The 57,671-nt window shown below is 50.0% G+C and carries 57 protein-coding genes, 1 tRNA gene and 1 pseudogene (1 of these 59 running past the window's edge); 14 read left to right on the top strand and 45 right to left on the bottom strand.

Annotated elements, in window-relative coordinates:
* The 3 genes and pseudogenes from BEB42_RS17340 to dsbG all read right to left on the bottom strand — a co-directional run.
* Positions 1-334, bottom strand: a pseudogene (locus tag BEB42_RS17340) (phosphoadenosine phosphosulfate reductase); it reaches 877 nt to the left of the window's first position.
* 144 nt (positions 335-478) lie between these two features.
* Positions 479-1,381, bottom strand: a complete 903-nt coding sequence (gene citR / locus BEB42_RS17335) for a DNA-binding transcriptional repressor CitR (protein ID WP_001353365.1) — start codon at positions 1,379-1,381, stop codon at positions 479-481.
* Positions 1,382-1,588: 207 nt separating this feature from the next.
* A complete protein-coding gene (dsbG, locus tag BEB42_RS17330) occupies positions 1,589-2,335 on the bottom strand; it encodes a thiol:disulfide interchange protein DsbG (protein WP_024218662.1) in 747 nt (248 codons plus the stop codon).
* Between the two features lie 372 nt (positions 2,336-2,707).
* Here dsbG and ahpC point away from each other — a divergent pair, with 372 nt between their 5' ends.
* A complete protein-coding gene (ahpC, locus tag BEB42_RS17325) occupies positions 2,708-3,271 on the top strand; it encodes an alkyl hydroperoxide reductase subunit C (RefSeq protein ID WP_000052796.1) in 564 nt (187 codons plus the stop codon).
* 170 nt (positions 3,272-3,441) lie between these two features.
* A complete protein-coding gene (gene ahpF, locus BEB42_RS17320; RefSeq protein ID WP_000887629.1) occupies positions 3,442-5,007 on the top strand; it encodes an alkyl hydroperoxide reductase subunit F in 1,566 nt (521 codons plus the stop codon).
* Positions 5,008-5,128: 121 nt separating this feature from the next.
* Here ahpF and uspG read toward each other — a convergent pair whose 3' ends face one another.
* The 11 genes from uspG to citC all read right to left on the bottom strand — a co-directional run bounded on the left by uspG (position 5,129) and on the right by citC (position 14,212).
* Positions 5,129-5,557, bottom strand: coding sequence for a universal stress protein UspG (uspG, locus tag BEB42_RS17315; RefSeq protein ID WP_000278505.1), 429 nt, complete (start codon positions 5,555-5,557; stop codon positions 5,129-5,131).
* Positions 5,558-5,680: 123 nt separating this feature from the next.
* Positions 5,681-5,770, bottom strand: coding sequence for a small membrane protein YldA (gene yldA, locus BEB42_RS27210; protein WP_349813939.1), 90 nt, complete (start codon positions 5,768-5,770; stop codon positions 5,681-5,683).
* Between the two features lie 142 nt (positions 5,771-5,912).
* The gene (gene rnk, locus BEB42_RS17310) at positions 5,913-6,323 is read right to left on the bottom strand and encodes a nucleoside diphosphate kinase regulator (protein ID WP_000089731.1); all 411 of its coding nucleotides are present in this window, start codon (positions 6,321-6,323) and stop codon (positions 5,913-5,915) included.
* A gap of 229 nt (positions 6,324-6,552) precedes the next feature.
* Positions 6,553-7,359 carry a ribonuclease I gene (rna, locus tag BEB42_RS17300; RefSeq protein WP_001353364.1) on the bottom strand — a complete coding sequence of 269 codons (807 nt, stop codon included), beginning with the start codon at positions 7,357-7,359 and terminating at the stop codon, positions 6,553-6,555.
* 113 nt (positions 7,360-7,472) lie between these two features.
* Positions 7,473-8,936: a citrate/succinate antiporter CitT gene (gene citT / locus BEB42_RS17295; RefSeq protein WP_000050323.1), complete on the bottom strand. Its 1,464-nt coding sequence runs from the start codon at positions 8,934-8,936 to the stop codon at positions 7,473-7,475.
* A gap of 50 nt (positions 8,937-8,986) precedes the next feature.
* Positions 8,987-9,865, bottom strand: coding sequence for a triphosphoribosyl-dephospho-CoA synthase CitG (citG, locus tag BEB42_RS17290; protein ID WP_000062465.1), 879 nt, complete (start codon positions 9,863-9,865; stop codon positions 8,987-8,989).
* Positions 9,840-10,391: a citrate lyase holo-[acyl-carrier protein] synthase gene (citX, locus tag BEB42_RS17285; RefSeq protein ID WP_000550421.1), complete on the bottom strand. Its 552-nt coding sequence runs from the start codon at positions 10,389-10,391 to the stop codon at positions 9,840-9,842. The genes citG and citX overlap by 26 nt, the downstream gene beginning before the upstream one ends.
* Positions 10,392-10,394: 3 nt before the next feature.
* Positions 10,395-11,927, bottom strand: coding sequence for a citrate lyase subunit alpha (gene citF / locus BEB42_RS17280; RefSeq protein WP_000192245.1), 1,533 nt, complete (start codon positions 11,925-11,927; stop codon positions 10,395-10,397).
* Positions 11,928-11,937: 10 nt separating this feature from the next.
* Entirely contained in the window at positions 11,938-12,846 is a 909-nt protein-coding gene (citE, locus tag BEB42_RS17275; protein WP_000622357.1) for a citrate (pro-3S)-lyase subunit beta, read from the bottom strand.
* On the bottom strand, positions 12,843-13,139 hold the full coding sequence (citD, locus tag BEB42_RS17270; RefSeq protein WP_000700703.1) for a citrate lyase acyl carrier protein: 297 nt from the start codon (positions 13,137-13,139) through the stop codon (positions 12,843-12,845). Before citD ends, citE begins: the two co-directional genes overlap by 4 nt.
* 14 nt (positions 13,140-13,153) lie before the next feature.
* Complete coding sequence (gene citC / locus BEB42_RS17265) at positions 13,154-14,212, bottom strand: [citrate (pro-3S)-lyase] ligase (RefSeq protein WP_000467698.1); 1,059 nt, start codon at positions 14,210-14,212, stop codon at positions 13,154-13,156.
* A gap of 379 nt (positions 14,213-14,591) precedes the next feature.
* Here citC and dpiB point away from each other — a divergent pair, with 379 nt between their 5' ends.
* The gene (gene dpiB / locus BEB42_RS17260; protein ID WP_001353363.1) at positions 14,592-16,250 is read left to right on the top strand and encodes a sensor histidine kinase DpiB; all 1,659 of its coding nucleotides are present in this window, start codon (positions 14,592-14,594) and stop codon (positions 16,248-16,250) included.
* A complete protein-coding gene (dpiA, locus tag BEB42_RS17255; RefSeq protein WP_000126500.1) occupies positions 16,219-16,899 on the top strand; it encodes a two-component response regulator DpiA in 681 nt (226 codons plus the stop codon). Before dpiB ends, dpiA begins: the two co-directional genes overlap by 32 nt.
* A 40-nt stretch (positions 16,900-16,939) precedes the next feature.
* On the opposite strand, the gene dcuC is transcribed toward dpiA, so the two are convergent.
* Positions 16,940-18,325, bottom strand: coding sequence for an anaerobic C4-dicarboxylate transporter DcuC (gene dcuC, locus BEB42_RS17250; protein WP_000955057.1), 1,386 nt, complete (start codon positions 18,323-18,325; stop codon positions 16,940-16,942).
* Between the two features lie 588 nt (positions 18,326-18,913).
* On the opposite strand from dcuC, the gene pagP reads away from it, so the two are divergent.
* Positions 18,914-19,474, top strand: a complete 561-nt coding sequence (pagP, locus tag BEB42_RS17240; protein ID WP_001353362.1) for a lipid IV(A) palmitoyltransferase PagP — start codon at positions 18,914-18,916, stop codon at positions 19,472-19,474.
* 174 nt (positions 19,475-19,648) lie between these two features.
* A complete protein-coding gene (gene cspE, locus BEB42_RS17235) occupies positions 19,649-19,858 on the top strand; it encodes a transcription antiterminator/RNA stability regulator CspE (protein ID WP_000034825.1) in 210 nt (69 codons plus the stop codon).
* A gap of 53 nt (positions 19,859-19,911) precedes the next feature.
* Here the strand turns inward: cspE and crcB are convergent, their stop codons facing one another.
* Positions 19,912-20,295 carry a fluoride efflux transporter CrcB gene (crcB, locus tag BEB42_RS17230; protein WP_000939738.1) on the bottom strand — a complete coding sequence of 128 codons (384 nt, stop codon included), beginning with the start codon at positions 20,293-20,295 and terminating at the stop codon, positions 19,912-19,914.
* A 95-nt stretch (positions 20,296-20,390) separates the two neighbouring features.
* Here crcB and BEB42_RS17225 point away from each other — a divergent pair, with 95 nt between their 5' ends.
* Complete coding sequence (locus tag BEB42_RS17225) at positions 20,391-21,179, top strand: deaminated glutathione amidase (protein WP_001305561.1); 789 nt, start codon at positions 20,391-20,393, stop codon at positions 21,177-21,179.
* A 128-nt stretch (positions 21,180-21,307) separates the two neighbouring features.
* On the top strand, positions 21,308-21,511 hold the full coding sequence (gene tatE / locus BEB42_RS17220; protein WP_000503931.1) for a twin-arginine translocase subunit TatE: 204 nt from the start codon (positions 21,308-21,310) through the stop codon (positions 21,509-21,511).
* Between the two features lie 100 nt (positions 21,512-21,611).
* On the opposite strand, the gene lipA is transcribed toward tatE, so the two are convergent.
* The 15 genes from lipA to leuS all read right to left on the bottom strand — a co-directional run bounded on the left by lipA (position 21,612) and on the right by leuS (position 37,146).
* The gene (gene lipA, locus BEB42_RS17215) at positions 21,612-22,577 is read right to left on the bottom strand and encodes a lipoyl synthase (RefSeq protein ID WP_000042632.1); all 966 of its coding nucleotides are present in this window, start codon (positions 22,575-22,577) and stop codon (positions 21,612-21,614) included.
* 208 nt (positions 22,578-22,785) lie between these two features.
* The gene (locus BEB42_RS17205) at positions 22,786-23,739 is read right to left on the bottom strand and encodes a YbeF family transcriptional regulator (RefSeq protein ID WP_000378039.1); all 954 of its coding nucleotides are present in this window, start codon (positions 23,737-23,739) and stop codon (positions 22,786-22,788) included.
* A gap of 259 nt (positions 23,740-23,998) precedes the next feature.
* A complete protein-coding gene (lipB, locus tag BEB42_RS17195) occupies positions 23,999-24,640 on the bottom strand; it encodes a lipoyl(octanoyl) transferase LipB (protein ID WP_000284041.1) in 642 nt (213 codons plus the stop codon).
* A 100-nt stretch (positions 24,641-24,740) separates the two neighbouring features.
* Positions 24,741-25,004 (bottom strand): DUF493 family protein YbeD, encoded by a 264-nt coding sequence (gene ybeD, locus BEB42_RS17190; protein WP_000850550.1) that lies wholly within the window; start codon positions 25,002-25,004, stop codon positions 24,741-24,743.
* A 109-nt stretch (positions 25,005-25,113) separates the two neighbouring features.
* Positions 25,114-26,325, bottom strand: a complete 1,212-nt coding sequence (gene dacA, locus BEB42_RS17185) for a D-alanyl-D-alanine carboxypeptidase DacA (RefSeq protein ID WP_001092082.1) — start codon at positions 26,323-26,325, stop codon at positions 25,114-25,116.
* Positions 26,326-26,464: 139 nt separating this feature from the next.
* Positions 26,465-27,553: an endolytic peptidoglycan transglycosylase RlpA gene (rlpA, locus tag BEB42_RS17180; protein ID WP_001231428.1), complete on the bottom strand. Its 1,089-nt coding sequence runs from the start codon at positions 27,551-27,553 to the stop codon at positions 26,465-26,467.
* Between the two features lie 10 nt (positions 27,554-27,563).
* Positions 27,564-28,676: a peptidoglycan glycosyltransferase MrdB gene (gene mrdB / locus BEB42_RS17175; RefSeq protein ID WP_000131719.1), complete on the bottom strand. Its 1,113-nt coding sequence runs from the start codon at positions 28,674-28,676 to the stop codon at positions 27,564-27,566.
* A 2-nt stretch (positions 28,677-28,678) separates the two neighbouring features.
* Entirely contained in the window at positions 28,679-30,580 is a 1,902-nt protein-coding gene (mrdA, locus tag BEB42_RS17170; protein WP_000776191.1) for a peptidoglycan DD-transpeptidase MrdA, read from the bottom strand.
* A gap of 30 nt (positions 30,581-30,610) precedes the next feature.
* On the bottom strand, positions 30,611-31,078 hold the full coding sequence (gene rlmH / locus BEB42_RS17165) for a 23S rRNA (pseudouridine(1915)-N(3))-methyltransferase RlmH (protein ID WP_000776104.1): 468 nt from the start codon (positions 31,076-31,078) through the stop codon (positions 30,611-30,613).
* Between the two features lie 3 nt (positions 31,079-31,081).
* Positions 31,082-31,399, bottom strand: a complete 318-nt coding sequence (gene rsfS, locus BEB42_RS17160) for a ribosome silencing factor (protein WP_001161664.1) — start codon at positions 31,397-31,399, stop codon at positions 31,082-31,084.
* Positions 31,400-31,658: 259 nt separating this feature from the next.
* Complete coding sequence (locus tag BEB42_RS17155; protein ID WP_001241879.1) at positions 31,659-32,270, bottom strand: adenosylcobalamin/alpha-ribazole phosphatase; 612 nt, start codon at positions 32,268-32,270, stop codon at positions 31,659-31,661.
* A gap of 23 nt (positions 32,271-32,293) precedes the next feature.
* Complete coding sequence (gene nadD / locus BEB42_RS17150; RefSeq protein WP_000838896.1) at positions 32,294-32,935, bottom strand: nicotinate-nucleotide adenylyltransferase; 642 nt, start codon at positions 32,933-32,935, stop codon at positions 32,294-32,296.
* A 1-nt stretch (position 32,936) separates the two neighbouring features.
* The gene (holA, locus tag BEB42_RS17145; protein WP_000620504.1) at positions 32,937-33,968 is read right to left on the bottom strand and encodes a DNA polymerase III subunit delta; all 1,032 of its coding nucleotides are present in this window, start codon (positions 33,966-33,968) and stop codon (positions 32,937-32,939) included.
* Positions 33,968-34,549, bottom strand: coding sequence for an LPS assembly lipoprotein LptE (gene lptE / locus BEB42_RS17140; RefSeq protein ID WP_001269665.1), 582 nt, complete (start codon positions 34,547-34,549; stop codon positions 33,968-33,970). Before lptE ends, holA begins: the two co-directional genes overlap by 1 nt.
* Positions 34,550-34,563: 14 nt before the next feature.
* Positions 34,564-37,146, bottom strand: a complete 2,583-nt coding sequence (gene leuS / locus BEB42_RS17135; protein WP_001157890.1) for a leucine--tRNA ligase — start codon at positions 37,144-37,146, stop codon at positions 34,564-34,566.
* Between the two features lie 235 nt (positions 37,147-37,381).
* On the opposite strand from leuS, the gene BEB42_RS17130 reads away from it, so the two are divergent.
* Positions 37,382-37,864, top strand: a complete 483-nt coding sequence (locus tag BEB42_RS17130) for a zinc ribbon-containing protein (protein WP_001044873.1) — start codon at positions 37,382-37,384, stop codon at positions 37,862-37,864.
* 69 nt (positions 37,865-37,933) lie between these two features.
* Here BEB42_RS17130 and ybeQ read toward each other — a convergent pair whose 3' ends face one another.
* Positions 37,934-38,911 (bottom strand): Sel1 family TPR-like repeat protein YbeQ, encoded by a 978-nt coding sequence (ybeQ, locus tag BEB42_RS17125; RefSeq protein ID WP_000578180.1) that lies wholly within the window; start codon positions 38,909-38,911, stop codon positions 37,934-37,936.
* A 163-nt stretch (positions 38,912-39,074) separates the two neighbouring features.
* Here ybeQ and BEB42_RS17120 point away from each other — a divergent pair, with 163 nt between their 5' ends.
* Positions 39,075-39,782, top strand: coding sequence for a DUF1266 domain-containing protein (locus tag BEB42_RS17120; RefSeq protein WP_000367034.1), 708 nt, complete (start codon positions 39,075-39,077; stop codon positions 39,780-39,782).
* Positions 39,779-41,206, top strand: a complete 1,428-nt coding sequence (locus tag BEB42_RS17115) for a J domain-containing protein (RefSeq protein ID WP_074501046.1) — start codon at positions 39,779-39,781, stop codon at positions 41,204-41,206. The genes BEB42_RS17120 and BEB42_RS17115 overlap by 4 nt, the downstream gene beginning before the upstream one ends.
* Positions 41,207-41,215: 9 nt before the next feature.
* On the opposite strand, the gene BEB42_RS17110 is transcribed toward BEB42_RS17115, so the two are convergent.
* On the bottom strand, positions 41,216-41,770 hold the full coding sequence (locus tag BEB42_RS17110) for a tetratricopeptide repeat protein (RefSeq protein WP_001035659.1): 555 nt from the start codon (positions 41,768-41,770) through the stop codon (positions 41,216-41,218).
* Between the two features lie 101 nt (positions 41,771-41,871).
* Here BEB42_RS17110 and BEB42_RS17105 point away from each other — a divergent pair, with 101 nt between their 5' ends.
* Together BEB42_RS17105 and djlC are read left to right on the top strand one after the other, a co-directional pair.
* On the top strand, positions 41,872-42,579 hold the full coding sequence (locus BEB42_RS17105; protein WP_001030943.1) for a DUF1266 domain-containing protein: 708 nt from the start codon (positions 41,872-41,874) through the stop codon (positions 42,577-42,579).
* Positions 42,576-44,027 carry a co-chaperone DjlC gene (gene djlC / locus BEB42_RS17100; RefSeq protein WP_001353361.1) on the top strand — a complete coding sequence of 484 codons (1,452 nt, stop codon included), beginning with the start codon at positions 42,576-42,578 and terminating at the stop codon, positions 44,025-44,027. The genes BEB42_RS17105 and djlC overlap by 4 nt, the downstream gene beginning before the upstream one ends.
* A 59-nt stretch (positions 44,028-44,086) precedes the next feature.
* Here djlC and hscC read toward each other — a convergent pair whose 3' ends face one another.
* From hscC to miaB, 11 genes are all read right to left on the bottom strand, one after another.
* Complete coding sequence (hscC, locus tag BEB42_RS17095) at positions 44,087-45,757, bottom strand: molecular chaperone HscC (protein ID WP_000367913.1); 1,671 nt, start codon at positions 45,755-45,757, stop codon at positions 44,087-44,089.
* Between the two features lie 83 nt (positions 45,758-45,840).
* Positions 45,841-46,776, bottom strand: coding sequence for a pyrimidine-specific ribonucleoside hydrolase RihA (gene rihA, locus BEB42_RS17090; RefSeq protein ID WP_001207496.1), 936 nt, complete (start codon positions 46,774-46,776; stop codon positions 45,841-45,843).
* Between the two features lie 117 nt (positions 46,777-46,893).
* Positions 46,894-47,619, bottom strand: coding sequence for a glutamate/aspartate ABC transporter ATP-binding protein GltL (gltL, locus tag BEB42_RS17085; RefSeq protein ID WP_000631396.1), 726 nt, complete (start codon positions 47,617-47,619; stop codon positions 46,894-46,896).
* A complete protein-coding gene (gltK, locus tag BEB42_RS17080; protein WP_000272807.1) occupies positions 47,619-48,293 on the bottom strand; it encodes a glutamate/aspartate ABC transporter permease GltK in 675 nt (224 codons plus the stop codon). Before gltK ends, gltL begins: the two co-directional genes overlap by 1 nt.
* Positions 48,293-49,033, bottom strand: coding sequence for a glutamate/aspartate ABC transporter permease GltJ (gene gltJ, locus BEB42_RS17075; RefSeq protein WP_000020941.1), 741 nt, complete (start codon positions 49,031-49,033; stop codon positions 48,293-48,295). The genes gltK and gltJ overlap by 1 nt, the downstream gene beginning before the upstream one ends.
* A gap of 169 nt (positions 49,034-49,202) precedes the next feature.
* Positions 49,203-50,111 (bottom strand): glutamate/aspartate ABC transporter substrate-binding protein GltI, encoded by a 909-nt coding sequence (gltI, locus tag BEB42_RS17070; protein ID WP_001177085.1) that lies wholly within the window; start codon positions 50,109-50,111, stop codon positions 49,203-49,205.
* 396 nt (positions 50,112-50,507) lie between these two features.
* Complete coding sequence (gene lnt / locus BEB42_RS17065; protein WP_000853010.1) at positions 50,508-52,046, bottom strand: apolipoprotein N-acyltransferase; 1,539 nt, start codon at positions 52,044-52,046, stop codon at positions 50,508-50,510.
* A 24-nt stretch (positions 52,047-52,070) separates the two neighbouring features.
* Entirely contained in the window at positions 52,071-52,949 is an 879-nt protein-coding gene (gene corC / locus BEB42_RS17060; RefSeq protein ID WP_001278605.1) for a CNNM family magnesium/cobalt transport protein CorC, read from the bottom strand.
* A gap of 89 nt (positions 52,950-53,038) precedes the next feature.
* Positions 53,039-53,506: an rRNA maturation RNase YbeY gene (gene ybeY, locus BEB42_RS17055; protein ID WP_000084469.1), complete on the bottom strand. Its 468-nt coding sequence runs from the start codon at positions 53,504-53,506 to the stop codon at positions 53,039-53,041.
* Positions 53,503-54,543 carry a PhoH family protein gene (locus tag BEB42_RS17050; protein WP_001018040.1) on the bottom strand — a complete coding sequence of 347 codons (1,041 nt, stop codon included), beginning with the start codon at positions 54,541-54,543 and terminating at the stop codon, positions 53,503-53,505. The genes ybeY and BEB42_RS17050 overlap by 4 nt, the downstream gene beginning before the upstream one ends.
* A gap of 152 nt (positions 54,544-54,695) precedes the next feature.
* Positions 54,696-56,120, bottom strand: a complete 1,425-nt coding sequence (gene miaB / locus BEB42_RS17045; protein ID WP_000162725.1) for a tRNA (N6-isopentenyl adenosine(37)-C2)-methylthiotransferase MiaB — start codon at positions 56,118-56,120, stop codon at positions 54,696-54,698.
* Between the two features lie 145 nt (positions 56,121-56,265).
* On the opposite strand from miaB, the gene ubiF reads away from it, so the two are divergent.
* Positions 56,266-57,441, top strand: a complete 1,176-nt coding sequence (gene ubiF / locus BEB42_RS17040; RefSeq protein ID WP_000184560.1) for a 3-demethoxyubiquinol 3-hydroxylase — start codon at positions 56,266-56,268, stop codon at positions 57,439-57,441.
* A 153-nt stretch (positions 57,442-57,594) separates the two neighbouring features.
* On the opposite strand, the gene BEB42_RS17035 is transcribed toward ubiF, so the two are convergent.
* Positions 57,595-57,669, bottom strand: a tRNA-Gln gene (locus BEB42_RS17035).
* Positions 57,670-57,671 lie beyond the last annotated feature (2 nt).

The following is a 57,671-nucleotide window of genomic DNA, read 5'->3' as shown; positions in this document are numbered from 1 at the left end:
ACTGCCATTCTGGTTGGTATTGTGAAAGGGAATTTTGCGTCTTGAGTGGGAGTGCTACCCAGTAAAACTCTTCAATAACGTCGGTATACAACTCGCGTAACGACTGTACATAGTCGATGGTACAAGAGAACTGTGCTTCCCAGTCGATAAACAAAACGCAGATTTTTTTTCCCAATTTTCTGGCAAGTTCGGCGGTAAGATGCAGCATTAATCCGGAATCTTTACCCCCCGAAAAAGAAACGCAAACACGGGGCAAGGTGTTAAGTGTCCAGGTAATACGTTCCTGTGCAGCTTCTAAAATATTCAGCGGAAGAGGGATTTTATAAATAGACATCTGAAAACGCTCTCTGAACGTTACTGGGTGACTCGTGAGATGAATCCGCTAATTATAGGGTAAACGAAGCAAGATAGAGCACATTATTTTATATTTATACAATGAATTCATTGTATAAATATAATATTATCCATTGATGATTAATCAGAAGCTATCATTTAAGCGGTCTATGAAACGGGAGAAGACCAGATTATTTAACGAGTATTTGTTATAGGAAATATAAAGCTTGACCGCAGGAAGAGGATGCTTCAACTTTATTTCTTTTAGTTTCAGGAAATTGCGATGTAAATCGTACAGCTCGGTAGGGACAATTCCCAATAAGTCAGTAACAGAAATGCTATTTATTATGGTGAGTAAAGAGGAACTGCGAAACGAAATTTTACGGTTCATAAATCGTTCGTCTATGTCTACTTGAATTTCATCAATTCCTGCTGATTTAGATATTAGCAGGGTGAATTCTTCGGCCATAATTTGTTCATGGGTACTGGTATCAGTAATACGAGGATGTTTATTGCTACAAATAAGAGAATTGCGAATGGTGTGTAATGGCATACAGATGACGGAGCGGCTAATCACCGGCTGTAGCGTGATTGCCAGGTCAGCTTTGCGTTGAACTAACAATTCTTCGGCGTTTTCAGCTGAAAGCAGTATGTCATGGCATTCTATATCGATTGAAGTATCTTGTCTTAGACAGCGGATTAGCATGTTGTTATTACTACAAGAAATAAGCTGAGGACCGTAGATAATAAAATTTTTCTTCAGCTCAGACTTATTAACGATATTGATCGTTTGTTCAAGGCCTCGGAGATTTTTCTCAAGATGGTGATGCAGATTTAACCCTGTTGTAGTCGGCGCGATACCTTTCCCTGAGCGGATGAATAACGGGTCATTAAATTGCGCGCGTAAACGTTGTAACGACTGACTCACGGCAGATGGCGTTATATATAATGATTCTGCTGCTTTGCTAATGCTGAGGTGTTGATAAATGCACTCAAATATGACCAGTAAATTGAGGTCGAATTTTTTTAAATCATAAAGATTAGCCATAACATACTCCGTTATATTATCTTGTCCATAAATCATTCTTGTAATCAATGATTCTACTGTTTTATTTATATTTGTTATGTTTTATTACTTAACTCTGGATTAAGTTTTTCTAAAGTAACACAGTTGTCAGGAGGGGAAGAAGCAATTCATGCGTTTTTAGAATGGTTGAAAAGCAAGGATGTATTTCAACCACCCATGAATTATCTTCTATTTATTTCCCATAATGATATTAAGCGTTTTCTGATCGGGCAACCCCACGGCCTGTTGCAGCGTATTTTCCTTACTCATGTAATAGATAGCCGGTGTGACATTTGCCCCCAGATCGTCCATGAGTTTCTCGTTGTCGCTTAACACTTTCATTTGCTCTGTACTTACGTTTGTAGGCACATTTAGCTTAAGTTTGCCGCCAGAGGCTTCATATTCTTGCCAGGTTTTTGAGGGATCTTTAGAGGCCAGAATTGCCGCGGCTGTCGCCGGACTTTCTGGTTTGATAACCCCAACCAACAATGTTCTCAACTGTACTTTGCCAGAATCAACCCACGGGCGCGCCTGCTGCCAGAACTGTTTACAATATGGGCAGAACGGATCGGCGAAAACGTAGACTATGACTGGCGCGTCTTTTTTACCGTCGAGGAGCCAGTGCGATTGTTCCATCCGTTGCCACATTTCGCGTCCGGCTGGCGCATAAATTTCTTTTTCGATAAGCATGTTACTCAGGTTTTCACCTTTCTCGTTGTACATGTAACCAGAGATAGCGTGCTTACCATCTGGAGTCAGGTAGATGGTGACGCCCATATCCTGATACTTGCCGAGATAACCTTTCATTCCGCCGGGGGCATCGAACGTTTTGATGATCTTAATACCCTGTTTTTCAATCGCTTTTACCGGAGCAGGAAGTTCCTCTGCAAAGGCGATTGTAGGAAGCAGAGCCAGTAAAAGTATCTTTTTTAACATTAATTTGTCCTTTTCAGTCAGTGCAAAAATGGAGTAAAAGGCATAACCTATCACTGTCATAGGTAAGAGCTTAGATCAGGTGATTGCCCTTTGTTTATGAGGGTGTTGTAATCCATGTCGTTGTTGCATTTGTAAGGGCAACACCACAGCCTGCAGGCAGGCGCTGAAGATACCAAAGGGTAGTTCAGATTACACGGTCACCTGGAAAGGGGGCCCATTTTACTTTTTATCGCCACTGGCGGTGCAAAGTTCACAAAGTTGTCTTACGACGGTTGTAAGGTAAAACTTATCGATTTGATAATGGAAACGCATTAGCCGAATCGGCAAAAATTGGTTACCTTACATCTCATCGAAAACACGGAGGAAGTATAGATGTCCTTGATTAACACCAAAATTAAACCTTTTAAAAACCAGGCATTCAAAAACGGCGAATTCATCGAAATCACCGAAAAAGATACCGAAGGCCGCTGGAGCGTCTTCTTCTTCTACCCGGCTGACTTTACTTTCGTATGCCCGACCGAACTGGGTGACGTTGCTGACCACTACGAAGAACTGCAGAAACTGGGCGTAGATGTATACGCAGTATCTACCGATACTCACTTCACCCACAAAGCATGGCACAGCAGCTCTGAAACTATCGCTAAAATCAAATATGCGATGATCGGCGACCCGACTGGCGCCCTGACCCGTAACTTCGACAACATGCGTGAAGATGAAGGTCTGGCTGACCGTGCAACCTTCGTTGTTGACCCGCAGGGTATCATCCAGGCAATCGAAGTTACCGCTGAAGGCATTGGCCGTGACGCGTCTGACCTGCTGCGTAAAATCAAAGCAGCACAGTACGTAGCTTCTCACCCAGGTGAAGTTTGCCCGGCTAAATGGAAAGAAGGTGAAGCAACTCTGGCTCCGTCTCTGGACCTGGTTGGTAAAATCTAAATTTCCTTTGTCTTTCGCGCTACCAACTCCGGCGCGAAATACTTCGGAAATTCACCTAATTAATCGGGTGCTGCGGCACCCGATTTTCTTCCCCGCACCATGATGCAAGCTGCATCCAGGTAGCCGCAGAGGCCGCTTGCATGATGATGTTTAAAGCCCAGGAGATAAACATGCTCGACACAAATATGAAAACTCAACTCAAGGCTTACCTTGAGAAATTGACCAAGCCTGTTGAGTTAATTGCCACGCTGGATGACAGCGCTAAATCGGCAGAAATCAAGGAACTGTTGGCTGAAATCGCAGAACTGTCAGACAAAGTCACCTTTAAAGAAGATAACAGCTTGCCGGTGCGTAAGCCGTCTTTCCTGATCACTAACCCAGGTTCCAACCAGGGGCCACGTTTTGCAGGTTCCCCGCTGGGCCACGAGTTTACCTCGCTGGTACTGGCGTTGTTGTGGACCGGTGGTCATCCGTCGAAAGAAGCGCAGTCTCTGCTGGAGCAGATTCGCCATATTGACGGTGATTTTGAATTCGAAACCTATTACTCGCTCTCTTGCCACAACTGCCCGGATGTGGTGCAGGCGCTGAACCTGATGAGCGTACTGAACCCGCGCATCAAGCACACTGCAATTGACGGCGGCACCTTCCAGAACGAAATCACCGATCGCAACGTGATGGGCGTTCCGGCAGTGTTCGTAAACGGGAAAGAGTTTGGTCAGGGTCGCATGACGTTGACTGAAATCGTCGCCAAAATTGATACTGGCGCGGAAAAACGTGCGGCAGAAGAGCTGAACAAGCGTGATGCTTATGACGTATTAATCGTCGGTTCCGGCCCGGCGGGTGCAGCGGCAGCAATTTACTCCGCACGTAAAGGTATCCGTACTGGTTTGATGGGCGAACGTTTTGGTGGTCAGATCCTCGATACCGTTGATATCGAAAACTACATTTCTGTACCGAAGACCGAAGGCCAGAAACTGGCAGGTGCGCTGAAAGTTCACGTTGATGAATACGACGTTGATGTGATCGACAGCCAGAGCGCCAGCAAACTGATCCCGGCAGCGGTTGAAGGTGGCCTGCATCAGATTGAAACAGCTTCTGGCGCGGTACTGAAAGCACGCAGCATTATCGTGGCGACCGGTGCAAAATGGCGCAACATGAACGTTCCGGGCGAAGATCAGTATCGCACCAAAGGCGTGACCTACTGCCCGCACTGCGACGGCCCGCTGTTTAAAGGTAAACGCGTAGCGGTTATCGGCGGCGGTAACTCCGGCGTGGAAGCGGCAATCGACCTGGCGGGTATCGTTGAGCACGTAACGCTGCTGGAATTTGCGCCAGAAATGAAAGCCGACCAGGTTCTGCAGGACAAACTGCGCAGCCTGAAAAACGTCGACATTATTCTGAATGCGCAAACCACGGAAGTGAAAGGCGACGGTAGCAAAGTCGTAGGTCTGGAATATCGAGATCGTGTCAGCGGCGATATTCACAACATCGAACTGGCCGGTATTTTCGTCCAGATTGGTCTGCTGCCGAACACCAACTGGCTCGAAGGCGCAGTCGAACGTAACCGCATGGGCGAGATTATCATTGATGCGAAATGCGAAACCAACGTCAAAGGCGTGTTCGCTGCGGGTGACTGTACGACGGTTCCGTACAAGCAGATCATCATCGCCACTGGCGAAGGTGCCAAAGCTTCTCTGAGTGCTTTTGACTACCTGATTCGCACCAAAACAGCATAAGAAGAAGTAAGATTCACCTGCAATTGCTTAGCCGCCGGGGTCAAACCTGGCGGCTTTTTTATTGCAATAAAAAGCCCCGCCGGGATGGCTCCGGGCAGGGCGACATAAATACTTTTATCTATTAGCGAACGACCAGCACCGGCAGATTGGCGTGGCGGATAACGCTTGAGGCGTTAGAACCTAACAGATGGGTCGAAATCGATGGGTTGCGCGAACCGATAACGACAACATCAGCCCCCAGTTCTTCTGCCAACTCATTGACTTCATCCCGCACACTACCAAAACGGACATGTTGTTTAATGCGGGAAGGATCGATGGTGAAGTGGCTGACCATCGTTTGCAAACGTTCTTCTGCTTCATGTTGCAGATGCTCTTCAAAACGGCGCACATCAGCGGCAAAACGGTGCAGGCTCAGGCTGGCTGAGCCTGGTAGCACGTGAAGTAGATGAATAACTCCATCATCCTGGGCGAGGAATTCAGCGTGGCGAACAGCTTTGTCGCTCAATTCCATTTCAAATACATCCACTGGCATAATGATTGTTTTGTACATAAGCATTCTCTCCTTGTTTTTGCATGTATACATAACAGCACATTATTGATTATGAATCTATGATTTGCGAGGCTGATTCGATCTGAATTTGCGATTGATCTGGAAAATAAATAAAACCAGGTACTACCAGCGTTGTTCAAGGTATAGCACTGCAGCAACAATAATAGCTGCTATAAATATATAAAACGCAGTGATACTGAGAGCTTCGCTCATATGGGGTTCCGCAGATGAATAACCAGTTCAGATTAGAATGCTGTGCTTAAGAGCAAAATGATAAATCTGGTTGATATTTGAGCGGAAAGAGGATGCGAGTGCATCCTCTGGGCAAAGCGAGTTGTCGCTTGTGCAGATGGGATTAAAGCAGGTAGTCGCCAGCAGCTTCTGGCTGGTATTCGAGTTCCAGCACTTCAAGGTGGGTTGCAACGCCGCCCGGAAGTTCCCAGTGAATGGAATCGCCAACGCGCAGCCCCAGCAGTGCGGCACCTACCGGAGCCATAACAGAAAGCTGAGTATTGCTGTCAGTCATTTTAGCCGGATACACCAGCGTGCGCACACGCACTTCGCCATCGCTAAGATTGCGGAATTTAACCCGGCTGTTCATTGTCACCACGTCGTGTGGCATCTCTTCTGGCGAACACATTTGGGCGCGATCCAACTCTGCGTTTAACGCGTCGGCGATTGGCAAACCAGCATAGGCAGGTTGCTCCAGCAGAATATCGATGCGTTCGGCATCCAGGTCGTTAATGATGATAGTTGGTCTGGACATTTTTACTCCATGTCGTCGGTACTGCGAGTGTCGCAGATAAACATACCCAAAAGAAAACCCTCACCGTCAGGCGGCGAGGGTTTAACTCACATGATGATACTGACTGTTGCTCACTCTTTGAAGTGATTTGCATCACATTCAGGGAATTCCTCAATGCAGCGCATTATGTATAAATCTTAATCGTCATGGTTTATGGAAGACGAATTAGCGTGTTTTGTAAATCAGATGATTAATAACCCGCTTTATCAATCACAAAGGTTTTGCCACAGTTGCCTGGGTGTGGTTGCGGCAAGAATGAGTTTGCAGAAAGCGGAGCGTTGATGGCGTCAGCTTTGATTGAAATCTGAATTTCAGTCAAATACGCAGGGTTACCCTGGCACGTTAGCTTAACGGCTTTCACGTTCTCTTTTCCCCAGCTTTTGGCAAAGGCGGCGTCAAAGTCACGGCGGCTCACTGTCTTACCGTAGTTATCCGCAAGGAATTTTCCGGCTTCGCTCTCTTTAATTTCTTGATTCAGGCGTACCATCGTGCCGAAGTATGCGTCTGGATCAAAACCAAAGCAGGCACCGTGTTTGGCATATTCGTAGCGTTCCAGGCAGGAACGTCCGCCAGCTCCCGGCATGACTTCATTTAGTTTAGCTGCCGTTTCCAGCGATAACCCGGTTTCCGGCGATGAACACATCCGGCTGGCGCGCGCCTCTGGTAGATTCGGGATTGGGCGAGTAGCGCAACCAAAGCGCATCCAGCGTCGTTCATCAACACCACGGGCCGCAACCGATTTAGGCAATCCCGGCCATAGACCATGTACGGTCAGAAAATCAGCTTTGTTGGTCGTTTCGGTTTGCAGGCGACATTCATCTCGTTCGTTACGATTTCGATCGTGTTGACTCTGGCAAAATCCGGTTTGCCAGGAGAGGGCCAAGACATAGCGATCAAAATCGCCATACTGTTTTGCCTGCAACGCCACGGCGTTGGCAGAAGAGAAGGGAAGCAGAGAAACCGCGAGCAACGCGGCGTTACGCCAGAATGCTTTCATAATGGGTGTGGAACTCATACATACACTGAATACTATCTATTAAATCATAAAAAAGCCCGCCAGGTGGGCTTACCTGGCGGGCGTGATGATTTATTCAGCGTTTGGCGAACGTATTAGTTCCACATGGCGAGAATCGGCCAGCCAACCAACAGCAACATAGAGATGTAAATCACCCCGAAGATTGCACCAAGTCGCCAGTAATCTTTTGATTTCACATAGCCGCAGCCGTAAATAATCACCCCAGGACCGGTTGCATACGGCGTCAGACAGCCCATGATACCGATAGACAGCACCAGCAGGATACACAGTTGTTCCATTGGTACGCCCGGAATACCTTTACCGACGGCCAGAATAACCGGCAGCATGGTTGCGGTGTGCGCAGACAGGCTGGCAAACAGGTAGTGCGCAAAGTAGAACACCAGAACCAGTACAATCACCGTTGCGTTTGGTGAGAATCCTTCCAGGTGCGTACTCATGGTACCGGCGAACCAGTCAATAAAGCCAGAACGAGTCAGGCCATTAGCCATCACAACCAAAGTTGCCAGGTTGACCAGCGTGTTCCATGCGCTGTTATAGCGGGTAATGTCTTTCCACGGCACAACGTGCAGGGCCAGCATTAGCGAAACTGCCAGCAGACCTACCGCAGTAGCATTAATGACTTCACTGCCAAATACCCACAAACCTAAGCTGAGCAATACAAGGCCAATCAGCGTCCACTCTCTGCGTGTCAGCGCACCCATGGTTTTTAGTTCATCACCCGCCCAGGTTGCTACTTCTTCACTGTGTGTGATTTCCGGTTTGTAAAGCACGTAGGAAAGCCACGGCGCAATGATAAGTAAGATAACGCCAACCGGCAGGAAGCAGAGGAACCACTGCAACCAGCTAATCTGGATGCCGGCAATTTTGCTGACGAACTCCAGACCCAGCACGTTTGGTGCCGCACCGGTGACAAACATGGACGAACTCAGACTGGTACTAATGACCATCATCCACATCAAATAGCCGCCAATACGACGCGCGGACGGATCGTTCGGGAATGATTTAAACAGCGGCGGCAGGTTTTTAATGACCGGAAAAACCGTACCCCCGGTACGCGCGGTGTTGGACGGTGTAAACGGTGCCAGCAGAATGTCGATAATGACTATCGCATAACCTAACGTCAGCGTGCGTTTGCCCATGAATTTCACCAGGAAAAGGGCAATGCGACGACCTAACCCGGAAACTTCATACCCTAATGCAAAAATAAATGCGCCAAATACCAGCCATACCGTGGTGCTGGAAAAACCAGCCAGACCCCATTTCAGCGCCTGTTTTTGCGCATTAAACGCTGGGTCAGCTAATTCTTTGGCATCAAAGAGAAGGTAATTACTGCCAATAACGCAAATAGTAACCGCAATAAAACTGATCGCTGTTGCCGGAATTGGCTCGAGGATCATGCCGACAATCATTGCCACAAACACAGCGAAGTAATGCCATGCCTGCGGTGGCATACCGTCGGGGACAGGGATAAGAAACATGACGCCCATCACCACCAGTGGGGCCAATAGTTTCCATATATTATCTTTTGCTAAAGACATACGGGTTCTCCGAAAATTAATATTTCCAAATTTATCAAGTGCTTAAATAATTAAATCTGTGCTAAAAACCAGGTAAGGATCAGCAGGTCGGCACTGCCGCCTGGACTGAGATTTCGTTCGATACACTCCCTGTCGAACTGCCGGAGATAATCGAGATCGGCGGGGGTTCGGATGCCCCCTTTTTGCAATAATGTTTGCGCCTTGCGCTGTAGCCAGCGCAGGCCCCCCTCGCCACCGCGCGATGCAACGTTGGTATCGCCGTTGATCGCCATCAGTAGGAGTAAGGTATCGAGCAATGCCAGTTCAGGATCTAACCCCTGATCCAGCAGAGTGAGGTAATGCGGCAGGGCGTGGTTGATCACCAGTGGATAACCCGCTTCGGCTTCACCGCGTGCGCCGGTAAGGCCTAGCTGCTGGTACAACCGTTGACCTGCCGTCAGTTGTGGATTATTGGTACGCAGTTCGCGATCGGTCAGGCCACGGCAGAAACTTGCCGCCGTCGCACAAATGGTTATTGGCGTTACCGACTGGTTGAGTTGAAGCAAACGGCCAATTGCCGCACACAGTAGCCCTAAAGAAAAAATGCTGCCTTTATGCGTGTTTACGCCCGCAGTGGCGCGGAACATATCACCTTCGCAAGCCATACCAATTGGGCGTAATCCGTGGAGTACTGCTTCGGGGGCCATTTCTGCACTACAGGCACCAAATTCAATGAAACGGGGTAACCAGCCCTGAATCGCCAGCGCGCTTCGGTGGAAATCTTCCAGTGCCATATCTTTGTGCGCACCGCAGTTAATGCGATCCACGAGGCCAGGTTTTGGTGACAGATTGACTTCAGTCAGCATGGCGCGCCAGCCCAGCAGGGCGTACTCATCGATTAATGACGTCGCAAGCTTGGTGGTTTTAGTTGACGTTGCAGGCATCGACATCGTTCAGCAGCGCCTCCATGCGGTTGAGTAAATCGGTCAGTTGATGGTTTTTTCCGCGCGCGCAAACAGCTGCGCTTTGCTCGCACAACAGGCAGCGGCGAGGCGGCAGTGAATAGTCGCGGCGGGAGAGAATTTCGCCTTCGGGTGTCAGGACATCGATATCCCATAACCGCCCGAGAGGATGACTATGTTCAAGCTCAATGGTGGCGAGCTTGAGGTCGCGAGCCGGGGCGGCAATGCTCAACATGCCCTCCGGCCCGCTGGCGGAAACCAGTGCAGCCTGCTCCTGAATTTGCCAGCCCTGTTTTGCGGCTAAGGCACGCAAGGCTGTCACGCCATGATTAAAAATTCGGCGTGTGACCTCGCTGTCTTTAATCGGCCCAGGCGCAACCACGGTAAAGGAGACCAGTGGAACAGGATGGCGCTTGAGCCAGACGTGTTGCCGTGCTTGCCTTTCATCCCGGCTGACGAGCAGCTCGGGAATTGACACCGCATGGTGGCTGGCGAGTTCAGGAAGCAGGTGCATGGCTTATTCCTTCACCTGATGCACAACATCGATCACCGAGCCATCGCGGTAACGCACAACGGCAACGACGCGGTCGGTGAATTCAATCGGCTGTGGTTCACCGGTCAGCAGACGCGCACGTTCACGCAGCCACTCAATAGAAACCACTTTGATCCCCGCTTCCTGCAGACGTTCTGCCAGTTCCGGACGTGCCGGGTTAACTGCGATACCGTGGTCTGTGACCAGAATATCGACACTGGAGCCCGGGGTGATGCAGGTCAGCACGTTATCCACCAGAGTCGGAATACGACCGCGTACCAGCGGTGCGACGATGATGGAAAGTGCAGAGGCAATCGCGGTATCGCAGTGACCACCGGAAGCGCCACGCAGTACGCCGTCAGAGCCGGTCAGCACGTTAACGTTGAACTGGGTGTCAATTTCCAGCGCGCTCAGTACCACCACGTCGAGACGATCAACCGATGCACCTTTTGAACCCCAGTTAGCGTACTGGTTGGCGCTGATTTCGATGTGATTGGGGTTACGGGCCAGCGATTGTGCAGCGTGGCTGTCAAAGCTCTGCACATCCAGCAGTTTGCGGATCAGACCTTTTTCGTGCAGATCAACCATCGTTGCGGTAATACCACCGAGGGCGAAGTCAGCGCGAATATCGCGGCTACGCATTTTGTCTTCCAGGAAACGGGTTACCGCCAGCGATGCGCCGCCGGTGCCGGTCTGCATGGAGAAACCTTCTTTGAAGTAGCCAGAGTTAACAATCACATCCGCAGCGCTACGGGCAATAAGCAGTTCGCGCGGGTTAGTGGTCATACGGGTAGCACCAGCGCCGATTTTTGCAGCATCGCCAACGCGATCAACTTTGACGATCAGATCAACCTGATCTTGCTCAATGCTTGCCGGATTATGCGGATAAGGCAGCAGTTCTTCGGTAAGCATCACGACCTGTTTTGCGTTGTCGGCATCAACCATTGCATAGCCGAGGGAGCCGCAGCAGGCTTTACCGGTGTAGCCGTTGGCATTACCGAATTCATCACAGGACGGGACGCCGAGGAAAGCCACGTCGATATTCAGTTCGCCGCTCTGTACCAGATGCACACGTCCGCCGTGAGAGTGGATTTGCACCGGTTCCGCCAGCAGACCACGGGAGATTTCTTCCGCCAGTGGACCGCGCAGGCCAGAGGTATAAATGCGGGTAACCACGCCCTGGCGAATGTGTTCTACCAGCGGCGCATGGCAATCACTCAGGGAGCTGGAGGCCAGAGTCAGGTTTTTAAAGCCCATCTTCGCGATGACGTCCATCACCATATTGACGGTCAGGTCACCGCCACGGAAAGCGTGATGGAAGGAAACCGTCATGCCGTCCTGTAAACCAGAGCGACGAATCGCTTCTTCCAGGTTGGCGCACAGTTTGCGATCGCGCGCTTTTTCAGCCTGGTAGGTTTGCTTTGGCGAGTTCTGGAAAGCGGCAAGATCGCATTCAGCGCGACGATTCCAGGCCGCTACCCGTTCTTGTCGTTGAGATTGTTCAATTTTCTGCGTCATTTTGATTGCCTTATTCTTCGCGGATGCCGGAAAGTTCTGCACGGGAGAGCACCAGACGGGCGCGATCGATAACCGGACCGTCCACCATCTTGCCGTTCAGGGAAACCACGCCGAGGCCTTCGCGAGCGGCGGCTTCAGCGGCTTCTACGACGCGGCGGGCGTGATCCACTTCTTTCTGGGTCGGTGCGTAGAGGTTGTGCAGCAGATCAATCTGACGCGGGTTGATCAGCGATTTGCCGTCAAAGCCCAGCTGTTTGATGTGGGCGGCTTCTTGCAGGAATCCGGCTTCGTTGTTTGCGTCAGAATAGACGGTATCGAACGCCTGAATACCCGCAGATCGCGCGGCCTGCAAAATGGAGCAGCGAGCGAACAGCAGTTCAGTTCCTTCCGGGGAGCGTTCTGTACGCAGGTTGCGCACATAGTCTTCTGCACCGAGGGCGATACCGATCAAACGCTCGGAAGCGTGAGCGATTTCCACTGCGCGGGTAATGCCCAGCGGAGATTCAATCGCCGCCAGCAAGCCGGTACTGCCGGGTTCACGACCACAGGCTTTTTCGATACGCAGGATCTCTTTTTCGATATCCAGAACATCCTGAGCGGTATCGGTTTTCGGCAGACGCACAACGTCCGCACCACCGCGAACGACGGCTTCCAGGTCGTTGACACCCCATTCGGAATCCAGCGCGTTTACACGCACAATGGTTTCAATATCGCGATACAGCGGATGTTGCAGCGCGTGGTAAACCATGCGGCGGGCGGTGTCTTTTTCACGCAATGCTACGGAGTCTTCGAGGTCAAACATCAGGGCATCAGCCGGGTAGATGAATGAGTTGCTGACCATCGCGGCATTGGCACCAGGCACAAACAACATGCTGCGGCGGGTGCGAGTTTTACGTTGTTGCAGCGAAGCGGAAATCATTGGCAATCCTCCCATGGCAGAGCCGGGATACCGCTGGCGCGTGCCAGCAGGGCTTCCAGTCGTGCACGTAAAATGCAGTCCAGTGCGCCTTTGTCATCGACATTCAGCTGTACGCCGCGCACGTTGTAGCGGGCGAGAACGTCCAGAATGGTGGTGCGAATGGCATCGCCAAACTGTTTCTCAACGCTGCTGTTGATTTGCAGGTCGATATCCTGCGTATCGAGTGGGGCGATGCGTATCATCACATCCCCAGACTCAAGGGTGCCTGCAACGGCGGGCTGGTTTATTTTCATTTTTCACCTGTTTCTCATGCGGGGGTCTTTTGACGAGCTGCCGCGTCCTGGCGGGAGTGCTCAAGCAGGTTCTGCAAATAATGCAGCGTGACTGCAGGGACCAGCGGCGCGATAGCCGTGAGATCGTTTTTCGCCAGCAGTTGACGTACCCGGGAAGCGGATATCGGCATCTCCTGGTAACGCAGCCGCTCAATTTCAACCAGTTCGATGGGCGGTGCGGAGATAGTCGGCGTTTCCAGCCAGTAGCGCATATCCTGGTTGTACTGGGCGGTAACGCGACAAAAGGGTTCAGTACCGACAAAGCGGTGAGTTACACCCAGCGCGGGAGCGAGGTACTGACGGAAAATCTTCAGATCAATTTCGGTGTAACAATGGTTAATGACGCTCTGTTCTTTAATGAAGTAGCAAGGGAACGTAGCGCGGGAGATGATGTATTCGGAGCCGCGATGCACAGTCAGGTGTGGAATATCGGCGGTGCCTTTTAACACCAGATCCAGCCGGTCTTCATAGGGAAAGCGTGAAGAATCTTCTTTAACTAAAAACAGATGCAACCAGTCGCACTGTGCTGCAGCCTGTTGAATCAGATAACGGTGACCATTCGTAAAGGGATTGGCGTTCATCACAATGCAGCCAATCTTGTTCCCTGGATGACGAAATTTTTTCAGCGATTCGGCATAGCGTTTCAGTCGCGTGGCGCTGTTTTCCATCAGCACCATCACGCCGGGTACACTGGTCAGCGTGGAAAAACCGCACTGGCGGAACAGCGCCTCGTATTCGGTTTTGGTATAAATAAACAGATGTGTGCTGTGCCGCTCATAGGCGAGGTTTATCAATTCAGTGGCTAATGTCAGCGCCAGTCCTTCACCGCGAACGGATTCACTGATAGCAACGCATTTAATAATATTTCCGGCAATTCCACCGCACGCGATAAGCTTTTCATCGCGGGTTACGGTAATAAATACTTCGACTGTGGTGTCAACGCTCAAATCATTTTCATGCAGGAATTGGGCGATTTCCGCCATTTTTTTATTTTCTGAACGTTTTACACGGGTGAAAATATCATTGCCGAACATAATAAATAGTATCCTGAAGGTGCATGTTGTTATCGATTTGCAACGAATGTTGTTCGATGTTGCAAACTGATAACCTTTTATTTTCACTTGGGAGAAAGGGGGGCGATCGAGGTATATCTTTTTCTCCTTTCGCTATACATCCTAAGGAGTATTGCAGCGTGAAATTTTGATTTATTTCACATAGAGTTAGTGGTTTTTTATTTATTTAATGGTTTTAAGTTTTTTAATTAATGTAATTACGAAATGACCCGCAGGTTTAAGTGATTTAATTGATTTAATGAATAAAATTTGCCACGATTATATTTAATATCTATGTATTTTGATTCAACATTTTAATTACATCCGTCAAAGAGGCTCGGGACAACCCGCAAGGAAAACAATGTTGCAGCTTAACGAGAATAAACAGTTTGCATTTTTCCAAAGACTGGCATTTCCGCTGCGTATCTTTTTGCTGATTCTGGTGTTCTCAATATTTGTCATTGCAGCCCTGGCGCAATATTTTACGGCCAGTTTTGAGGACTATTTAACGCTTCATGTGCGCGACATGGCAATGAATCAGGCAAAAATTATTGCTTCTAATGACAGTATCATCAGCGCAGTGAAAACGCGTGACTACAAGCGACTGGCGACCATCGCTAACAAATTACAAAGAGATACTGATTTCGATTATGTCGTGATTGGTGACCGGCACTCGATCCGCCTTTACCATCCTAATCCGGAGAAAATTGGTTATCCTATGCAATTCACCAAACCGGGCGCGCTGGAGAAAGGGGAGAGCTACTTTATCACCGGGAAAGGGTCAATTGGCATGGCGATGCGTGCCAAAACGCCAATCTTTGATGACGATGGAAAAGTCATCGGCGTGGTGTCGATTGGCTACCTGGTGAGTAAAATCGATAGCTGGCGGGCTGAGTTTTTATTACCGATGGCTGGCGTGTTTGTCGTGCTGTTAGGGATTCTGATGTTGCTGTCGTGGTTCCTGGCCGCGCATATCCGTCGGCAAATGATGGGCATGGAGCCAAAGCAAATCGCACGCGTGGTCCGTCAGCAAGAGGCGCTGTTTAGTTCGGTTTATGAAGGGCTGATTGCGGTGGATCCGCACGGTTACATTACCGCCATCAATCGTAACGCAAGAAAGATGCTGGGGCTGAGTTCCCCCGGACGGCAATGGTTGGGTAAACCCATTGCTGAAGTGGTCAGGCCCGCCGATTTCTTTACCGAACAGATTGATGAAAAACGTCAGGATGTGGTGGCGAACTTTAACGGTCTGAGCGTTATTGCCAACCGGGAAGCTATTCGTTCTGGTGATGATTTGCTGGGGGCCATTATCAGCTTTCGTAGTAAAGACGAAATATCCACCCTCAATGCACAACTGACGCAAATTAAACAATACGTCGAGAGCCTGCGCACATTGCGACACGAGCATCTCAATTGGATGTCGACGCTCAATGGTCTGTTGCAGATGAAAGAGTATGATCGCGTGTTGGCGATGGTGCAGGGGGAGTCTCAGGCCCAGCAACAGCTTATTGATAGCCTGCGCGAGGCGTTTGCCGATCGCCAGGTGGCGGGGCTGCTTTTTGGTAAAGTGCAGCGCGCCCGCGAACTGGGGCTAAAAATGGTCATCGTCCCCGGAAGTCAGCTTTCGCAACTGCCGCCAGGACTGGACAGCACCGAGTTTGCAGCCATTGTTGGCAATTTACTTGATAACGCCTTCGAAGCCAGCCTGCGTAGCGATGAAGGAAACAAGATCGTTGAATTATTCCTCAGCGATGAAGGCGATGATGTGGTGATTGAAGTCGCCGATCAGGGCTGCGGCGTTCCAGAGTCTCTACGAGACAAAATATTTGAGCAGGGTGTCAGTACGCGTGCTGACGAGCCCGGCGAACATGGCATTGGGTTGTACTTGATTGCCAGCTACGTAACGCGCTGCGGTGGTGTTATCACTCTCGAAGATAATGATCCCTGCGGTACCTTATTTTCAATCTATATTCCGAAAGTGAAACCTAATGACAGCTCCATTAACCCTATTGATCGTTGAGGACGAAACGCCGCTGGCAGAGATGCATGCGGAATATATTCGTCACATTCCCGGATTCAGTCAGATATTACTGGCGGGAAACCTGGCGCAGGCCCGAATGATGATCGAGCGTTTTAAGCCGGGGCTAATCTTGCTCGATAACTATCTTCCTGACGGTAGAGGGATTAATTTACTGCATGAACTGGTGCAGGCGCATTATCCCGGCGACGTGGTGTTTACCACTGCAGCCAGTGATATGGAAACGGTGTCTGAAGCCGTACGTTGTGGTGTATTTGATTATCTCATTAAGCCAATTGCCTATGAACGGCTGGGGCAAACGCTAACCCGTTTCCGCCAGCGTAAACATATGCTGGAAAGCATTGATAGCGCCAGCCAGAAGCAAATCGATGAGATGTTTAATGCCTATGCTCGCGGTGAACCCAAAGACGAACTGCCGACCGGCATTGACCCCTTGACGCTAAACGCGGTGCGAAAACTGTTTAAAGAGCCTGGTGTGCAACATACGGCAGAAACGGTGGCGCAGGCACTGACTATCAGCCGCACCACTGCCAGACGTTATCTTGAATATTGCGCCAGCCGCCATCTGATTATTGCTGAAATTGTTCACGGCAAAGTTGGCAGACCGCAACGCATATACCACAGTGGGTGACATGATAAAGCCGGAGGAAGCTTGCCTCCGGCATGACTATTTACTTGCCTGTGACCGCGGCTGCCGTTCCTGGCACCATCAGCTCTGTAGCAACGATAACAATCACCAGCCCAACAAGCACCGGCACCGAGGTGCGTTTTACGACTTCAAATGGTGAGATTTTCGCCATCCCGGCAACCGCAACGACTACGCCAGAAACGGGTGACAGGGTACGACCGAGGTTTGACGCCTGCAGCATTGGGATAGTCAAATACGCCGGGTTAATGCCGGAAGAGTGCGCCAGTTTCGGGATCATCTCAACAAAGGCATAAAACGGCGCATTGCCTGAACCGGTCGTGACTGCCGCCAGCATTGTCAGGATCACCAATACCAGCATCAGGATGATACTCGCCGAACCAAACGAAGTGGCGATAGAAATCAGACTTTGAATAAAGCCGATGGTGCTAAGCCCCTGAGCGAATACCCCAGCGGCAACCAGCAGCATCACCACGTTAGCAAACGCATCTGCCATCCCGCGATAAGCCACTTCCAGGCCCGAGAACACTTTCTGAGTATTAAAGCTGCGGATGAACTCCAGAATGGAGGCAATCAGCATACAAATCACCAGAATAGTGATGATGTGTAATTGCGGCCCCCATTTGCCGTCAAAAATCAGCACTCCGATGATCGGCGTGAACGGCAAAATGGCATAAAACGCAGGAGCAGTGGTGGTGATTTCACTGACATCTAACATTTCATGAGAGATGTGCTCTTTTTTATCCAGATAACGTTGCCAGAAGAAGTGGGCGATCGCCATGCCGATAATTGCAGCAATTGAGATAGGCAGCGTCGTTTTGAAGGCGAAGTCAATCAGCGACATTTCGGAAGCCTGCGCCGCCAGCACCACATCCCCTGAAGTCGGTGCGAGAATAATCGCCGCCGGGGAGGCACAAATAGCAGCAGCTGCACCACGGCTGATACCAACGTTTACCATCACCGGAAACAGGGTTGCCATCAGCAAAACACCCAGACCGGTTGCGGAAGAGACGGCCAGAGACATCAGACAGGCGACAAAATAGGCGGCAATCATCAGCAGGTAAGGGGAGTTAATATACTGCAATGGTTTTGACGCCAGCTTGACCACCATATCATTCGCGCCGATATGGGTCATGTAAGCGGCAAAGCCACACAGCATCATAATCATCATGCCGAGGTCGCCGCCGCGGCTCATTAGCAATATTTTAACGTATTCAACGATATCCGTGGCGCTGTAGCCTGTTGAAGCCTGGCTGGACGGTAACACTTTGTGCCCCATAATGGCACTGATAATCAGCAATAACAGGCCACCGACAAATAACACGCCGGTGGCGGAATACCCTTTAATGATGTAGCGAGCTACACCCACAATAACCACAACCCCAATAAGGAGTTCAATGAATGTCAGCATAATTTTTCCTGTCTCCAGGCCCCAAAGTAAATAATAAAAAATTCCTAAAGCTTAAGGAAAAAATATGCCCAATAAATTGGCGGTGAATGCTGATTAAAATCAAGAAAAACTGCCATTAAGACATTGAAGTTGCTGTTTTTATACATAGATAACAAAACGCATATTTAGCGGTTGGTAATTATCACATAATAATGTGTGTAAATTGATGGTGGATTGATGCAAATTTGTTAATTGCAATGGTGTTAGCCGCGGGTGTGCGCTCAAAAAATAATCTACCATGAGCATAGGTTGACGATATATAATATATTCTTCGTCAAGAATTTTTTTGTATCTTATTAAAAAATAAAGTAATTTTTTCTTGATTGTATTTTGTCATCAAAAAAGACTTGGTTTTTCTTTTATGACTATTCCCATCGCAGAAAACGACGCATCATCTTTAATAGATGCGCGGAAATATTTATCTTGAACAAGCGGAAATAAATAGAACAGCTATTCAGATTATTCTTCATGTTGGGGCTATTAAGGTTATGTTAATTGTAGCTTTGCTATGCTAATAGTAGATTTTTGATAAATGTTTTATGGTCACAAATGAACGTGAGTAAATATATCTCTATATTTTCCTTTGTTTTTATTCAGTTAATCAGCGTTGGTAAAGTTTTAGCTAACGCAGATGAGTGGATGACAACGTTTGGAGAAAATATTACACAAACCTGGCAACAGCCTGAACATTATGATTTATATATTCCTGCCATCACCTGGCATGCTCGTTTCGCTTACGACAAAGAAAAAACCGATCGCTATAACGAGCGACCGTGGGGTGGCGGTTTTGGTCAGTCGCGTTGGGATGAAAAAGGAAACTGGCATGGCCTGTATGCCATGGCATTTAAGGACTCGTGGAACAAATGGGAACCGATTGCCGGATACGGATGGGAAAGTACCTGGCGACCGCTGGCGGATGAAAATTTTCATTTAGGACTGGGATTCACCGCTGGCGTAACGGCACGCGATAACTGGAATTACATCCCTCTCCCGGTTCTACTGCCATTGGCCTCTGTGGGTTATGGTCCAGTGACTTTTCAGATGACCTACATTCCGGGTACCTATAACAATGGCAATGTGTACTTTGCCTGGATGCGCTTTCAGTTTTGAGACAAATGAAATTTTAGTAACTTCTTTAAAATCAATGACTAAAATAATTAACATCAAAAATAACGCGACTTTTATCACTTTTTAGTAAAGTTGCACTGGACAAAGCGTACCACAATTGGTGTACTGGTAACCGACACAGCATTTGTGTCTATTTTTCATGTAAAGGTAATTTTGATGTCTAAGATTAAAGGTAACGTTAAGTGGTTTAATGAGTCCAAAGGATTCGGTTTCATTACTCCGGAAGACGGCAGCAAAGACGTGTTCGTACACTTCTCTGCAATCCAGACTAATGGTTTTAAAACTCTTGCTGAAGGTCAGCGCGTAGAGTTCGAAATCACTAACGGTGCCAAAGGCCCTTCTGCTGCAAACGTAATCGCTCTGTAAGATACGTCAGCAAGAATTCAAAACCCGCTTAATCAGCGGGTTTTTTTTGGTCTTTAGTGTGCGGTTGAGGCCGAAAACAGCCAGAAAGCCAGTGCGGTCATGGCAAAAGACCCCAGAAGGTTGACGAAAACGTTCAGCAACGCCCAGCCAAAGCGGCCCTCTTGTAACAAAAACACCACTTCTGCCGAAAATGTTGAGAAGGTTGTTAGACCGCCACAAAATCCGGTGGTGATTAATACTTTCCACACTGGATCAATGTTCGTCATCCTGCTAAACCAGGCGAATCCCATTCCTATGATGAATGCCCCAATCAGGTTTGCAGCCAGCGTCCCCAACGGAATCGCCTGATGCAGCGGGTTAAATCGCATACTTAACAGCCATCTCGCCACGCTTCCCGTACCACCGCCAATAAAAACTGCTAAAAGAAGTTGTAACACTGCAAAATCCTGCTATTTGATTTGTATGAGTGATAAGTGTAACGCCGAATAATCGCCGTTGGCGAATTTTACGACTCTGACAGGAGGAGGTGGCAATGCTGGTTGCCGCAGGACAGTTTGCTGTTACATCTGTGTGGGAAAAGAACGCTGAGATTTGTGCCTCGTTGATGGCGCAGGCGGCGGAAAACGACGTTTCGCTGTTTGTCCTGCCGGAAGCATTGTTGGCGCGTGATGATCATGATGCAGATCTATCGGTTAAATCAGCACAGCTGCTGGAAGGCGAATTCCTCGGACGTTTACGGCGAGAAAGTAAACGTAACATGATGACGACAATTCTGACGATTCATGTTCCTTCAACGCCGGGGCGCGCATGGAATATGCTGGTGGCGCTACAGGCAGGAAACATCGTCGCCCGTTATGCCAAACTGCATCTCTATGATGCATTTGCCATTCAGGAATCACGCCATGTTGATGCTGGTAATGAAATAGCTCCGTTACTGGAGGTGGAAGGGATGAAGGTCGGTCTGATGACCTGTTATGACTTACGCTTTCCAGAGCTGGCGCTGGCACAGGCATTACAGGGAGCTGAAATCCTGGTACTTCCTGCCGCCTGGGTTCGCGGGCCGCTCAAAGAGCATCACTGGTCAACGTTGCTTGCCGCTCGTGCGCTGGATACCACCTGTTATATGGTGGCGGCGGGGGAGTGCGGGAACAAAAATATCGGGCAAAGCCGGATTATAGATCCCTTTGGCGTCACCATTGCGGCAGCGTCAGAAATGCCTGCACTCATTATGGCGGAAGTGACGCCCGAACGTGTGCGTCAGGTGCGCGCGCAACTGCCCGTCTTAAACAACCGTCGCTTTGCGCCGCCGCAATTATTATGATGTTTTTTTACTCGGCGCTTGATTCACCTTGTTACAGATTGCTATTGTGTGCGCGCGTCGAATGACCGTTAATATTCTCTGGTTTTTAAGGCGCGTTCTGTTGCCGGTTATATGTCAAGAAGGTATCTATGGGTGAGATTAGTATTACCAAACTGCTGGTAGTTGCGGCGCTGGTCGTTCTGCTGTTTGGGACTAAGAAGTTACGTACGCTGGGCGGAGACCTTGGAGCGGCCATTAAAGGGTTCAAGAAGGCGATGAATGATGACGATGCTGCGGCGAAAAAAGGCGCAGACGTTGATCTTCAGGCTGAAAAGCTCTCTCATAAAGAGTGACGTGGCGAGCAGGACGCTCCCTCAATATCTTGTTCGATACAAAAAACCCGCTTCAAAAAGCGGGTTTTTTATCAGACAGATGTAAGTAATTATTACAGGATTACTTAACTTCCATCCCTTTCGCCTGCAAATCGGCGTGGTAAGACGAGCGGACAAACGGACCGCATGCAGCATGGGTAAAGCCCATCGCCAGCGCTTCGGCTTTCATTTCGTCGAACTCATCCGGGCTAACGTAACGTTGAACCGGCAGGTGATGGCGGCTTGGCTGCAAATATTGCCCCAGCGTTAGCATCGTCACACCATGACGGCGCAGGTCGCGCATTACCTCAATAATTTCTTCATTGGTTTCACCCAGACCCACCATCAGACCAGACTTGGTCGGGATTTCCGGATGCGCTTCTTTAAAGCGTTCCAGCAGCTTCAGCGACCAGTTGTAATCTGCACCAGGCCGTACCTGACGGTAAATACGCGGTACGTTTTCCAGGTTATGGTTGAACACATCTGGTGGTGTGGCGGTCAGAATATCCAGAGCACGATCCATACGACCGCGGAAATCCGGCACCAGAGTTTCAATTTTGATTTGCGGGCTTTTTTCCCGAATGGCAGTAATGCAATCCGCAAAGTGCTGGGCACCGCCATCGCGCAGGTCATCACGGTCAACGGAGGTGATAACCACATAACGCAGCGCCATATCGGCAATGGTCTGCGCCAGTTTCACTGGTTCATTGGCATCCGGAGCTACCGGGCGACCGTGGGCAACGTCACAGAACGGACAACGGCGGGTACAAATAGCGCCGAGGATCATAAACGTTGCTGTGCCGTGGTTGAAGCATTCCGCCAGGTTAGGGCAGGAGGCTTCCTCGCAGACAGAATGCAGGCCATTTTTGCGCATTGCGGCTTTGATGCCCTGGATACGTGTAGAGTCCGCTGGAAGCTTGATTTTCATCCATTCCGGCTTGCGCAGCAGGGCTTCGCGCTCTGTTGCCACGTTTTTAACCGGGATAAGGGCCATCTTATCGGCATCGCGGTATTTAACACCGCGTTCCATCACAATGGGTTTACTCATAGCGTGCGTGTTCCAGTTGCGAATTACGAAGGAAAGCGTTTCAATTCAATAGATTGTTGTAATTATCAACTATTTTTGAATTAACGACTGGCAGTATATCATTGAAACGGACCTGAAAGCAGCCAAAGCGGTCGCGAAAATGTAAAATTGTTGTTGGATTGTGCCATTTTTTCGTTCTTCGCTGTGATCTGGCTGTAACAATACTTTTTCAAAATGCATTACGGATAACATCTATTACCCCGTGCAGGATGGGATCACGCAGGCTGAATTTGTTGTAGTGGATAGAGAAATCTACTTGCTCCTCATTTAAGGACGGAAAAGGCAGTTTTTCCAGCGGCCAGCAACGGCTAAACAGGTTATAAAAACGGCTGGGAATAATCGCTAACATGTCACTGTTGGCAACCAGTGCAGCGATTGTCAAAATGTTGTAGCTGGTGAAACTGATTTGCCGGTCCGGAAACATCTCTTGAACTCTCTGCCGCAGACCGCTGAAATTTTGCCCTTCCGGTAACAGGAGTATATGCGCAGCGTTGTCAATAGTCTCTCTGTCATCTTCTAAAGAGAGTAGCGGATTTCCCTCGCGGCAAATTAACACCATATTGTCGGTGAACAGAACATGATGTTGCACCGTACGATTGGTGCAAAACATGTTATCGATGATGAGATCGGTTTGAAACTGACTGAGTTGGTTTTCCGCGTCGCTGATGGGGGGGTTGCGCAGTAAAAGCTGCGGATAGTGAGATTTAATCGCCCGATAGATGACAGGAAGGACCAGGGCTCCGACCGAGGGGGTGGTCGCGATAGTTATCGTTCGTTGCTTATCATAGGTTCCTTCGATATCCAGCGCGCCGAGAATGGATTCAAGGCCCTGACTGATATACTCATGCAAATGCATTGCAAATGCAGTAGGAGTGACGCCCTGGCCTTTGCGAATAAACAATGGGTCAGGGAATATAACGCGCAGTTTCTGAATAGACTGACTGATTGCCGAGGGTGTCAGATTAAGCACTTTCGCTGCATTAACGATCCCTTTATGCACATACACAGCTTCAAAAATAGTCAGAAGGTTAAGATCAATATTTCGTAAGGTTGTAAATATTTGTGGTTTACCTTCTGACGACTTTCTGCTTAAACAGGGTTCAATTTGATTATTACTATCCACGCACTTACTCCAATTTTATTCATGGAAAAATAATATTTAAAAAAATTACAATAATCTTATATCTAATTTGAATGGAACGCTTTTGCTCACCATAGTCAACTATTTCAATAAGTTAATCAATGGGGTGAGTTACGGAGCGAAGCATTGCATCGCATTTCTGCAAGTGATAAAGAAAATATACAAACGCGAAGGAGAAGTAAAGCATTAGCAGGTATTATGAGTAATGACCCAGTGTAAATTGGGCCATTGATGTATGTAATTAAGCGGTAATATATTCGAAGTCGGGATTGTTTAGTAGCACTAAAATATTTTCTAGCAAACGCGGTGCAATATTATTAGTTGTCGCTTCGGGTTTCCATTGTGATATTTTAGCCATTTCCATTCCGGCATACCCACAAGGATTAATACGTAAAAATGGCGAAAGATCCATATTGACGTTTAATGCCAGACCGTGGAATGAACAACCGCGCCGAATACGTAAGCCAAGTGAGCAAATTTTCTTTTCCCCGACATAGACACCAGGCGCGTCAGCCCGAGGATGTGCTTCTATACCCAGTTCAGCCAGGGTATTCACCACTGTTTGCTCGAGCAAGGTCACCAGTTCACGCACACCGAGTTTACGGCGTTTCAGGTTAAGCAACACATACATCACCTGTTGCCCCGGCCCGTGATAAGTCACCTGCCCACCGCGATCGCTTTGGATCACCGGAATATCGCCCGGCATTAAAATGTGCTCCGCTTTTCCTGCCTGCCCTTGGGTGAATACCGGATAGTGCTCGACCAGCCAGATTTCATCAAGGGTACTTTCATCGCGGGTATCGGTGAATTCATGCATAGCCTGGGAGATTGGCTCGTAAGGCTGAAGACCGAGCTGGCGGACAAGAATTTTATCCTGATACAAAACGGCATCTCCGTGGAGAATGAGTAAAAGTGGGGGAAAAGTATATCACAGCGAGGAGAGGGGAGTTACCCGACCAGGGGCCGGGTAAAGAATACGCGAGTTACAGAACCATGCGGACAATATCGATTTTGCCCAGTTCTTCATACAGTGTTTCAACCTGCTCAATATGAGTGGCGTTGATAGTGATAGATACCGAGTGGTAGTTGCCTTTGCTGCTTGGTTTTACCGTTGGGGTGTAGTCACCTGGCGCATGGCGCTGTACCACTTCAACCACCTGATCAACCAGCTCAGGTAACGCCTGCCCCATAACTTTGTAAGTAAAAGGAGTAGGGAATTCAAGCAGTTCGTTAAGTTTGGTTTTCATGTCAGCTCCGGCGTAACGTAATTAAATAGCAACTCCCGCCAGAAGGCGGGAGTTTTTTACTGATGCTTAGTATATGGGGGCGGAAATCACACTTTCAAGTGTTCGATTTTTAACCAAACCAGTGATGGAACATTAACTTAATGTAATCAATGATTTTGCCGAAGAAGTTGCCTTCCGGGATTTCTTGCAGCACAACCAGCGGGCGTTGTTCGATCGTTTTGCCATCAAGCTGGAAGTTGATAGTACCGACGACCTGATTCTTTTGCAGCGGCGCATGCAATTCACTGCTGTTCAGCACATAGCTGGCTTTCAGATCTTTCATGCGGCCACGCGGAATGGTCAGGTACACGTCTTTATCAACACCTAACGAAGCGCGATCAGAATCACCAAACCAAACCGGTTCAGAGGCGAACTCTTTACCTACTTTCAGTGGGTTAACGGTTTCGAAGAAACGGAAGCCCCAGGTTAGCAGTTTTTTACTTTCGGCTTCACGGCCTTTAAAAGTACGTCCGCCCATCACCGCAGAGATCAAGCGCATCTGGCCTTCAGTCGCAGAAGCAACAAGGTTGTAACCTGCTTTGTCAGTGTGTCCGGTTTTGATGCCGTCGACATTCAGGCTGTTATCCCATAACAGGCCGTTACGGTTCAGCTGGCGAATACCGTTAAACGTAAATTCTTTTTCTTTATAGATCGAGTATTCATTCGGTACGTCACGGATCAACGCCTGGCCGATCAGCGCCATATCTCGCGCGGAGCTGTACTGACCGTCAGCGTCGAGACCGTGCACGGTCTGGAAGTGAGTGTTTTTCAGGCCCAGTGCGTTAACGTAGCTGTTCATCAAGCCAACAAAAGCGTCCTGGCTACCAGCGGCAAAATCGGCCATAGCGACGCAAGCATCGTTACCCGATTGCAGGTTAATACCGCGGATCAGCTGAGAAACCGGAACCTGCATGCCCGGTTTGAGGAACATCAGCGAAGAACCTTTAAACACCGGGTTACCGGTAGCCCATGCGTCGTTGCCGATAGTGACTAAATCAGTTTCTTTAAATTTACCGGCTTTCATTGCCTGGCCGATAACGTAACTGGTCATCATTTTGGTCAGGCTGGCAGGATCGCGGCGGACATCTGCGTTCTGTTCGGCGAGCACTTTGCCGGAGTTATAGTCAATCAGGATGTAGGACTCCGCATCGATCTGCGGTACACCCGGGATCATAGTTTTGATATTCAGGTCATCGGCATGTGCAGCAGAGATAAAGGCTGTGCAAAGAGCCGTGGTGAGCGCCAGGCGCTTCATGATACGAGCGGAAAAAATGGTATTCATGGTCTGAACTACGACATCCGTGATGGAATTAAAAAAAGTGCCCTACTATAGCAAATGCACTACCGGCAGGCATCTGACTTTCCGCGTGACTTTGTTAACGTCATTTACAGAAATTGACACATCAGATGCCTGCTTTACGCTACTGCGCGGTGGTAATAAATGACTGTAATTGGGCTTCGGTTTGCAAACGTTGCTGCAAGGTACTGGCTTCGGCTTTGCTGGCGAATGGACCAAGCTGGATCCGCCAGACTGCGCCATTTTGGGTCACGCGGCCGGGGACGCCGAACTTCTGTCCCAGTTGCTGTTGGTACTGTTGCGCACGCGCCTGATCGCTTACGGCCCCAACTTGCACCATAAAGTTGCCGCTAGCGCTTTGCGAGGCGGCTTGCGGTGTCACCATTGCAGGCGAGGTTGCAGGCGTTGTCGAGGGAGCTGTAACAACGGGCTGTGGCGCAGGTGTTGGTTCGCTGCCTTCCAGCACACCAGGCGCTAACGTCGTTGGTGCACCGAGGAAACCGCTGCTGGTTACCGGTGCGCCGGTCGGATCTTCGCTTTTTAGCGTCGAATTACTGACCGGAAGAATGTCACCCTGTGGGCCAGACACTGAACTTGTTCCCGCGCCACCGCTTAAATCGGGAGGTGCAGGCAGGGCGTAAGTCTGTTTGGCGACTGTGGTACAAGCCATACCAGGACCAGAAAGCGAACCATCCTGGGCGACAATAATCGGATCGATACGAACTTTGGTGTTGTTTGACGTGTTAAGACGGTCAGCTGCTGCGCGAGAAAGCGAAATAACGCGGTCGTTGCCGTAAGGACCGCGATCATTAATGCGCACCACGATCATTCGCCCGTTAGCCAGGTTAGTGATTCTGGCGTAGCTGGGGATCGGAAGCGTTGGATGGGCCGCCGTCAGCTGTGTCGGATCGAAAGCTTCGCCAGAGGCCGTCAGGTTACTGCCTGGTTCGGCATCATAGATTGCCGCCAGTCCCGCCTGGCTAAATCGAGACGGATCCTGCACGATTTTGTAGCTTTTACCGTCGCGCTGGTAATCCTGATTTGCCGTCGCGTTCAGTGGTTCGAAACGCGGGTCCGCCCCGCTAATTTCAACTATGGGGCCGTTACATACCGCAGGCTGCGGTACACTTACCGTCTGTTGCTGACCATCATCGCTTGTACATGCCGCGAGCATTCCTGCCGCGATGCAGATCCCGAGCCACTGCTTACGCATTGCGCACCTCTTACACGCTTTTCGACAACATTTTCCTGTGGGTGTGGATTGACATTACAATCCCGAACCCAGCCATCAGCACAATTAGCGCCGATCCTCCATAACTGACCAGTGGGAGCGGAACCCCTACAACCGGCAGAATACCGCTTACCATACCAATATTTACGAAGACATAAACGAATAATATCAGCATTAAGCCGCCAGCCATGACGCGACCAAAGGTGGTTTGCGCTCTGGCGGCTATCCACAGCCCGCGCATGATCAGCAGAATGTAGAGAGCGAGCAGAATCAAAATGCCCACTAATCCCAGCTCTTCCGCCAGTACCGCGAAGATAAAGTCGGTATGGCGTTCGGGTAGAAATTCAAGTTGTGACTGAGTGCCATGCAGCCAACCTTTGCCGCGTAATCCGCCGGAGCCAATAGCAATTTTAGACTGAATAATGTGATAGCCCGCGCCGAGTGGGTCTGATTCCGGGTCCAGGAGCATCATTACGCGTTGGCGCTGGTAATCATGCATCAGGAAGAACCACAGAATTGGAATGAACGCCGCTACCAGCACTACTGCGACGCCAATCAGACGCCAGCTAAGGCCAGAGAGGAACAGTACAAACAGACCGGAAAGCGCAACGAGGATTGATGTCCCCAGGTCAGGCTGCGCAGCCACCAGCAGCGTGGGCATAAATATCAGCACCAGCGCGATGCCTGTGTTCTTCAACGACGGCGGGCAAACGTCGCGGTTGATAAAGCGCGCTACCATCAGTGGTACGGCTATTTTGGCAATTTCCGACGGCTGAAAACGAACGATACCGAGGTCCAGCCAGCGTTGAGCGCCTTTAGAGATGGCACCAAAAGCATCTACTGCCACCAGCAAAATAATACAGATGATATAGAGATAGGGGGCCCAGCCTTCATAAACGCGTGGAGGAATTTGCGCCATCACCACCATGATGACCAGACCCATCGCGATTTGGCCGATTTTACGCTCCATCATGCCAATATCCTGACCGCTGGCGCTCCAGATAACCAGGGCGCTGTAAACCAGCAATGCCAGTAAGATCAGCAGCATTGTGGGATCGAGATGGACTTTATCCCAGAATGTTTTTTTATTCGGATTATCCGTCATGATTAATGGTCCTCCGCTGCGGCAACCGCTGGATTTTCCGCAGGCAGATCGGTGTTGTTATCACCCAGCATAATGTGGTCGAGGATCTGGCGCATCAGCGTACCAACCGCCGGACCCGCACCGCCGTTCTCCAGAATCATGGCGACAGCGACTTGCGGATTGTTGTATGGCGCAAAGGCGGTCATCAGTTTGTGGTCACGTAAACGCTCGGCAATTTTGTGCGCATTATAGGTTTCGTTCGCTTTCAGACCGAAGACCTGAGCTGTACCAGATTTCGCCGCAATTTTGTACGGTGCGCTGGCAAAGTATTTATGCGCCGTACCGTTAGGGCGGTTAGCAACACCGTACATACCGTCTTTTGCCAGCTCCCAGTAACCGGAATGAATATCGCCGACGGGCGGTTCATGCGGTTGTACCCATGGCACCTGTTTGCCGTCTTCAGCGGTGCTCATCAGCAAATGCGGAACCTTCACGATACCGTCATTAATCAGGATCATCAGTGCCTTACTCATCTGGATTGGGGTCGCTGTCCAGTAACCCTGACCGATACCAACCGGAATGGTGTCACCCTGATACCACGGTTTTTTAAAGCGTTTCTGTTTCCATTCACGGGTAGGCATGTTGCCGGAACGTTCTTCCGCCAGGTCGATACCGGTGTAATGACCATAACCGAATTTACCCATCCATTCGGAGAGGCGATCGATCCCCATATCGTAGGCCACCTGATAGAAGAAGGTATCCGCAGATTCTTCCAGCGATCTTGTGACATTCAGACGCCCGTGGCCCCATTTTTTCCAGTCACGATAACGTTTTTCTGAACCTGGCAGTTGCCACCAGCCTGGGTCAAACAGCGTCGTATTGCGCGTGATCACTCCGGCGCTCAATGCCGAAACCGCCACATAGGGTTTAACTGTAGACGCGGGAGGATAAACCCCCTGTGTGGCGCGGTTCACCAGCGGTGTATTTGGGTCGTTCAGCAAGGCGGAATAATCTTTGCTGGAGATACCGTCAACAAACAGGTTTGGGTCATAACTAGGCGTGGAAACCAGCGCCAGCACCCCACCTGTACGCGGATCGGTGACTACCACCGCTGCGCGGCTACCCGCCAGCAGCGTTTCAATATATTGCTGGAGTTTGAGATCCAGCGTCAGGTAAATATCGTGTCCGGCTTGCGGTGGCACTTCTTTTAACTGGCGGATAACACGCCCACGGTTGTTAACTTCAACCTCTTCATAACCTGTCTGACCGTGAAGCACGTCTTCATAGTAACGCTCAATGCCCAGCTTACCGATATCATGCGTTGCCGCATAGTTGGCCAGTTTGCCGTCATTATTCAGGCGTTCGACGTCTTTATCGTTGATTTTCGACACATAGCCGATGACGTGGGTCAATGCTGAACCGTAAGGATAGTAACGACGCTTATAGCCTTTAACTTCGACACCCGGAAAACGGTACTGATTGACGGCAAAGCGTGCCACTTGTACTTCAGTCAGGTTAGTTTTCACCGGAATGGAGGTGAAACGGTGTGAACGTGCGCGCTCTTTTCGGAATGCAGCAATATCGTCATCGGTCAGATCAACCACGCTGCGCAAAGCGTCCAGCGTTTGCTGCACGTTATCGACTTTCTCCGGCATCATCTCTATCTGGTAGATAGTGCGGTTAAGTGCCAGAGGGATACCGTTACGGTCGTAGATAATGCCGCGGCTGGGCGCGATAGGCACCAGCTTAATGCGGTTTTCATTAGATCGGGTCTGGTAATCGGTAAAGCGAACAATTTGCAGATTATACAGGTTGGCGATAAGCACGCCGGTCAGCAGCAAAATCCCCAAAAAGGCGACCAGCGCCCGGCGCACAAACAGCGCGGACTCTGCCGTATAGTCGCGAAAAGAGTTCTGTAGTTTCATCCGCTGCATTTTCTACTCAAAGCTCCCTTATCACTCACGGTGATAAGGATGGTTGGTGGTGATGCTCCACGCCCGGTACAGACTCTCTGCGACCAGCACGCGAACCAGCGGATGGGGAAGGGTAAGCGCCGACAGCGACCAGCTCTGCTCCGCCGCCGCTTTGCAGGCAGGCGACAACCCTTCAGGCCCGCCAATCAGCAGACTGACGTCGCGACCATCCAGCTTCCAGCGTTCCAGTTCAGCGGCTAACTGCGGCGTATCCCAGGGCTTGCCTGGAATATCGAGGGTGACAATGCGGTTTTTGCCTGCGGCTGCCAGCATCTGCTCACCCTCTTTGTCGAGTATGCGCTTGATGTCCGCATTCTTGCCGCGTTTTCCGGCCGGAATTTCAATCAGCTCAAAGGGCATATCTTTCGGAAAACGACGCAGGTACTCGGTAAAACCGGTTTGTACCCAATCCGGCATTTTCGTTCCCACGGCGACAAGTTGCAGCTTCACGCATTAACTCCAGAGTTTTTCCAGTTCATACAGGCGACGGCTCTCTTCCTGCATGACATGGACAATCACATCGCCCAAATCCACGACAATCCAGTCGGCACTGTTTTCACCTTCTACGCCGAGCGGTAACAGGCCCGCTGCGCGAGACTCCTGCACAACGTGGTCAGCAATGGACATAACATGACGGCTGGACGTACCCGTACAGATGATCATGCAGTCGGTGATGCTGGATTTGCCTTGAACGTCTAAGGCGATGATGTCCTGACCTTTGAGGTCATCAATTTTGTCGATAACAAAATCCTGGAGTGCTTTACCCTGCAAGTTTTCCCCCTGGGTGAATCAAATAGATAAAAATGGTCTGTCAGTATACCTGAACCAGAGGCGATTTCGGGACAATTGTCGCCGAATCGGCTTTCGAAAGTGGGCTATCATCCCACCCCGCGCCGCAGATTGCATCGCCATTTTTGTAAAACAATTTCTACAAAGTCGTGTCTGGCGGAAAAAGTCTGGCTGCGGAGAATATCAGCCTGCCCGGGGCTGTCAATGGTCGTTGCGGCTTACCCGTAAAAAAACAGAAAAGTCATGTATTCTCGACCCCGATGGCACGGCTATTGAGGACGCGTAGCGTCGCGAATTTTTGGTTGATATCAATGGCGCTCCAACACCCCTGGTCAACGCGAAAATGCCACATAGCCTCGGCAGGCATGCCAATTAAACGAGCGATTAACAGACTCAGTACACCCTGATGGCTGACGACTAAAATATTCTGATAGTGCTGAAATTCACTAAGCCTTGCGATAAACCGTTCCACACGTTGTGAAAATGCCTGAAATCCTTCACCGTTCGTGGGGATAGCATGCTGCCAGTCATTGCACCACGCGCTATAGTTTTCGGCATCTTCTTGCATGAGGTCGCGATGATGTCGCATCTCCCAGTCGCCAAAAAACATTTCGTTGAGTTCAGGGATGATTTGCACGGGGAGCTGGCGATCACTGAGAACCCGTCGCGCGGTATGCTGTGCCCGTTCCAGTTCACTGCATAAAACCAGGTCAAAGGAAACACCATGTAGCAGCGTATGCAGATTTTGCGCTTGCTCAATACCGCGCGCAGTCAGGGGTGTGGGAGCATGACCGCTGTACAGACCATCGATATTCGCTTGCGTTTCGCCATGACGAATTAACCACAGTCGCATCATGCCCTCCGTAACGACAGGTATCAGCGATACAAGCCTTGTTGGTTAATGTAAGTCAGTACCGGTTCCGGCAATAAATCCTCACACGATTCACCGTTTTGCAAACGTTCGCGGATGATGGTCGCCGAGATGTTAAACCATGGCGTTTCAGCCAGATAAATTTTTCCGGCAGGCTGAAGATGGAGATCTTCCGGGTTATGTGTCAAATGATCTTCCAGCCATTGCTGGTATTGCGGTTGCGCCATTTCAAGTGGGTAACCGGGACGCCGACAGACGATCAAATGTGCATTGTCGAGTATCGTTTCGTATTCGTACCAGGTTGGAAAGGTGAGCAGTGAATCCTGGCCAATAATAAATGCCAGCGGCACATCTGGCCCTTGTTCCTGCCGCCATTCTTTCAGTGTTTGCGCAGTGTAAGAGGGAGAATTGCGCTTTAGCTCGCGTTCATCAAGAGTAAACAGTGGCTTGTCGGCAATCGCCAGTTCAAGCATGTGTTTACGCTGCACGCTGGTTGCTTCCGGCTGGGGACGATGCGGAGGAACATTATTAGGGATGATGGTGACTCGCGTCAGACCAATCAAGTTCGCCAGCGTTTCCACGGGCTTAAGATGACCATAGTGCACCGGATCAAAGGTGCCACCAAACAGAGCCTGTAAAGATTTCATATCAACCGTCGATAAATACGTCCGCCAGGGGTTTATGGCACAACAGAAGAGATAACCCTTCCAGCTCTGCCCACACTGACTGACCGTAATCTTGTTTGAGGGTGAGTTCCGTTCGTGTCAGGAGTTGCACGGCCTGACGTAACTGCGGCTGGCTTAAGCGATTTAACGCCTCACTCATCATGCCCCGGCGGTTCTGCCAAACGCGATGTTTATCAAACAACGCACGCAGTGGCGTATGGGCAGACTGGCGTTTCAGGTTAACCAGTAACAACAGTTCTCGTTGTAATGTGCGCAACAAAATAACCGGCTCGCTGCCTTCCAGACGCAGTTGCTGAAGAATATGCAACGCGCGCTTACTTTTGCCCATCAACAAAGCATCAACCCAATGAAAAGGGGTGAAATGCGCGGCATCATTCACCGCCTGTTCAACGCGCGGTAATGTCAGTTTGCCGTCTGGCCAGAGTAGCGATAAACGCTCCAGTGCCTGGGCCAGCGCCAGCAGGTTACCTTCATAACAGTAGCAGAGCACTTGGTTTGCCGCGTCATCCAGTTCTAAGTTGAGCTGTTTTGCACGCGCAGCAACCCAGCGGGGAAGCTGAGCCTGCTCCGGCGTCTGACAGGTCACCTGCACGCTGCGATTCGCAAGAGCAGTAAACCAGGCGGCATTTTCTTGCGCTTTGCTTAATTTATTACCGCGGACGATCAACAGCAGGTCGTCATGCAGAAGTCCAGTGAGTGTGAGAAGTTGTTCATTGATCGCCGCATTCGGTCCGTTTTCTGGTAACAACAGCAATAGCGTTTGTCGACTGGCAAACAGACTCATGGCCTGGCATAACGAAAAGACCGCATTCCAGTCAGTGTTGGGATCAATGGAAAAAGTGTGGTGTTCTTCGAATCCTTGTGCCGCAGCGACCTGACGAATAGCGTCCTGGCTTTCCTGCAGTAACAGAGGATCGTTACCAAGTAAAAGATACGCCGCGCGCAGCCCTTCATTGAGCTGCGCGCGGAGTTGTTCCGGGTACAACCGAATCATCAGTTACCCAGCGTGGTAGAGACGCGTGCAGGCGTTGCCGGAGTATCCGTTGTGGTCGACGTCTGTTCTTCGTCGGAACGAATATCCGCAGCACGGATGCTTGGTAGCTTACGAATCAGCTGTTCGGCAGCACGGTCGTACATCTCTTTAATGATCATTTCCTGCTCGTTATCTTTCGCTAACGCCATTTGCGGGTTATCGAAGAACGAACGGAAGACTTTGGCGCTAATCGGGTAGATATCTCGTCCAGGAATCAATACCGACGCGCTAACAGTCATCACCATCTGATATTCCGCAGTTTGACCATTACGGAAAACCGACGCGGTATCCTGCGAGATTGATACAGCACCCAAACGCAGGGATGGAACGTCCTTACGCGTGGTTTCTTTATCAAGCAACTCGACACCATTCAGACGTAACTGGTTACGCACCGCACGGCTTAATGGCCCGTTCGGATCGCCTGAGTCCAGAATCATGACCTTCATAGTGGAAGGAACCTGCGTAGTATCACGCAGATGCCAGCCACACCCGGCGGTGATTAACACCGCCAGAGATAACAACAATGTTGCCAGATATCGCACGCTTCCTCCCGCGCTTAGCCAACGACCAGATTGAGGAGTTTACCCGGTACGTAAATCACTTTACGCACGGTAACGCCATCAAGATATTTTGCTACCAGATGTTCCTGGCCAGCACGTTCGCGAACCTGTTCTTCCGTTGCGTCCACCGGAACAGTGATTTTGGCACGGACTTTACCGTTAACCTGCACCACCACCAGAGTGGAGTCTTCCACCATCGCTTTTTCGTCAGCAACCGGCCACGGCGCGTTGTCGATATCGCCTTCGCCTTTCAGTTCCTGCCACAGCGTGAAGCAGATGTGCGGGGTGAACGGGTTAAGCATACGGACTACCGCCAGCAGCGCTTCCTGCATCAGGGCGCGATCCTGCTCGCCATCGGTCGGTGCTTTCGCCAGTTTGTTCATCAGCTCCATAATTGCCGCAATCGCGGTGTTGAAGGTCTGACGACGGCCGATATCATCGGTCACTTTAGCGATAGTTTTATGAACATCGCGACGCAGTGCTTTCTGATCTTCAGTCAACGCGTCGACATTCAGTGCTGCAACATCACCTTTTGCAGTGTGCTCGTAAACCAGTTTCCAGACACGTTTCAGGAAGCGGTTAGCCCCTTCCACACCGGATTCCTGCCATTCGAGAGTCATATCCGCCGGAGAAGCAAACATCATAAACAGACGAACGGTGTCCGCGCCGTAACGTTCAACCATCACCTGTGGGTCGATACCGTTGTTCTTCGACTTGGACATTTTGCTCATGCCGGTATAAACCAGTTCATGGCCTGCCGCGTCTTTCGCTTTCACGATACGGCCTTTCTCGTCACGTTCAACGATAGCATCAACTGGGGAAACCCAGTTACGCTCGCCGTTTTCGCCAACATAGTAGAAGGCATCCGCCAGCACCATACCCTGACACAGCAACTGTTTTGCTGGTTCGTCAGAGTTCACCATGCCTGCATCACGCATCAGTTTGTGGAAGAAGCGGAAGTAGAGCAGGTGCATAATGGCGTGTTCGATACCACCAATGTAGATATCCACCGGCAGCCAGTAGTTGGCCGCTTCGGAATCCAGCATACCTTCTTTGTACTCAGGGCAAGTGTAGCGCGCATAGTACCAGGAGGACTCCATAAAGGTGTCGAAAGTGTCGGTTTCACGCAGCGCTGGCATACCGTTAACGGTGGTTTTCGCCCACTCAGGATCAGCTTTGATTGGGCTGGTAATGCCGTCCATCACCACATCTTCCGGCAGGATCACCGGCAGTTGGTCGTCCGGGGTCGGCATTACAGTACCGTCTTCCAGCGTCACCATCGGAATCGGCGCGCCCCAGTAACGTTGACGGGAAACACCCCAGTCGCGCAGGCGGTAGTTCACTTTACGCTCGCCAACACCCATCGCAGTCAGTTTATCGGCGATGGCGTTGAAGGCTGCTTCATGATCAAGGCCGTTGAACTCGCCAGAGTTGAACAGCACGCCTTTTTCGGTCAGGGCTTGCTGAGAAAGATCTGGCTCAGAGCCGTCAGCTGCCAGGATAACCGGCTTGATATTCAGGCCGTATTTAGAGGCAAACTCGTAGTCGCGCTGATCGTGACCCGGAACCGCCATGACTGCGCCGGTGCCGTATTCCATCAATACGAAGTTTGCTGCCCAAACCGGAATTTCTTCGCCCGTTAATGGGTGAACCGCTTTAAAGCCAGTATCGACGCCTTTTTTCTCCATCGTCGCCATTTCAGCTTCGGCAACTTTGGTGTTACGGCATTCGTCAATAAAGGCGGCCAGTTCAGGATTATTTTCCGCCGCTTTCTGTGCCAGCGGATGACCTGCCGCTACCGCCAGGTAGGTACAACCCATAAAGGTGTCCGGGCGGGTAGTGTAAACGGTCAGCGTGTTGTCATAGTCGTTAACGTTGAAGGTGATTTCTACGCCTTCGGAACGACCGATCCAGTTACGCTGCATGGTTTTAACGGTGTCTGGCCAGTGATCCAGTTTATCCAGATCGTTGAGCAGCTCGTCAGCGTAAGCGGTGATTTTGATAAACCACTGCGGGATCTCTTTACGCTCAACTTTGGTATCGCAGCGCCAGCAGCAGCCATCGATAACCTGTTCATTCGCCAGTACGGTCTGGTCGTTCGGGCACCAGTTGACCGCAGAAGTCTTCTTATATACCAGGCCTTTTTTATACAGCTCGGTGAAGAATTTCTGTTCCCAACGGTAGTATTCCGGCGTACAGGTTGCCAGCTCGCGGCTCCAGTCATAACCAAAGCCCAGCATTTTGAGCTGGTTTTTCATGTACGCGATGTTGTCGTACGTCCACGGTGCTGGCGCGGTGTTATTTTTCACCGCTGCGCCTTCCGCAGGCAGACCAAACGCGTCCCAGCCGATCGGTTGCAGAACGTTTTTGCCCAGCATGCGCTGGTAACGGGCGATCACGTCACCGATGGTGTAGTTACGTACGTGGCCCATGTGTAGTCGACCAGAAGGATAGGGAAGCATAGACAGGCAGTAATACTTCTCTTTGCTCTCGTCTTCTGTTACTTCAAATGTGCGCTTCTCATCCCAATGAAGCTGTACTTTGGATTCTATCTCTTCCGGGCGGTATTGCTCTTGCATGGCAGCCAGTGGTCCTGTTTTCAATACGGCTACAAAAGTAGCGTTAGAGGTGGTTTTTCAGATCCGCATAGCATAGCCCAAACGTCCGCGTCAAAACAGCCTTTCGCGCACTCGACGTTGAAATGATGCCCGGATTATTCATACATTAATTTACAGAGTTTGTGGGCGTAATAGCAAAGCAAGGAACAAAGAACGTCTATTATTATAGTCAGTTAACGACCCGGGAGATGAAACGATGAACAAGGTTGCTCAATATTACCGTGAACTGGTCGCGTCACTGAGCGAACGCCTGCGTAATGGCGAACGTGATATCGACGCACTGGTGGAACAGGCGCGCGAGCGCGTAATAAAAACAGGGGAGTTAACGCGAACCGAGGTTGATGAGCTGACGCGAGCTATCAGACGTGACCTGGAAGAGTTCGCCATGAGCTATGAAGAGAGCCTGAAAGAAGAATCTGACAGCGTCTTTATGCGGGTGATTAAAGAAAGCTTGTGGCAGGAACTGGCGGACATTACCGATAAAACGCAACTTGAGTGGCGCGAAGTTTTCCAGGATCTCAATCATCACGGGGTTTATCACAGCGGGGAAGTCGTAGGTCTGGGGAATCTGGTCTGCGAGAAATGTCACTTCCATCTCCCAATCTACACACCGGAAGTGCTGACGCTATGCCCGAAATGTGGTCATGATCAGTTCCAGAGACGCCCGTTCGAGCCTTAATGGTCCGATTTCAAACAGCAATAAAGAGAATATGGGCCGAATAAAATTCCCCGGCCCTTGTTTTTATCTCTACAGTAAATCTTCAATCTCACGGATTTTTTGACTGACATCCCTGGTACCGGATGACTGAGCTTTACGATACAGATCGAGAGCCTGTCGGAGATCGACAGGTCTTCCTTCTCCGTAATGATACATAATGGCAAGGTTATACCAGGCAGTGGCATTATCGCATTCAGCGGCTTTCGTAAACCATTCAAAGGCTGCCTGATAATCCTTCTCAACGCCTTGACCGTGTTTATACATATAGCCGATGTTAACGTAAGCGCCGACGCTTTCCTGAGCGGCAGCCTTCAGATACCAGTACATCGCTTGCTTATAGTCCTGGTCCACCCCTTCGCCAGCGTTATAATCCCATGCAATTTGAAACTGGGCATGCCGATTACCCTGCTGTGCGCTTTTCAAATACCAGAATGCGGCAAGAGCTTTGTTTTGGGCAACACCTTTACCGTCTTCATAAAGATCGGCCAGATTGTCTTGTGCGTAACTATGGCCTTGCAATGCAGCTTGTTTGTACCAGAAAAATGCCAGCGCATAGTCTTGTGCGACTCCGTTGCCATTTCTGTACATCCACCCAAGATTATTTTGCGCATAAGACATTCCGCTCTCCGCGGCTATCTGATACCAGACAACCGCTTCTTTATAGTTGGGGTCTTCTCCACGATCCAGTATCCAGCCAAGGGCGTTGGAAGCGAAAGTATGGCCTTGTAGGGCAGCTTTTTTCAGCCAAAAGATGGCTTGCCCATTATCTTTATGACGGCTTTTATCCTCGGTATACTTTTGCCCTAAGGAATATTGTGCTTCACAATGACCTTGCTCAGCGGCCAGCTTCAGCCAGTAAAAGGCCTTTTCGTCGTCCGGAGAGTCAATTGCGCTATCGCGATTATAATAAAACCCAACAATATATTGAGCCTCGCAATCGCCTTTTTCAGCACGTTCGATAATCTCATCTATTGATAAATTATCGCAGCAACTTGACGTAAAAATCATTATCATTTCCTTATGGTTGTAGATAAAATATATTATATTTTTATGTATTCCATTTTTGCGTAAGCCTTATTTTATGCGTATTATGTTGCGTCAGAAAAGTATAAATAACTGAGTCTCGCAATGTAGTTTACATTCATTAAATGAATGTTTAAGGATAAATTATATGGACATGGAGTCGCAAAAAATATTGTTTGCACTTTCCACTCCGATGGAAATACGCAATGAATGCTGTTTACCTTCGCATTCATCCCCCAAAATGTATTTAGGTACATGCTTTTTTGACCTTTCTTCCTCATGGGGAATTGATGACCGTGATGACCTGCTGCGTACAATTCACAGAATGATGGATAACGGTCATGCCGCTCGGTTGGCAGGGCTTTATCACCGCTGGTTTCGTTATTCTCCATGTGAATGGCGTGATTATCTTGCTGAACTAAATGAGCAAGGTCAGGCTTATGCGCAATTTGTCGCCAGCACCGCCGAATGCTGTGGCGAAGGGGGAATCAAAGCCTGGGATTATGTCCGGATGGGTTTTTTAAGCCGAATGGGCGTACTTAATAACTGGTTGAGCGAAGAAGAAAGTCTATGGATCCAGTCGCGCATTCATCTACGGGCGCTACGTTATTATAGTAACTGGCGGCAGTATTTTGCCGGTTATACCTTTGGTCGGCAATATTGGCAGTCTCCCGAAGATGATAATCTTCAGTTATTACGTGAATTTTTAGCGCGTAAAGAATACGACGATTCCGGCAATGATATGTTTTATCAATTATTTGCCAGTGATGATGCGTATTACCCTACCTTGTCCTGGCAACCATTGGCTTACTCTTCTGCATGCCCGGAAACGCTTAAGGATATGAGCGATCTATGAAAAATTGCTGGAAGATTCTCGAAATAGAGGAAACGACTGACGTCGATATTATCCGCTGCGCTTATCTGGCGCTGTTACCGTCCTTTCATCCAGAAACCGATCCGCAGGGTTTTAAACAACTTCGTCAGGCGTATGAGGACGCGCTACGGATTGCGCAGTCGCCTGCTAAATCTGTTTGGCAACCAGAAGAACATGAAGTTGCAGAACATGAAATTCTGCTCGCCTTTCGTGCGTTACTCGCCTCTGATAGCGAACGTTTTCTGCCCTCTGCCTGGCAGCGATTCATTCAGCAATTAAATTATTGCTCGATGGAAGATATTGATGAATTACGCTGGTCGCTGTGCACAATAGCCATGAACACTGCCCATTTATCCTTCGAGTGCGTGGTGTTATTAGCAGAAAGATTGCGGTGGTTGCAGGAGGAAAACGTCGGGGAAATAGACGAAGAAGAACTGGAATCCTTTTTATATGCCATTGCGAAGGGGAATGTTTTTAACTTCCAGACCATTCTGCATCTGCCCGTTGCCGTACAAAATGACACCATTGATTTTTACCAAATGTTCGCTCGGATTTGGTCATCGCATCCAGAATGGCTGACATTGTATTTAGCGCAACATCGCGCAGTGATTATCCCCGATGATGCAAATTTGCACAGAAATTTACTCCGCTGGTATAGCACAAGCCGTCTGGATATCCCCGAACTTCTGGATTACGCCCGGTCGTGGCGGGAAGCTGAACCTGATAATGAAGATGCGCGTTATTATGAATACGCGCAACGCGTCTATTGTGGAGAAGGCGAAAGCCTGCTGGCAGAACTTTGTGACTACTGGCGCGAGTATCCCTCCACCCAGGCGGATGCTTTAATGTTGCAATGGTGCCGTCAGCATCGGGTCGATTATTACCCGTTAGTCGTGATGATGATTGAAGCACGTGAACTGGTTAACGATCAGGGGAAACCGTTACTTTATGTTCCTGGCGACAGTGCGCGTACGCGCTTTCAATTATACGAAATACTCAGCGATGAGAAACTCTCTGCGCTGGGGCGTTCTCTGGTTGAGATGGTTTTGCACAAAGGGCGTAAGCCGCGAATCTCACTCACGCGTGATACACAGCATCCCTTATGGACATTATATTTAGTTGCTAAACAATTAGTGCAGACCAGCCAACCTACAGAAGAATCATTGATGCCGATCGTCGCCCGCCTTGATGCAGAAGATCGTTGTCCTCTGGACGCATTAATAATTCGACGATTATTAATTCAGTCGGCGAATTTTGCCGGGCAACAAACCGTCGAGCCGGAGCCGCAACCGCAGCCAATGCCCGTTGACGATGGTGGGCCGGGCTGTCTGGGCATCATTAAAATTATTTTCTATATTTTTATCTTTGCTGGTTTGATAGGGAAAATACTTCATCTGTTCGGGTGAAAGTCGACGTTAATGTGCGGGAAGCTCTGCAAGTAATCTTTCCGCATTTTTATAATGTTGCTCTGCCGCCAGTTCTAACCATTTGCGAGCTTCATAATTGTTGGTGCTAATACCCGTGCCGTTTCTGTAGATCAAACCCAACGTGTATTGTGCATGAACATGCCCTTGTTCAGCTGCTTCCTTATACCAGAGAATTGCTTTACGGGTATCGGGTTTGACCCCCAGACCTTTGAGGTAGATCCACCCCAGTTTACTTTGCGCGCGTGGATTTTCCTGTTCCGCTGATTGCTCATACCAGTATCTCGCCTGTGTATAATCCAGTGGTTTACCGTCGCTACCATGAAGATAAAATTCTCCAAGGCGATATTGCGACGTTGAGTGACCATGAATCGCGGAAAGCTCCGTGGCTGCCGTGGTGAATGGAAGACTGCCCGGTGAGCTTAAATAATCAAAGGCATAATTCGCCATGGCTTTATCACGCAACGTCGTTTTCTTGGGTTGGCTAATACAGGTTATTGCTGCAACTATAAATATTGCGAATATATACATTAATTTTTTATTCATGTGTGAATGCTTCGATTTTCTTTTTATTTTGAAAGCGTCAAGTTTATACTCATCAATAATAAAAAAGTAGTCAGTTAATGCACTTAAGGGATTATTAACAAATGAATAAGGAAGAACAATATCTTCTTTTTGCGCTTTCTACGCCCATGGAAATACTTAATCAGGGTTGCAAGCCCGCGCATGACTCGCCAAAAATGTATACCGGGATAAAAGAATTCGATCTCTCATCATCCTGGGGAATAAATAATCGTGATGATTTAATTCAGACTATTTATCAGATGACCGATGATGGTCATGCCAATGATTTAGCTGGCTTATATCTGACATGGCATCGCTCTTCCCCTGAAGAGTGGAAAGCATTAATTGCTGGCGGCTCGGAGAGAGGGTTGATTTATACCCAATTCGTTGCCCAAACCGCTATGTGTTGTGGGGAAGGGGGAATCAAAGCCTGGGATTATGTGCGGATGGGTTTTTTATCACGGGTTGGTGTGCTCAACAAGTGGCTGACGGAAGACGAGAGTTTATGGCTGCAATCGCGCGTCTATATACGAGCACACCATTACTATCACAGCTGGATGCACTATTTTTCCGCCTATTCGTTAGGGCGTCTCTACTGGCAATCTTCTCAGTGCGAAGACAACGCTTCGCTACGCGAGGCGCTAACCCTGTACAAATACGATAGCGCCGGGAGTCGGATGTTCGAAGAGCTGGCAGCGGGAAGCGACCGTTTCTATGCCACGCTTCCCTGGCAGCCATTAACTGTCCAGCCTGAATGCCCGGTAACGCTTAAGGATGTGAGCGACCTATGAAAACATGTTGGCAAATCCTCGAAATTGAAAGCACGACGCAAATAGACATTATCCGCCAGGCTTATCTTGCTCGCTTACCGTTGTGTCATCCCGAAACCGATCCGCAGGGGTTTAAAGCATTACGCCAGGCCTATGAAGAGGCGCTGCGACTGGCGGTAAATCCTGTCGCGGAAGCAGATGATGAAGAAAAAGATGCCGCCGCTGAACATGAAATACTACGTGCATTCAGGGCATTACTGGATTCTGAAAGTGATCGTTTTCAGCCCTCCGCCTGGCAGAAATTTATTCAGCAATTAAATACCTGGAACATGGAGGATGTCGATCAATTACGCTGGCCGCTGTGTGCAGTCGCTATAGAAGCGCGATATCTTTCATTAAATTGTGCTTCTTTGCTGGCAGAGCGTTTGAACTGGCATTCGTTTAATGACAGCGAAGGAATGGATGAGGAAGAAAGGGAGGCTTTTCTTGAGGCCATTCAGGCTGGTGATTGTTTCGATTTCCTTAGTCTTCTGGAATATCCTGTCGCGTTGCAGAACCAGACTGTTGAGTATTACTTCGCGCTGGAACGCTGCTGCCGTTACCATCCTGACTATGTCACTGCGTTTATGGCAATGGAAGGTCCGTGGTTCATTCCTGATGATGTCAAGTTACATCGCAAACTGTTGCGCTGGTACAGCTCGGTGAAAACAGGTATGGCGGAACTTATTCCTGTTGCCCAACAGTGGCAAGCAGAAAATCCAGAAAGCGAAGATGCACGTTATTACCAGTGTGCGCAACGGTTGTACTGTGGCGAGGGGGAAAGCCTGCTTGCCGATCTCTGCGCATACCGGGAGAGTTACCCATCTACACAAGCTGATAATTTGTTGTTGCAGTGGAGCAAGCGTCATTGCCCGGATTATTTCGCGTTATTAGTGATGGTTATCGAAGCGCGAAGCATGATAGATGCTCAAGGTCAACCGTTGAAATATGTTCCTGGTGAGAGCGCCCGGACGCGGCTGTTATGGGCGGAAATTTTACATAGCGGAAAATTATCGCCGTTAGGTCAATCGTTTATTGAGTCGTTATTCTTCAAGCGCAAAGCATGGGCATGGTGGAAATCGAGAGTCGGTAGCGAGACAGAACAAGATTCACCGTTACTGGATTTGTATCGGGTAGCGGAACAGGTTGTGCTGGAAGCGTTCCCGAAACAAGAGATGCTGGCCCGTCTTAATATAAGGCTGGAAGGTGGAGATGCTCATCCATTAGAGGCCATTATCACGCGGATGCTGTTGACGAAAGTGAAACTCGAGCCGGAGGATGAAGATGTCGATGAGCCAACACCTGAAAACCACGAAGAAAAAAATGATGAGGATGAAAAACCACAGAGCATTACCAGCATTATCAAAATCAGCTTAACGGTGCTGGTGATAGGTTATGCTCTCGGAAAAATCGCGATGTTGTTTAGCTGAGGATGTGTTTTTTGCGCCGATGCCGGATGCAGCGTTTATGCCGCATCCGGCAGCCGTGTTTAAGGGATCTCAATAGCCAAATAATCGCTCGCTCGTCGCCGAACTTCATCGACGCGGGCCATATCGTTTGACTGCAACGCCGCATCAAAATCGGTGATCACCCGGCCGATCTCTTCTCGCTCGTCACCCAGCGCCCGCGCCCACAACTCTTCCAGTTTGGCCTTAAAGGTACGGTTGATAAGCATATCGCGCGGATAAATTTTTAATGCGGATAACCTTGCCCGACTCTCTTCAATTTGCTGGGTACTTAACGTTACCGGGCTGTGGTTAATGACTCTGGACTTAACGCTGCCGTCTTCCAGAAGCACGTCAACTTCAAGCAACCCGTTGATATCATAACTAAAGCGAATATCAATCGACTGATAAGCCCCGGTTTTCTTCAACGGCACATCGAAGGATTCTACCAGAATGTTATTTTTAACTTTGTGGTTTTCTCCCTGATAGACGTTAACCGTAATTGAATCCTGTTCCGGGTGCATGGTCGAGTAAGTTTCTACACGCGACACCGGTACAGTGGTGTTTCGTTCAATAATCGGTGAGAAAATGCCGGAAACGCCCTGGCGGTTAACTTCAACACCTAAGGAGTAGGGGCAAATATCGGTGAGGATCACTTCTTCAATGTCTTCGCTGCGTAAGCGGCAGACAGCCTGGATCGCTGCGCCCAGCGCGACAATGGTGCTCGGGTCGTAACTTTGATATGGCAATTTGCCAAACAGACGCACGGCGATTCGCTGCACCAGCGGCATTTGTGATGCGCCGCCAACCAGCACCAGACTGTCGATTTGACTTGGCTTCAGACGTGCATCGCGCAACGCCTGTTCAATCGGCACTCGCAAGCGATTGAGCAGCGGCAACCACAAATCTTCCAGTTCGTTCTCGTAAAATTCGCACTCACGCGTTTCTTCCTGATACTGCCAGCTAATTTGCAGCGGTAATTGATTGCTGCATTTTGCCGCTTCCACGCTGGTGTACAGGGCTGCCAGCTCACTTTCGTTGAGCATGTTTTTAGCCACTGCGGCGCGTTTTAAAACTTCATCCACCAGCATATGAGTAAAATCTTCGCCGCCAAGAAAGTTGTCGCCAGCGGAGGCGTGAACTTCAATCACCGGCGTGGCGTATTCGAGCACCGTGACGTCAAACGTGCCGCCACCGAGATCAAACACCAGAGAGCGGGTATTTTGTTGAGTATGCAGGCCATAAGCCATCGCAGCTGCTGTGGGTTCATTAATTAAGCGTACCGCATTTAACCCGGCTAGCTCCGCTGCTAAACGGGTATGCTTGCGTTGTTCATCACTGAAATAAGCCGGAACGGAGATCACCACATCTTTAATCGGACGTTGCAGAAATTCTTCGGCATCTTCTTTTAATGAACGTAAGACCAAAGAGGACAGTTCTGGTGCGTTAAATGTGTCGCTGCCTAACCGCCAGTTGGTATTACTACCCATTGAGCGTTTAAATAATGCGGCGGTTTTATCCGGATGCGAAGTGCGCCGTGATACAGCCGGTTTTCCGACTAAAATATGATTATTTTCATCCATACTAATGATGGATGGTGTTAAATATTCACCGAACTTATTTGGAATTAATTGCGCGGCACCGTCTTTCCAGACGGCAATTAAACTATTGGTAGTGCCGAGATCGATACCAATGGCGAGTTCTGCATTATCCATTGCATTTATATCTTGAAAGAAAAAGAGATAAACAGATTAAGACCACCCTGTGAAAGCGTGGTGATCTTAATCAATGTGGTGTGTTAAGCGTAAAATTTCAGACGCTCAGCCAGTAAATCAACAAAGCCCTGACGATCAATATCGACCATTACAGTGACATTCGGTTTATTGCCTGTCAGATAATAATAATCAACAACCGTCATGCCCTGAGTATATTTCCCCTGTGTTTCCACGCCAACCCAGCGCTCAACAGTGGTAAACAACTCTGGTTTCAACAGCCAGGCGATGGTGCATGGGTCATGCAGCGGTGCGCCCACAAAGCCCCATTTTTCGTCTTTGTGATATTCGAGGAAGAAATCCAGCAGTTCGGCAACAATGGTAGAAACCGGGTTACCAATGGTGCGGAAACGCTCGGTGTCCTCAACGTAAATTTGCGCTTTGTGAGTAACATCCAGACCGGCCATCACCACCGGGATCCCTGACTGGAAGACAATTTCTGCCGCTTCTGGGTCAACGTAAATATTAAATTCTGCCGCTGGCGTCCAGTTACCAAGCCCCATTGAGCCGCCCATAATCACGATTCGGGCGATTTCGCTATGCAATTCCGGATGGCTATTGAGCAGCAAGGCAACGTTAGTTTGCGGTCCGGTAGAAACAATCGTGACGGGTTCATTACTTTCACGCAGCGTTTTCGCCATCAGCTCCACCGCCGTGCAGTTTTGCGGTGCGAACGTTGGTTCCGGTAATGCCGGGCCGTCGAGACCGCTTTCGCCGTGCACATTGTCCGCGATAATCAAATCACGCATTAATGGTTTTACCGCGCCGCCTGCTACCGGAATATCGGTGCGATTAAGCAAGGTCAGCATACGCAGAACATTGCGTAAGGTTTTTTCTGGTGTCTGGTTTCCGGCGGAAGACGTAATTGCTTTGACATCAAGCTCTGGTGAGGCGAGGGCGAGAACTATTGCGATAGCGTCGTCATGACCTGGGTCGCAATCTAACAGAATTGGCAGTGCCATTGTTGCTCCTTGTTGTGTGCTTCTTTACGACAAGGGTAACGCCGGAATGTAACAGATACGAGGGCCGAAACGATAAAGCGTGAGATGGCGCGCACCTCGGTATGCGCGCCAGAAGGATTAGTGCAGGATTTTCGCGAGGAAGTCTTTTGCGCGGTCCGATTTCGGATCATCGAAGAAAGCGTCTTTCGGTGAGTCTTCGACAATTTTACCTTCATCCATAAAGATCACCCGATTCGCCACTTTGCGGGCAAAGCCCATTTCGTGGGTCACCACCATCATGGTCATTCCTTCGTTCGCCAGTTCGACCATCACGTCCAGCACTTCGTTGATCATCTCCGGGTCAAGCGCCGACGTTGGTTCGTCGAACAGCATCGCAATAGGGTCCATGCACAATGCGCGAGCGATTGCCACACGCTGCTGCTGACCACCGGAAAGCTGCGCTGGAAATTTATTGGCATGTGCGGAAAGTCCTACGCGCTCCAGTAATTTCAGGGCTTTTTCACGAGCGGGCGCTTTATCGCGTTTAAGCACTTTCACCTGCGCCAGGGTCAGGTTTTCAATAATCGACAAATGAGGGAACAGCTCGAAATGCTGGAACACCATCCCGACGCGGGAACGCAACTTTGCCAGATCGGTTTTCTTATCATTAACCACGATGCCATCGACGGTGATTTCACCTTGCTGCACCGGTTCGAGGCCGTTGACGGTTTTAATCAGTGTTGATTTGCCGGAGCCTGACGGGCCGCAAACCACCACCACTTCGCCTTTTCTCACTTCGGTTGAGCAGTCGGTCAGCACCTGAAAGTGACCATACCATTTTGAAACATTTTTCAGGGTAATCATTATGCTGTCCTTCTTTTCAAGTAGCTGACCAACAACGATGCGCTAAGGCTAATAACGAAATAAACAAACCCGGCAAACAGAATCATTTCGACCTGTGTACCATCACGCTCACCAATGGTTGAGGCGGTACGGAAGAAATCGGCCAGAGATAACACATACACCAGCGAGGTATCCTGGAACAGTACGATGCCCTGAGTGAGCAGCAGCGGCACCATCGCGCGGAACGCCTGCGGCAGAATAATCAGTTTCATCGACTGCCAGTGAGTCATCCCCAACGCCAGCGCGGCGCTCGACTGCCCACGGGAAATACTTTGAATACCGGCACGGATAATCTCTGAATAGTAGGCCGCTTCAAACATCGAAAACGCCACCATCGCCGAAATTAAACGGATATCATTTTTTGGCGATAATCCCAGCACGTTTTGCAGAAAACCCGGCACAATCAGGTAAAACCATAGCAAAACCATGACTAACGGGATCGAACGGAACACGTTAACGTAGGCTTTGGCAAACCAGGCAATCGGCGCAAAGCTGGACAAGCGCATCACTGCCAGCATCGTACCCCACAAAATACCAATGACCACCGCCGTGATGGTGATTTTCAGGGTGATCACCAGCCCGTCGAGCAGATATGGCAGGGAAGGAACAATGGAACTCCAGTCAAACTCGTACATTATTTGCCCCCCATGTTGCCGGGCAGGCGAACTTTACGTTCAACCAGCGTCATCACCAGCATGATAAAAGCGTTAATCAACACATACGCCAGCGTAATGGCGGTAAATGACTCCCAGGCGTGGGCTGAGTAATCGAGCAATTTACCGGCCTGCGCCGCCATATCCACCAGACCGATAGTCGAGGCGATGGCGGAGTTTTTCACCAGGTTCATCATCTCAGAGGTCATTGGCGGGACGATAACGCGATAAGCGTTAGGCAACAGTACGTAGCGGTAAGCCTGCGGTAGCGTCAGACCCATTGCCAGCGCGGCATTCTTTTGCCCACGCGGCAACGACTGAATCGCGGCGCGTACTTGTTCGCAAACACGAGCTGCAGTAAACAGTCCCAGACAGAGCATGGAGGAGAGGAAAAACTGAATATTGGGGTCTAGTTCTGCCTTAAACCACATGCCGATTTTTTCCGGCAACAGTTCAGGGATAACCAGATACCAGGTAAAGAATTGCACAATCAACGGCACGTTGCGGAACAGTTCGACATACAACGTACCCAGACCGGAGAGAAAACGGTTTGGAACGGTACGTAAAATGCCGAAAAATGAACCGACGAGGAAAGCGATAATCCAGGCGCAGATCGACAAAGCAATCGTCACCTGAAAACCACTCCAGATCCAACCAAGATAGGTGGTGTTGCCGAACGGGGCTTGTTGTAAAAAAATACCCCAGTTCCAGTCTATAGACATAAATCTACTCCAGAAAAAAGAGGGTAGCAGCGTTAACTGCTACCCTCGAAGATTGTTACCCAGCGTATTGCGGTTTTCAGGCCCGATGGGGAACGACCATCAGGCGTATAGTCTGTCCGTGCTACGTAACAATCGAGAGGGCTAGAATTTCCGCCCCTGGTTCTTGTAATTAGTTCAGTGCCTTGTCATTCGGTTCTTTGAACAGTGCTTTCATTTCGTCCGACAGTTCGAAATTCATGTTCAGGTTTTTCGGCGGAATTGGATTTTTGAACCACTTATCAAACCATTTTTCCGCTTCACCGGAGGTCTGCACCTGAGCGATAGTGTCATCCATCAGCTTTTTGAACTGCGGATCGTCTTTACGCAACATGCAACCGTAGGCTTCCTGAGACTGCGGCTTGCCGACGATTTCCCAGTTGTCTGGTTTCTTCGCTTTCGCTCGCTCACCGGCCAGCAGGGCGTCATCCATCATAAAGGCAACGGCACGACCGCTTTCCAGGGTGCGGAAAGAGTCACCGTGATCTTTGGCGCTGATGATGCGCATATTCATTTTTTGCTCTTCATTCAATTTGTTGAGCAAAACTTCAGAGGTAGTGCCGGAAGTAACGACTACGGCTTTGCCTTTCAGGTCGGCAAAATCTTTGATATCGCCGCCCTTTTTGGTCAGCAGGCGCGTACCGACCACGAAAATAGTGTCAGAGAAAGCCGCCTGTTTTTGGCGTTCGACGTTGTTGGTGGTTGAACCACATTCAAAATCGAAAGTGCCGTTTTGCAGCAGCGGAATACGGTTTTGTGAGGTGATCGGAATCAGTTTCACCTGCAAGTCCGGTTTGTTGAGTTTCTTTTTCACTGCTTCAACAATGGCGTTGGAGTAATCCTGCGAGTAACCCACCACTTTTTGCTGATTGTCGTAATAAGAGAAAGGTACTGAAGATTCACGGTGACCGACGACAATCACACCGTTTTTGGCGATTTTGTCCAGCGTACTGCCTGCTGCCGGGGCGGCGTCATCTGCCTGTGCCAGTCCTGCGGAAAGCGCCAGGGCCAGGATTGCTGTGGCAGGTTTACGTAATTGCATATCCAACTCCTTTATCTTCTGCGTTAAGAACGCATGGATACCCGTTGTGAGTGTTTGTGTTGTTATCATCTGCAACTTTATTGTGCAGTGTTGTGTTTGTTAGGTAACATTTAGTTTGGCTAAATGTAAAGATATTGATGTTTTATTGTTTGTTTTTGCGAGATGCGCCGCACCATTCCGAAGCAAAACTCTTAAAATGCACTCTTTTGGTGCTACCGGTGGATTGCTGTGGTGCAACCGGGTTGTACTGACGCGGGTTCAAGCTTTGCCTTGTATAACAAAGCAATAGATGTGCCAAAGTTGGATAGGGGAATTTTGTCATCCGGATAACGCACTGATACCACATCCGGCGAGCGTGCCGAAATACGGGATGTATTCCGGCACGATAAGAAGGGATTATTTACGTCGTTGACGCAGACTCATCAGCACAGCGGCAAAACCAAACAGTGCCGTCAGCACCCACAGCGGCCAGTTGCCGGTACGTGCGTACGGTGTGAGTCCGGTGGTCGGCGTCACATTAGTGGTTAACACTTCGCGGGTGAATTGCGGGATCATCGCCTGAATCTCACCCTGCGGGCCAATCACCGCCGTAATGCCGTTGTTGGTGCTACGCAGCAGCGGGCGCGCCAGCTCCAGCGCACGCATTCGCGCCATCTGAAAGTGCTGCCATGGGCCAATAGACTTACCAAACCACGCATCGTTGGAGATAGTCAGCAGATAGTCGGTATCCGGGCGGAAGTTATCGCGCACTTGCTCGCCGAGAATGATCTCGTAGCAAATAGCCGCAGTAAGCTCAATACCATTTACCGACAGCGGTGGTTGGATATATGGTCCACGGCTGAATGACGACATCGGCAGATCAAAGAACGGTGCTAACGGACGCAGAATCGACTCCAGCGGGACAAACTCGCCAAACGGTACCAGATGGTTTTTGTTATAGCGATCGGCTGATTCGTAGCTATACGGTGCACCTTTACCCAGCGTGATGATGGTGTTGTAGGTATCGTAGCGATTCTGCTTATTGAGACGCGCGTCGACAATCCCGGTGACCAGCGAGCTACCTTTATCACGCAACTCACCGTCCAGTGCTTTGAGGAACGGCTGCTGATTAATTTCCAGGTCGGTTATCGCCGATTCAGGCCAGATAATCAGCGATGACTTGCCCATCAGCGGTGCCGTTGCGTTGTAGTAAATCTTCAGCGTATTGAGAAGCTGGCCTTCATCCCACTTCAGCGATTGCGGAATGTCGCCCTGAACCATCGAAACCTGAATGGTTTTCTCCGGTTGCGGGGTGAACCACTGGATGTAACGCAGCGGGAAGGGAAGGGCGAACAGCACGACGGCCACCACCAGCGGACGCCAGTTGCGTTTGACCAACGCCAGTGCCAGCAGGCCGCTTACCATCATCAGCAGGAAGTTAATGGCTTCCACGCCCATTATCGGTGCCAGTCCTTTTAACGGACCGTCAATCTGGCTATAGCCGAACTGCAACCACGGGAAGCCAGTCAGCACCCAACCGCGCAGAAACTCGGTCACTTGCCAGAGAGCAGGGGCGGCAATCGCCACGCGCAGCCAGGTGGTTTTCGGCCACAGACGCGACAGTACGCCAGCAAACAGTCCGGTATACAGCGACAAATACGCTGCCAGCAGTATCACCAGGAAGATGTTAACCGGGCCAGGCATTCCGCCAAAGGTCGCGATGCTGACATAGACCCAGTTAATACCGCTGCCAAACAGGCCAAATCCCCAGCAAAAGCCAATAGCGGCAGACTGGAGTGGACGGCGGTTAAAGGTGAGCGCCTGAAGTCCCATCAGCGAAATAATCGCCGCAGGCCAGACGTCGTAAGGAGAGAAGGCCAGCGTTCCGCAGGCACCGAATAATAACGCCAGCAGCAGGCGAATGCGCTGGCGTTCAATTAATGAGGCAAAAGCCATGTAGTTATCTATCCAGTTTCGGTTTTATTCATCCAGCTTTGGCTGGGGTGAGTCATCCGGGATTTTGACATGAACCTGAATAATACGCCGACTGTCGGCCATCGCCACTTTGAACTGGTAACCGTCGATGTCGATGGTTTCGCCACGCGCCGGGAGATGCCCAAATGCCTGCATCACCAGACCGCCGATGGTGTCGACTTCTTCATCGCTAAAGTGGGTGCCGAAGGCTTCGTTGAAATCTTCGATGGAAGCCAGTGCGCGCACGGTCCAGGTATGACGACTCAGCTGACGGAAGTCGATATCATCTTCTTCGTCATACTCGTCTTCAATCTCACCAACAATCAGTTCCAGGATATCTTCAATGGTCACCAGACCGGAAACCCCACCGAATTCGTCAATGACGATCGCCATGTGGTAACGCTGAGAGCGAAACTCTTTCAGCATCCGGTCTACGCGCTTACTTTCAGGAACGACAACCGCCTGACGTAACACTTTGTCCATGCTGAAGGCTTCAGCATCGCTGCGCATAAACGGCAGCAAGTCTTTCGCCATCAGAATCCCTTCAATGTGATCTTTGTCTTCGCTAATCACCGGGAAACGTGAGTGGGCGGACTCGATGATGACATCAAGGCATTCGTCCAGCGTCTGGTTGCGTTTCAGGGTAATCATCTGGGAGCGGGGGATCATGATGTCGCGAACGCGTTGGTCTGCGATGTCCATCACCCCTTCGAGCATATCGCGCGTATCTTCGTCGATAAGGTCGTTCTGCCCGGAATCACGGATCAGCGCCAGCAGTTCGTCACGGTTTTTCGGTTCACCGTGGAAAAGTTGGCTGAGTAACAGGGAGAAAAATCCCTTCTTGTTGCTTATCGTGTCACTACTGTGTGAATTGTCGTCGCTCATGGCGTCGTATGGGTTCTCATGTTAGTTAATCAAAACGCCGTCGTTAATCACCAACGGCGGGGACGTCTGCCAGTCAAATGCCTGGCAAATTATTCTTTCTCGGCAATGTACGGATCCTCATAGCCCAGAGCAAGCATAATCTCTGTTTCGAGGGCTTCCATTTCTTCTGCTTCGTCGTCTTCGATGTGATCGTAACCTAACAAATGCAGACTGCCGTGCACCACCATATGCGCCCAGTGCGCTTCCAGTGGTTTGCCTTGCTCCTGTGCTTCCTTCTCAACCACCTGACGGCAGATAACCAGATCACCCAGCAGCGACATCTCCATGCCAGGCGGTACTTCAAACGGGAAGGAGAGCACGTTGGTCGGCTTATCCTTACCGCGATAGGTCAGATTGAGACTGTGGCTTTCGGCGGTATCGACCACGCGAATAGTGACTTCCGATTCTTCCTGAAACTGCGGGATCACCGCATTCAGCCATGTCTGAAACTGGCTCTCTTCCGGTAACCCGGAATTATCTTCACATGCCAGTTGTAAATCGAGGATCACCTGACTCATTTTTGTTCCTGTTCTTCGCGCTTGCGTTCTGCTGCCAGCGCCGCTTTTCGTTTTTGTTCGGCTTCTTCCCAGGCTTCATAAGCGTTAACGATACGCGCTACCACCGGGTGACGAACCACGTCTTCGCTGTGGAAGAAGTTAAAGCTGATCTCTTCGACATCGGCCAACACTTCGATAGCGTGACGTAAGCCTGATTTAGTATTACGCGGCAAGTCGATCTGCGTGACATCGCCGGTAATAACCGCTTTTGAGTTAAAACCGATACGAGTCAGGAACATCTTCATCTGTTCGATGGTGGTGTTCTGGCTTTCATCGAGAATGATAAACGCGTCGTTCAGCGTACGACCACGCATATAGGCCAGCGGTGCGACTTCAATAACGTTGCGCTCAATCAGCTTCTCGACTTTTTCAAAGCCCAGCATTTCAAACAGCGCGTCATATAGCGGGCGCAGATACGGATCTACTTTCTGGCTTAAATCGCCAGGCAGGAAGCCCAGTTTCTCACCGGCTTCTACCGCCGGACGAGTCAGCAGAATGCGGCGAATTTCCTGACGCTCCAGGGCATCAACTGCCGCAGCCACTGCCAGGTAGGTTTTACCCGTACCCGCCGGGCCAACGCCGAAGGTAATGTCATGGTCGAGAATATTGGCGATGTACTGCGCCTGGTTTGGCGTGCGCGGTTTAATTACACCGCGTTTGGTCTTGATATTGACCGCTTTGCCATACTCCGGCACGCTCTCCGCACTTTGCTCCAGCACGCGTGCTTCTTTAATCGCCAGGTGGATCTGTTCCGGCTCGATATCCTGAATCTGACCGCGCATCGGGGCAGTATCGACATACAGGCTACGCAGAATGTCTGCCGCAGCGGTGACGCAAATCGGACGGCCGGTCAGTTTAAAGTGGTTATCACGGCGATTGATTTCGATGCCGAGACGGCGTTCGAGTTGTTTGATGTTGTCATCAAACGGGCCGCACAGGCTCAACAGACGTGCGTTGTCTGCTGGCTCCAGAGTAATTTCGCGAGTGTCTATGTTCAAACCGTTCCTCTTATCTGTATGCCGCCGGAAGCTGAACATTCACCGGCCTATAAGGAAATTATTCACGCCACAGGAAAAAGGCGCAAGCATTGTGATAAAGATGGGGATAAAGAGAGAAAAAACAAGGCCCACCGGAACGGCGAGCCTGAGAATTACGGCTGATAATAACCCACGCCAAGGTCATTTTCTTTGCGGGTACGGGCAATCACCGATTCCGGTGTTTCTGCCACGCGCAGACCCATTTCATCTTCAGTTCGCACCACTTTACCGCGCAGAGAGTTCGGGTAGACGTCGGTAATTTCTACATCGACGAATTTACCGATCATATCCGGTGTGCCTTCGAAGTTAACCACGCGGTTATTTTCAGTACGACCGGAAAGCTCCATGATGCTCTTACGCGATGTACCTTCTACCAGAATACGCTGGGTGGTGCCGAGCATACGGCGGCTCCATGCCATCGCTTGCTGATTAATGCGCTCTTGCAGAATATACAGACGCTGCTTCTTCTCTTCTTCCGGAACATCATCAACCATATCGGCGGCAGGCGTACCCGGACGTGCAGAGAAGATAAAGCTGTAGCTCATGTCGAAATTGACGTCGGCAATCAGCTTCATCGTTTTTTCGAAGTCTTCGGTGGTTTCGCCCGGGAAGCCGACAATGAAGTCAGAACTGATCTGAATATCAGGACGCGCCGCACGCAATTTACGGATGATCGCTTTGTACTCCAGCGCCGTGTGGGTACGTCCCATCAGGTTTAGAATGCGATCGGAACCGCTCTGAACCGGCAGATGCAGGAAGCTCACCAGCTCCGGCGTGTCGCGGTACACTTCGATGATATCGTCGGTGAATTCGATCGGATGGCTGGTGGTAAAGCGAATACGATCGATCCCGTCGATCGCCGCAACCAGACGCAGCAGATCGGCAAACGATCCGGTGGTGCCGTCGTAGTTCTCACCACGCCAGGCGTTCACGTTCTGACCGAGCAGGTTGACTTCACGCACGCCCTGAGCCGCAAGCTGGGCAATCTCAAACAGAATATCGTCGGAAGGACGGCTTACCTCTTCACCACGGGTGTAAGGCACTACGCAGTAGGTGCAATATTTATTGCAGCCTTCCATGATGGAGACAAACGCGGTTGGTCCTTCGGCACGCGGTTCCGGCAGACGGTCAAACTTCTCGATTTCCGGGAAGCTGATATCTACAACCGGGCTGCGGTCGCCGCGCACGGAGTTGATCATCTCCGGCAGACGGTGCAGCGTTTGCGGCCCAAAAATAATATCAACATAGTGGGCGCGCTGGCGAATGTGCTCGCCTTCTTGCGATGCCACGCAGCCGCCGACGCCGATAATCAGGTCTGGATTCTTCTCTTTTAACAGTTTCCAGCGACCCAACTGATGGAAGACTTTTTCCTGAGCCTTCTCGCGGATTGAGCAGGTGTTCAGCAGCAGCACATCCGCTTCTTCCGCCACGTCGGTCAGTTGAAAGCCGTGGGTGGCATCCAGCAGATCGGCCATCTTCGATGAATCGTACTCGTTCATCTGACAGCCCCAGGTTTTAATATGGAGTTTTTTGGTCATCGACTTGCTCTTGCGAAATAGTAGCCAGGAATGCAGGGCGCATAGTGTAATGCTTTGCTGCCGTTGTGACCAGTATGAGCGTTATCAGCCCTTGGGGGTAAAAATCCTGTAAACTTAAAGCATATTGCTAACAGGATGATTGACCATGACAAATCAACCAACGGAAATTGCCATTGTCGGCGGAGGAATGGTCGGCGGCGCACTGGCGCTGGGACTGGCACAGCACGGATTTTCGGTAACGGTAATCGAGCACGCAGAACCTGCGCCGTTTGCCGCTGACAGCCAGCCGGATGTGCGGATCTCGGCGATTAGTGCGGCTTCGGTATCATTGCTTAAAGGTTTAGGCGTCTGGGACGCGGTACAAGCCATGCGTTGCCATCCTTATCGCAGACTGGAAACGTGGGAGTGGGAAACGGCGCATGTGGTGTTTGATGCAGCCGAATTGAAGCTGCCGTTGCTTGGCTATATGGTGGAAAACACTGTCCTGCAACAGGCGCTGTGGCAGGCGCTGGAAGCGCATCCGAAAGTAACGTTACGTGTGCCAGGCTCACTGATTGCTCTGCATCGCCATAATGATCTTCAGGAACTGGAACTGAAGGGGGGCGAAGTGATCCAGGCGAAGCTGGTGATTGGCGCTGACGGTGCAAATTCGCAGGTGCGGCAAATGGCGGGAATTGGCGTTCATGCCTGGCAGTATGCGCAGTCGTGTATGTTGATTAGCGTACAGTGCGAGAATGATCCCGGCGACAGCACCTGGCAGCAGTTTACTCCGGACGGGCCGCGCGCGTTTCTGCCGCTGTTTGATAACTGGGCATCGCTGGTGTGGTACGACTCACCAGCGCGTATTCGCCAGTTGCAGAATATGAATATGGCGCAGCTCCAGGCGGAAATCGCGAAGCATTTCCCGTCACGTCTGGGTTATGTAACGCCGCTTGCTGCTGGTGCGTTTCCGCTGACGCGCCGCCATGCGTTGCAGTATGTGCAGCCAGGGCTTGCGCTGGTGGGCGATGCGGCGCACACCATTCATCCGCTGGCGGGGCAGGGGGTGAATCTTGGTTATCGTGATGTCGATGCCCTGATTGACGTTCTGGTGAATGCCCGCAGCTACGGCGAAGCGTGGGCCAGTTATCCTGTCCTCAAGCGTTACCAGATGCGGCGTATGGCGGATAACTTCATTATGCAAAGCGGTATGGATCTGTTTTATGCCGGATTCAGCAATAATCTGCCACCACTGCGTTTTGTGCGTAATCTCGGGTTAATGGCGGCGGAGCGTGCTGGCGTATTGAAACGGCAGGCGCTGAAATATGCGTTAGGGTTATAGCCTTACAACATTGCCGGATGCATGCCAACTGTAGGTCGGATAAGACGCATCAGCGTCGCATCCGACTTTGAAGAATAAGACGTGTCAACATCGCATTCGACATTGAATATGCGCAGAAAAGCAAAAAGCTCGCCGAAGCGAGCTTTTTTAATGTGGCTGGGGTACGAGGATTCGAACCTCGGAATGCCGGAATCAGAATCCGGTGCCTTACCGCTTGGCGATACCCCAAC

This window comes from Escherichia sp. MOD1-EC5990 (assembly GCF_002965285.1).
GTDB classification, from domain to species: domain Bacteria; phylum Pseudomonadota; class Gammaproteobacteria; order Enterobacterales; family Enterobacteriaceae; genus Escherichia; species Escherichia coli_F.
Note: the sequence above shows the minus strand (reverse complement) of the source record. Positions and strands in the feature narration are given on the sequence as shown.

Coding starts and splice junctions, on each gene's coding strand:
- citR (WP_001353365.1), bottom strand. CDS start 1,381: ATGGCTAATCTTTATGATTTAAAAAAATTCGACCTCAATTTACTGGTC.
- dsbG (WP_024218662.1), bottom strand. CDS start 2,335: ATGTTAAAAAAGATACTTTTACTGGCTCTGCTTCCTACAATCGCCTTT.
- ahpC (WP_000052796.1), top strand. CDS start 2,708: ATGTCCTTGATTAACACCAAAATTAAACCTTTTAAAAACCAGGCATTC.
- ahpF (WP_000887629.1), top strand. CDS start 3,442: ATGCTCGACACAAATATGAAAACTCAACTCAAGGCTTACCTTGAGAAA.
- uspG (WP_000278505.1), bottom strand. CDS start 5,557: ATGTACAAAACAATCATTATGCCAGTGGATGTATTTGAAATGGAATTG.
- yldA (WP_349813939.1), bottom strand. CDS start 5,770: ATGAGCGAAGCTCTCAGTATCACTGCGTTTTATATATTTATAGCAGCT.
- rnk (WP_000089731.1), bottom strand. CDS start 6,323: ATGTCCAGACCAACTATCATCATTAACGACCTGGATGCCGAACGCATC.
- rna (WP_001353364.1), bottom strand. CDS start 7,359: ATGAAAGCATTCTGGCGTAACGCCGCGTTGCTCGCGGTTTCTCTGCTT.
- citT (WP_000050323.1), bottom strand. CDS start 8,936: ATGTCTTTAGCAAAAGATAATATATGGAAACTATTGGCCCCACTGGTG.
- citG (WP_000062465.1), bottom strand. CDS start 9,865: ATGTCGATGCCTGCAACGTCAACTAAAACCACCAAGCTTGCGACGTCA.
- citX (WP_000550421.1), bottom strand. CDS start 10,391: ATGCACCTGCTTCCTGAACTCGCCAGCCACCATGCGGTGTCAATTCCC.
- citF (WP_000192245.1), bottom strand. CDS start 11,927: ATGACGCAGAAAATTGAACAATCTCAACGACAAGAACGGGTAGCGGCC.
- citE (WP_000622357.1), bottom strand. CDS start 12,846: ATGATTTCCGCTTCGCTGCAACAACGTAAAACTCGCACCCGCCGCAGC.
- citD (WP_000700703.1), bottom strand. CDS start 13,139: ATGAAAATAAACCAGCCCGCCGTTGCAGGCACCCTTGAGTCTGGGGAT.
- citC (WP_000467698.1), bottom strand. CDS start 14,212: ATGTTCGGCAATGATATTTTCACCCGTGTAAAACGTTCAGAAAATAAA.
- dpiB (WP_001353363.1), top strand. CDS start 14,592: ATGTTGCAGCTTAACGAGAATAAACAGTTTGCATTTTTCCAAAGACTG.
- dpiA (WP_000126500.1), top strand. CDS start 16,219: ATGACAGCTCCATTAACCCTATTGATCGTTGAGGACGAAACGCCGCTG.
- dcuC (WP_000955057.1), bottom strand. CDS start 18,325: ATGCTGACATTCATTGAACTCCTTATTGGGGTTGTGGTTATTGTGGGT.
- pagP (WP_001353362.1), top strand. CDS start 18,914: ATGAACGTGAGTAAATATATCTCTATATTTTCCTTTGTTTTTATTCAG.
- cspE (WP_000034825.1), top strand. CDS start 19,649: ATGTCTAAGATTAAAGGTAACGTTAAGTGGTTTAATGAGTCCAAAGGA.
- BEB42_RS17225 (WP_001305561.1), top strand. CDS start 20,391: ATGCTGGTTGCCGCAGGACAGTTTGCTGTTACATCTGTGTGGGAAAAG.
- tatE (WP_000503931.1), top strand. CDS start 21,308: ATGGGTGAGATTAGTATTACCAAACTGCTGGTAGTTGCGGCGCTGGTC.
- lipA (WP_000042632.1), bottom strand. CDS start 22,577: ATGAGTAAACCCATTGTGATGGAACGCGGTGTTAAATACCGCGATGCC.
- ybeD (WP_000850550.1), bottom strand. CDS start 25,004: ATGAAAACCAAACTTAACGAACTGCTTGAATTCCCTACTCCTTTTACT.
- dacA (WP_001092082.1), bottom strand. CDS start 26,325: ATGAATACCATTTTTTCCGCTCGTATCATGAAGCGCCTGGCGCTCACC.
- rlpA (WP_001231428.1), bottom strand. CDS start 27,553: ATGCGTAAGCAGTGGCTCGGGATCTGCATCGCGGCAGGAATGCTCGCG.
- mrdB (WP_000131719.1), bottom strand. CDS start 28,676: ATGACGGATAATCCGAATAAAAAAACATTCTGGGATAAAGTCCATCTC.
- mrdA (WP_000776191.1), bottom strand. CDS start 30,580: ATGAAACTACAGAACTCTTTTCGCGACTATACGGCAGAGTCCGCGCTG.
- BEB42_RS17155 (WP_001241879.1), bottom strand. CDS start 32,270: ATGCGACTGTGGTTAATTCGTCATGGCGAAACGCAAGCGAATATCGAT.
- nadD (WP_000838896.1), bottom strand. CDS start 32,935: ATGAAATCTTTACAGGCTCTGTTTGGTGGCACCTTTGATCCGGTGCAC.
- holA (WP_000620504.1), bottom strand. CDS start 33,968: ATGATTCGGTTGTACCCGGAACAACTCCGCGCGCAGCTCAATGAAGGG.
- leuS (WP_001157890.1), bottom strand. CDS start 37,146: ATGCAAGAGCAATACCGCCCGGAAGAGATAGAATCCAAAGTACAGCTT.
- BEB42_RS17130 (WP_001044873.1), top strand. CDS start 37,382: ATGAACAAGGTTGCTCAATATTACCGTGAACTGGTCGCGTCACTGAGC.
- ybeQ (WP_000578180.1), bottom strand. CDS start 38,911: ATGATTTTTACGTCAAGTTGCTGCGATAATTTATCAATAGATGAGATT.
- BEB42_RS17120 (WP_000367034.1), top strand. CDS start 39,075: ATGGACATGGAGTCGCAAAAAATATTGTTTGCACTTTCCACTCCGATG.
- BEB42_RS17115 (WP_074501046.1), top strand. CDS start 39,779: ATGAAAAATTGCTGGAAGATTCTCGAAATAGAGGAAACGACTGACGTC.
- BEB42_RS17110 (WP_001035659.1), bottom strand. CDS start 41,770: ATGAATAAAAAATTAATGTATATATTCGCAATATTTATAGTTGCAGCA.
- BEB42_RS17105 (WP_001030943.1), top strand. CDS start 41,872: ATGAATAAGGAAGAACAATATCTTCTTTTTGCGCTTTCTACGCCCATG.
- djlC (WP_001353361.1), top strand. CDS start 42,576: ATGAAAACATGTTGGCAAATCCTCGAAATTGAAAGCACGACGCAAATA.
- hscC (WP_000367913.1), bottom strand. CDS start 45,757: ATGGATAATGCAGAACTCGCCATTGGTATCGATCTCGGCACTACCAAT.
- rihA (WP_001207496.1), bottom strand. CDS start 46,776: ATGGCACTGCCAATTCTGTTAGATTGCGACCCAGGTCATGACGACGCT.
- gltL (WP_000631396.1), bottom strand. CDS start 47,619: ATGATTACCCTGAAAAATGTTTCAAAATGGTATGGTCACTTTCAGGTG.
- gltK (WP_000272807.1), bottom strand. CDS start 48,293: ATGTACGAGTTTGACTGGAGTTCCATTGTTCCTTCCCTGCCATATCTG.
- gltJ (WP_000020941.1), bottom strand. CDS start 49,033: ATGTCTATAGACTGGAACTGGGGTATTTTTTTACAACAAGCCCCGTTC.
- gltI (WP_001177085.1), bottom strand. CDS start 50,111: ATGCAATTACGTAAACCTGCCACAGCAATCCTGGCCCTGGCGCTTTCC.
- lnt (WP_000853010.1), bottom strand. CDS start 52,046: ATGGCTTTTGCCTCATTAATTGAACGCCAGCGCATTCGCCTGCTGCTG.
- corC (WP_001278605.1), bottom strand. CDS start 52,949: ATGAGCGACGACAATTCACACAGTAGTGACACGATAAGCAACAAGAAG.
- ybeY (WP_000084469.1), bottom strand. CDS start 53,506: ATGAGTCAGGTGATCCTCGATTTACAACTGGCATGTGAAGATAATTCC.
- miaB (WP_000162725.1), bottom strand. CDS start 56,120: ATGACCAAAAAACTCCATATTAAAACCTGGGGCTGTCAGATGAACGAG.
- ubiF (WP_000184560.1), top strand. CDS start 56,266: ATGACAAATCAACCAACGGAAATTGCCATTGTCGGCGGAGGAATGGTC.